Raw genomic sequence first — 55,304 nt, 5'->3', positions numbered from 1 at the left:
AGCTGGTAGTCGATGCCACTGCGATCCATGGCATTTTTGGTCGCGTCACACTGGACACATTGGTTCTTGGTGTAAATAATAATGCGCATGATTCGTATTTCCCTCTGGTTGTGGTCAGGTTGCGAGATACGAAGCAAAAACCCTTTTGCTGCGAACGTCGTCCCTGCTGACATCTGGTAGCGAGTTGATGTGTTGAATACTAGATGTAGTGGTATTGGTGGTCAAGCCCACCAGATATAGGGTTTTGTGATTTAAGCAGCCGGATTAGGGCGAATGCCAGCGATGATGCGCCCTGGCGCAGGGAAAAAATTTTTGTAAAGGGTTTTGCGGCAATTTTAACCAGCCTGGCAGCGGCCGCATTGGCGCGCTAATGCGGAGTGACGCGCAAAAAAAAGCCCCGCATGCGCGAGGCTCCTGATGATTTTTAGCGGTTTAGCGGCGTGACATCAGCAGCGCGCCCAGCACCAGACCGACGGCGGCACCGACACCCACGCCGTACCACGGTTTGTCATGCACGTAGGCATCCACCTGATAACCCGCATCGCGCGCGGCCTGAGTCACGCGGTTGCCACTGCCGTTCAGTTTAGCGCGCGTCTGTTTCAGCAGGGCCTGCGCCTGGCTGCGTGCGCTATCCACTTCATCTTTGGCTTCACTGCCATAAGATTTCAGTAAGGCTTCCAGCGAATCGGCCAGTTCGTTTACATCCTGATTAATATCAATGTCATCGTTTTTGCTGGTTCGATTAAACATTTTTCGCTCCCTTTGACTTAAAACGTAATACTAAGTGTAGACGAAACGTGACTAAACGCAGCCGTGTGCCAGGCTTTAGGGAAATTCCGAATGTCCTGTGCTGTCGTGCTGATGTAAGGTTGCGGGGCTGTGAGAAGAGAGGAGCAAGCATGTATTTACGTCCGGATGAGGTAGCGCGCGTACTGGAAAAAGCAGGATTCGAAATGGACGTCCTGACACCCAAAACTTATGGTTATCGCCGTGGCGAAAACTATGTCTATGTGAATCGCGAAGCCCGCATGGGGCGCACAGCGTTGATCATTCATCCCACCCTGAAAGAAAAAAGTCAGCACTTCGCTGAACCCGCATCAGAGATGAAAACCTGCGACCACTACACGCAGTTCCCTCTCTACCTGATGGGGGATTCGCAGGAGCACTACGGTATTCCCCACGGTTTTAGCTCGCGCATGGCGCTGGAGCGTTATCTGCAGGGCGTCTTCGGCGCCTGACTGGTGTGCCCCGTCGCGGCGGGGCCGCACACGCTTTCCCAATCCTTACCTTTTCCCACGTTGCAAATTGCCGCGCGGATGCGTATAACTCTGTGTCCATATAGAAGTTTAGACGTCCATATGGATATAAAGAATGCAAACTGAACCGACGCCTTCGCAGGCAAACTTCAAGCGCAGCATGAAGGTGCGGCATCTGGTGATGCTGTCGCTCGGCGGCGTGATTGGCACCGGGCTGTTTTTCAACACCGGCTACATCATCTCCACCACCGGCGCAGCGGGCACGCTGCTGGCCTATCTGATTGGTGCGCTGGTGGTATGGCTGGTGATGGTGTGTCTTGGCGAGCTGGCGGTGGCGATGCCGGAAACCGGCGCGTTTCACGTCTACGCCGCGCGCTACCTCAGTCCGGCGACCGGTTACACCGTGGCCTGGCTCTACTGGCTCACCTGGACGGTGGCGCTCGGCTCCAGCCTGACCGCCGCCGGTTTCTGCATGCAGTACTGGTTCCCGACGGTGCCGGTGTGGCTGTGGTGCCTGGTGTTCTGTGTCGCCATCTATCTGCTGAATAGTGTTTCGACGCGCTTCTTTGCCGAGGGGGAGTTCTGGTTCTCCATCATTAAAGTGATCACCATCATTGCCTTTATCGTGCTGGGCGCGGCGGCGATGCTGGGGTTCATCCCGATGAAAGACGGCAGCGCGGCACCGGGATTACATAACCTGACGGCTTCCGGCTGGCTACCGCACGGTACGCTGCCGATTCTGATGACCATGGTGGCGGTGAATTTTGCCTTCTCCGGGACCGAGCTGATCGGCATTGCGGCGGGTGAAACCGAGCAGCCGCAGAAAGCGCTGCCGCTGGCGATTCGCACCACCGTGGCGCGCCTGATCATCTTCTTTATCGGCACGGTCTTTGTGCTGGCCGCGCTGATCCCGATGGATCAGGCGGGCATCGTTAAAAGTCCGTTCGTACTGGTGTTCGAAAAGATAGGCATCCCGTACGCGGCGGATATTTTCAACTTCGTGATCCTCACCGCGATCCTGTCAGCGGCAAACTCCGGACTGTACGCCTCGGGACGGATGCTGTGGTCGCTGGCCAATGAAAACACGCTGCCGCGCTGCTTTGCCCGGGTCAACCGGCGTGGCATTCCGCAGCTGGCCATCACCGTGAGTATGCTCGGCGGCCTGCTGGCGCTGTTTTCCAGCGTGATCGCCCCGGATACGGTGTTTGTGGCGCTGTCAGCGATTTCCGGCTTTGCCGTGGTGGCGGTGTGGCTGAGCATTTGCGCCTCACACTACATGTTCCGTCGCCGCTATCTGCAGGCGGGCAATGCGCCGCAGCAGTTGGCGTACCGCGCGCCGTTCTATCCGCTGGTGCCGATCCTCGGATTTACCCTGTGTCTGCTGGCGTGCATCGGGCTGGCCTTTGACCCGTCACAGCGCATCGCGCTATGGTGCGGCATTCCTTTTGTACTGTTCTGCTACGCTGCTTATTATCTGACGCAAAAACGCCAACACGCTTTCAACGCTAAGGAGACCGATGATGTCGCGTAACCCCATCGCTGCGGCCCTGACCCACACTGATACCCTGATTCTGGATGGCGCGCTGGCGACAGAGCTGGAAGCGCGCGGCTGTAATCTGGCCGATACGCTGTGGTCAGCCAAAGTGCTGATGGAAAATCCCGAGCTGATTTATCAGGTGCACTATGACTACTTCGCCGCCGGCGCTAATGTGGCGATCACCGCCAGCTATCAGGCGACGCCGCTGGGCTTCGCCGCCCGTGGACTGGATAGCGGCCAGGCCAGCGCGCTGATCCGCCAGAGCGTGGCGCTGGCCCAGCGGGCGCGCGACGATTATCGTGCCACCACAGGCAGCCAGGCACCGCTGCTGGTGGCCGGATCGGTCGGTCCTTATGGCGCTTATCTGGCCAACGGCGCCGAGTATCGCGGCGACTACGCCTTGCCGGCTGCCGAAATGAAAGATTTCCACCGTCCGCGCGTGGCGGCGCTGCTGGAGGCGGGCGTGGATTTGCTGGCGTGTGAAACGCTGCCGTCGTTTGGTGAAATTCAGGCGCTGATTAGCCTGCTGGCGGAGTTTCCGCACAGCAGCGCGTGGTTCTCCTTCACGCTGCGCGATGCGCAACACCTGAGTGACGGCACGCCGCTGAGCAAGGTGGCGGAAGTCATCAATGCCGCGCCGCAGGTGGTCGCTGTCGGCCTCAACTGCGTGGCGCTGGAGAGCGTGACGCCGGCGCTGCAAACGCTACAGGCGCTGACGGACAAGCCGCTGCTGGTCTATCCTAACTCCGGCGAGCAGTATGATGCGGTCAGCAAAAGCTGGCACTCGGCGCCGTCTGGCTGCACGCTGCACGATAAGTTCCCCGAGTGGCAACAGGCGGGCGCACGGCTGATTGGCGGCTGCTGCCGCACCACGCCGCAGGATATCGCGGCGATTGCCGCCTGTTGTCAACCGTAATAAAGCGCAGAAAAGCGCCACTGATAGCGCGATTGAGGCGAGTGAAAAGGTCGAGAGGGCAGTTTAGACTGTCCTTTCTGATTCTGAAGCGGACCTGCTATGAACCTGCGACATCTTCTTCCCGCCTGCGCGCTGCTGCTGAGCGGCTGTGCCACGATTGTCGGCACCGAAACGCAACCGGTAAAAATTGACTCTGTGCCGCAGGGCGCGCGTTTCACCGTGCAGGATGAAACCGGCCGCGCGGTGGCGCAGGGCTATACGCCGCAGACGGTGGATCTGGCGAAATCCAATGGCACCTATTTCGGTAAGAAACATTATCAGGTGATGCTGGAGAGTCCGGGCTACGTGCCGCTGACGCTGCCCATCGAGGCCAGCGCCAACCTGTGGTACGTGCTGGGCAATATTCCGCTGCTCGGTTTCCCAGGCTGGCTGGTGGTCGATCCGTTTTATGGTGGTATGTATGACCTGAAGCCAGCGCACCCGCAGCCGCATCTCAACGTGGTCGGCGCACGCGGCGGTTAATTTGCACGGATGCGTAGCGGCGCGATTTATCGCGCTTAGTTAAATACGCGCAATAAATTGCGCCGCTACGGTTCGTGCCGATGGTTATTATTGCGCGGTAGGTTTCACCATCGCATTACCGGATTTATGCTGTGCCAGGTACTGCTGCTGGAAAATGCACATGCGGATGGTGTTGCGGTACTCGCCGTTGATGAAAAACTCGTGCTTCAGCACGCCTTCCACCTCGAAACCGAGCTTGGTGTAGATATGAATCGCCTTCTCGTTCTCCTGATCGACAATCAGATACAGCTTGTAGAGATTGAGCACCGAAAAGCCGTAATCCATCGCCAGCTTTGCCGCTCTGCTGGCTAAGCCCTTGCCCTGATGCGCCGGGTCGATGATGATCTGAAACTCCGCCCGGCGATGCACGTGGTTGATCTCCACCAGCTCGACCAGCCCGGCTTTTTGCCCGTCGTGTTCCACCACAAAGCGCCGCTCGGTCTGATCGTGGATGTGCTTGTCATACAGGTCAGAAAGCTCCACAAACGCTTCGTACGGCTCTTCAAACCAGTAGCGCATCACGCTGGCATTGTTATCCAGCTGATGGACAAAGTGCAGATCTTCCCGCTCCAGCGGACGTAATTTTACCGTCATACGGTGTTCCTTTAGATGACTGAATGGCTGTTGGGCAGCGGCGCAATCTACCTTCGGGATAAACTGCGCCGCGTTGCGCTCATGCCATGCTAACCAACAATCCGGCCCTGCGCCATGCGCGCGGCGCGATCGCACATATGATCGATCACGTCAGGATCGTGGCTGACCAGCACCATCGTCAGGCCATCATTCTGTTTGAGATCGTTAAGCAGATTCAGGATCTCGGCCTGCACCGACATATCCAGCGCCGACGTAGGCTCATCCAGCAGCAGGATCTTAGGCTCCAGCAGCAGGGCGCGCACGATGGCCACGCGCTGACGCTGCCCGCCGGACAGCTGATGCGGATAGCGATCCGCCAGCGCCGGATCCAGCCCGACATGGCGGAAGCCCGCGTTGATGCGATCGTCGATGTTGTCGCGTCGCAGCAGCTTAAGCGGTTCCGCCAGCGTGCGGCGCAGCCGGTGGCGCGGATGCAGCGAAGCGTAGGGATCCTGAAACACCATCTGCACATCGCGCCGCAGCTGGCCGGTAAAGGGTTTGCCTGGCTGCACGGCGGTATTCGCCAGCGTCATCTGGCCGTGCCAGTGCGGATTCAGTCCGGCCATTACCCACAGCAGCGACGATTTACCGCAGCCGGAAGGCCCCACCAGACCGAAACACTCGCCGGCCGCCACCTGCAGGTTCACATCGTGCACCACGGTGCGCAGTTCATAACCCTGTTTATGCGAGACGCTCAGGTTAGCTAATTCAATCATGCATCTTCTCCAGCGCCGCGCGATCCAGCACCGGCAGGCGTTCGCCGTGCGTCGCTTTACCCGGACGGCAGGCCCACAGCGTGCGGGTATAAGGATGGCTGGCGTCTGACAGCTGCGCCGCCGGCAGGGTGTCCAGCAGGCGGCCTTTGTACATCACCATCACCCGCTGACAGTGCTCGGAAACCTGTTGCAGATCGTGACTGATCAGCAGCAGGCCCATATTGCGCTGCTCCACCAGACGACGAATCAGCGCCAGCACCTGATCGCGCATGGCGTGATCGAGCGCCGAGGTCGGCTCATCGGCAATCAGCAGATCGGGATCGGTAATCAGCGCGATCGCCAGCATCACGCGCTGGCCCATGCCGCCTGAGAGCTGATGCGGATAGCGCTTCATCAGCTGGCGCGGCTCGGGCAGGCCCACCGCGTCCAGCATCTCGCACACTTTCTCTTTGCGCTCGGCACGGCTCAGCTTGCGGTGCAGCACCAGCGGCTCTTCAACCTGCCAGCCAATGGTGCGCGTCGGGTTGAGCGCGTATTTCGGATCCTGCATGACCATCGCCACTTTGCCGCCGCGCAGGCCAATCCAGTCGCGCTCGCGCAGGTGCAGGGCGTCTGCGCCCGCCACCTGCAGCTGGTCAGCCTGCAGCTGCAGCGCGGGCGACAGCAGGCCCATCAGCGCACGCGCGGTCAGGGATTTGCCCGAGCCGGATTCACCGACCAGAGCCACGCGTTCGCGGCCAAGGGTAAAGCTGATGTTATCCACCAGCAGCGCGTCGTGGCTGCGAATCGTCAGCCCCTGCGCATCAATTAACAGATCATTTGGCATGGCGGGTATCCAGTCGGTCACGCAGGCCGTCGCCTGTCAGGTTAAACGCCAGGCTGGCGAACAGAATGGCTGCGCCGGGCGCTGCCGCCACCCACCATTGGTCGAAAATCACTTTACTGCCTTCTGCTACCATCGAGCCCCATTCGGCGGTTGGCGGCTGTACGCCCATGCCGAGGAAGCCCAGCCCGGCGGCAGAAAGAATAATCCCGCCGAGGCTCAGCGCGGCACGCACCACGGCGGTCGGCAGGCAGAGCGGCAGAATGTGGCCAAACATCAGGCGCAGGCCGGTAATACCCTGCATGCGCGCGGCGGCGAGGTAATCGCTGCGGCGCAATGCCAGGGTTTCCGCGCGTGCCTGCCGGGCAAACGGCGGCCAGCTGGTGAGTGCCAGCGCCAGCGCGCCGTTCATCAGGCCCGGACCCAGCATCGCCACCAGCGCCAGCGCAATCACCAGGTTGGGCAGCGACAGAAAAATATCGGTGATGCGCATCAGCACGCGTTCGGTCCAGCCGCCGACGTAGCCGGCGGTGATGCCGACTAACAGGCCAACCGGGATAGTCAGCACCAGAATCAGCGACACCAGCAGCAGCGTCGGACGTGCGCCGTAAATCACGCGCGACAATAAATCGCGGCCGAAGCCGTCGGTGCCGAACCAGTGCAGCGCCGACGGCGCCAGCAGACGCTGTTCAATCACCTGCGCGTTAGGATCAAACGGCGCCAGCAGCGGTGCCAGCAGCGCCATGGCCACCAGCACGATCACCAGCGTCAGGCCGATGGTCAGCGAAGTGATACGCGCCCGGCGCCGGCGCGGACGCACGGTTTCCAGTTCATGAAGTTGTTGAGTCATCGGGTTCTCGGATCGGTTAACCAGGTGAGGGCGTCGGCCACGGCATTGAGCAGGATAAAGCAGCTGCCAATCAGCAACGTAGCGCCGAGAATCGCCGGAACATCCGCGGAAAACAGCGCGTTGGTCATATAGCGACCGACGCCCGGCCAGGCGAATACGGTTTCCGTCAGCACGGACCCTTCCAGCAGCGTGGCGTAGGAGAGGGCGATAACGGTGATTAGCGTGCCCAGCACGTTGGGGAAAATATGACGCAGCAGAATGCGCGCCCGGCCAGCGCCTTTCGCGCGCGCCAGCACCACATACTCTTTGCTGCTCTCTTCCAGCAGCGCCGCGCGCAGCAGGCGCGTAATGCCTGCCATCGCCAGCAGGCCGAGAATCACCACCGGCAGCCACAGATGCGCAATTGCGTTGCGAAACATTTCCGCATCGCCGGAGAGCCAGCTATCAATCAGTACAAAGCCGGTCTTCGGTTCAAGGGTATAAATCCAGATATCATCCAGCTGGCCCGGACCGGCGGACCAGTGCAGCACGGCGTAGAACAGCAGCAGGCCCAGCAGGCCGAGCCAGAACACCGGCACCGAGTAGCCCAGCAGCGAGATAAAGCGCGCCACGTTATCAATGACGCTGCCCGGTTTCCACGCTGCCAGCAGCGCGAGCGTCACGCCGAACACCGCAGCGAAAATCATCGAACAGGTCGCCAGCTCAAGCGTGGCGGGGAAGGTGCGCATCAGGTCGGCGCTGACCGGCTGATTGGTGAGATGCGACAGGCCGAGATTGCCCTGCGCCAGCTGGCTGATATAGCGCCAGAACTGCACCAGCACCGGCTGATCCAGCCCAAGATCGTGACGCACCTGAGCATAGGTGGCTTCGCTGGCGTGATCGCCGGCGATTTGCTGCACCGGGTCGACTGGCGACAGGTGCGACAGCATGAAAGTAAACGCTAACAAACCCACCAGCGTCACCAGCAGCGACAGCAGGCTGGTGACGAGGCGGCTGAAGCGCTGCCAGAGTGGCCGGGCGAACCCGGCCGATGACGCTGACGCTGCCATTACTTCGAAACCTGCGCGTAATACACCATGTCCGGGTTGATCCCCTGCACATAGCCCTGCAGATTGTCGCGCAGCGCAATCAGGTTACGCGCCTGCAGGCCAATCACGTACGGCGAGTTCTTCAGCACTTCGCGCTGCATCGCCTGATAAAGCGCAACGCGCTTGTTGCTGTCGGCTTCGGCCGTCGCCGCCAGCGTCTGTTTGCTCAGCTCCGGGATGTGCCAGTCTGAACGGTAAGCAATGGTTTTGCTGCCATCTTCCGGGTTGTAAGCGAAGGAGGCGGCGTTGGTGTTCGGGTCGAAGTAATCCGCGCCCCAGGCGTTGAGCGTAGCTTCATACTGATGCGCCTTCACGCGGGTAGACACTTCAGAGCTTAAGCCCGGCTGCACTTCCACCTTCACACCGCCTTTGGCGAAGCTGCCCTGCAGTGCCTGCGCGATATCAAGGTACGGCGGCTGATTGCTGGTGGAGAGCTTAAAGCTGACGTTGGTCAGGCCGGCCTTCTGCAGAATCGCTTTGGCTTTCTCCGGATCGTAGCTGTAAGGCGTGTCGTTCAGCGCACCGAGGAAACCCTTCGGCAGGAAGGTCTGGTGCACTTCAAACTGGCCTTTCAGCAAGTCATTCGCGATACCTTTATAGTCGAACAGGTAGCGTGCTGCTTCCCACAGCGCCGGGTTCTTCAGTACCGGATTGGCACCGACGTTGAACTGAATGTAGTAGAGCGACGCCATCGGAATCGCTTCGGTCTTCACGCCGGCTTTGCCCTTCAGCGCAGCGATCTGGTCAGCACCGAGGTTACGCGCGATATCGACATCGCCCTGTTCCAGCAGCAGACGGCGCGCTGCCGGCTCCGGCACGTTTTTAATCAGAATGTTTTTCAGCTTCGGTGCACCGGCCGGTGAGGTCGGGTTGGCGCTGAGCAGTATCGCTTCATGCAGCACCACTTTGCGAATCTGGAACGGGCCGCTGCCGGCCGAGTGGGTGCCGAGCCACGCATGGCCGAAATCACCGTTTTTGGCGTTGGCCTGCGCGGTTTTTTCATCAACGATCGAGGAGACCGGCGCGGACAGCAGGCTCAGCACATAGGCCGGGCTGACGTTGGCGCTCCAGCTAATCTGTACGTGGTCTTCATCGACCTTTTTCAGGAAGCTGTCGACGTTGTCTTTGTTCCAGCCGAGCTGGGTCAGAATAAAGGACGGATCGAGGTTGAGTTTCACCACGCGCCCCAGCGAGAAAATGACATCTTCCGGACGCAGCGGGTTACCGCTGGCGAACTTGGCGTCTTTGCGCAGCGCAAACGTCAGGCTGCGGTTATCGCTGCCCGGTTGCCACGACGTGGCCAGCGTTGGCTTAAGATCGGTTGGATTGGCCGGATCGGACTGCACCAGGCGCTGATAAATGTTAGTGAACGCTTGCACCGTGGTAAGTTCAAAGCCCTGGGCCGGATCAAAGCTGTCCGCATCATCCGTAGACTGCGCAATCACCAGCGTATCTTTTGGCGTGGCGGCCTGCGCGGAGAAGGCGGCTACCAGCGACAGCGCCAGCAGTGAGGGAATAATTTTTTTCATGTTGTTTCCTTGCCTTAAAAAAGTAACGCGAGTTTACGAGAGCGCTACAGTGAAGAATAGTCAATTTATGGCTATGCATATGCCGTAAGGTTCTAAGCGGTGCGCTTCAGTTATAAGCAAGAGGGCGTAACGCGATCGGATTAATCTGGCGCACCTTATATCCGCACGCTTTATCAACCAAATCGCAACGAAAATTAAATCAACCTGAACCCCAGGATAATTAGCTTTACTTCGCTTTTCGCCCTCCTATAATAGCCGCAACTTCACACAGGAGAATTCAGTTGGACAGTCACCCTTATCGATGGCAATACAAGGCAAGCTGACGCGCGAATTCTTTTGTCGCTGCTTGCCAACATGGCGGGCAGCAATCCTCACCTGTTTCTGATGATTGTTCCCTGATAATGACACCATAGCGGGCTGATGCCCGTGGGAATAGCATCATGCACATGATTTTAAACGCACTTTTTCCTCCGCCTCGATGCGCGCGCTGATCTTCAGCGTGCTGAGCTTCCCTGCGCGTTAAGCCGCTTCAGGCTGCTGCTGCGCGCAGCGTTATCCAGGATTATGTTATTTCACTCGTTATTCAGCGAGCGACTTTCTTCGCCCATTATTTCCGGGAGGTAATATGGAAATTCCCGACAGGTTATTTTTAATTTAATCCGGTCACGCCGTGACAATTAATGTTTTCGACTTGTGCGCCTGGCGCGCAGGGATCGTTATTGCCGTAAAAAAATAAACGAGGAGTGTCATCATGACTGACATGAAACTCAACCAGGAAAAAAAAGCCTGGAACACCGTGCGTCCGGCACGTCAGAAAACCGCACGCTATCTGATTGAAGACGAAGCCGCTTTTACCGCCGACGAAACGCTGCTGCGCCTGCGCAGCGATGCGCTGGGGCTGGTCGAACGCGAAGCGGAAGCGCGGCTGCAGATTTATGGTCGCAATCAGGTGGAGCATGATAAAGCGCCACCGGCGCTGGTGCAGCTGATTCAGGCTTTCAATAATCCGTTCATTTATGTGCTGCTGGCGCTGGCGCTGGTGAGCTTTTTCACCGACTACTGGATGCCGCTGCGCCATGGCGAGGAGACCGATCTGACCGGTGTCATCATCATTGTGACGATGGTAACGCTCAGCGGTTTGCTGCGCTTCTGGCAGGAGTTCCGCACCAACAAAGCGGCACAGGCGCTGAAATCGATGGTGCGCACCACCGCCACCGTGCTGCGCCGGGAATCGGTACAGCAGGCGCCGCAGAAACAGGAAGTGGACATCACCAGCCTGGTGCCTGGCGACATCATCTATCTCTCAGCGGGCGATCTGGTACCGGCCGATGTGCGGCTGCTCGACTCACGCGATCTGTTTATCAGCCAGGCAATTCTGACCGGCGAATCGCTGCCGGTGGAGAAATATGACGTCACCGGTCACGTGGCCAGCAAGCAGGCCAGCGCCAGCGATAAAGATGCATCGCTGCTGGAACTGGGCAGCGTATGCCTGATGGGCACTAATGTCTCCAGCGGCAGCGCCAAAGCGGTGGTGGTGGCGACCGGCGGGGAAACTTACTTCGGCAGCCTGGCGAAATCGATTGTTGGTAACCGCACACAAACCGCTTTCGATCGCGGCGTGAACAGCGTCAGCTGGCTGCTGATTCGTTTCATGCTGGTGATGGTGCCGGTGGTGCTGCTGATTAACGGTCTGACCAAAGGCGACTGGCTGGATGCTTCTCTGTTCGCGCTGGCGGTGGCGGTGGGGCTGACGCCGGAAATGCTGCCGATGATTGTCAGCTCGAATCTGGCCAAAGGGGCGATTGCCATGTCGCGCCGTAAAGTGATTGTCAAACGCCTGAACGCGATCCAGAACCTCGGTGCCATGGATATTCTGTGTACCGACAAAACCGGCACGCTGACGCAGGACAACATTATTCTCGAGCACCATCTCGATTGTGCCGGGGTAGAGAACTCGCGCGTCCTGATGCTGAGCTGGCTCAACAGCCATTACCAGAGCGGCACGCCTAACCTGATGGACCGCGCCATCCTGCGTTACGGCAAAGGACGCATCAGCGCGGACATGAGCGACTACTACAGCAAAGTGGATGAGCTGCCGTTTGATTTTGTGCGTCGTCGCGTTTCAGTGGTGGTGCGTGACCGCCGCCTCAACCAGCAGATGCTGATCTGTAAGGGCGCGGTCGAGGAGATGCTGAGCATTGCCAGCGCCGAACGCGAAGGCAAACTGATTCAGCCGCTCAATGAGACCCGTCGCGCGGAGCTGCTGGCGCTGGCGCATCAGTACAATCAGCAGGGCTTCCGCGTACTGCTGGTGGCCAGCCGTGCGCTGGCGGAGCCGGCCCTGCAACAGGCGCTGAGCGTTGCAGATGAGCAGGGGCTGACCATTGAAGGGCTGCTGACCTTCCTCGATCCGCCGAAGGAAAGCGCGGCGAAGGCAATCACCGCGCTCAATGATAACGGCGTAACGGTCAAAGTGCTGACCGGCGATAATCCAGTGGTGACGGCGCGCATCTGTCAGCAGGTGGGCATCGACTGTGGCGAGATCCTCACCGGCGAGGCGATTGCGGCGATGAGCGATGAGCAGCTGGCGCAGGCCGCGGCGCGTAGCTCGGTGTTTGCCAAACTGACGCCGCTGCAGAAGTCACGCATTCTGCGTGCGCTGCAGCAGCAGGGCCACACGGTGGGTTTTCTCGGTGACGGCATCAATGATGCGCCAGCGCTGCGTGACGCCGATGTGGGGATCTCGGTCGACAGCGCGGCGGATATCGCCAAAGAGTCTTCTGACATCATCCTGCTGGAAAAGGATTTAATGGTGCTGGAAGAGGGCGTGATGAAGGGGCGCGAGACGTTCGGCAACATCATCAAGTACCTGAACATGACCGCCAGTTCCAACTTCGGCAATGTGTTCTCGGTGCTGGTGGCGAGCGCGTTCATTCCGTTCCTGCCGATGCTGGCGATTCATCTGCTGATTCAGAACCTGATGTACGATCTGTCACAGCTGGCGCTGCCGTGGGACAAAATGGATCGCGAGTTCCTGCGCAAACCACGCAAATGGGACGCGCGCAACATCAAACGCTTTATGCTGTGGATTGGGCCAACGTCGTCAATTTTTGACATCACCACCTTTGCGCTGATGTGGTATGTGTTCGCGGCGAATACCCCAGCGATGCAGTCACTGTTCCAGTCCGGCTGGTTTGTGGAAGGGCTGCTGTCGCAGACGCTGGTGGTGCACATGCTGCGCACGCGCAAGATTCCGTTTATCCAGAGCCGCGCGGCGCTGCCGGTGCTGCTGACCACCGCCTGCGTAATGATTGCCGGCATTCTGCTGCCGTTCTCGCCGCTCGGCGCGATGGTCGGCCTGGTGCCGCTGCCATGGAGCTATTTCCCCTGGCTGCTGGCCACGCTGCTCGGCTACTGCCTGGTGGCGCAGGGCATGAAAACGTTGTACATCAAGCGCTTTGGCCAGTGGTTCTGAGTGCAGGAGGCGCGATGAAGCAACGCAACCTGGATAAAACGGTGTGCCACCTGCTGATAATTATGGTGGTCATCGTCGTGCTAACGTTAGTGTTCCGGTAAGGACAACAGGGCAGGGTATCCTGCCCTTTTTCGTGGCACACCAACCAGCGAGAGACAGATGAGCCAACAACAGCGAGCATTGATTATTGGGGCGTCAAAAGGCATTGGCCTGGCCGTGGTGCAGCAACTACTGCAGGCGGGCTGGCAGGTGACCGCCACCTACCGTTCCACGGTGGTTTCGTTTCAGCATCCGCAGCTGCAGTGGCTGGCGCTGGATATCACCGATGGCGCGCAGCGTGACGCGCTGGTCCGGCAGCTCGGCGACGCACCCTTTGATTGCATCCTGATCAACGCCGGGATTCTCGTTCCGCACGCGTCGCAGCTGCGCGACGTGGACGATGCGCAGCTCAGCGAGCTGTTCTTTACCAATGCGGTGGCGCCGGTGCGCCTGGCGGAGAGCCTGCTGCCGCTGCTGCGCGACAAACAGAGCGTGCTGGGCCTGACCACGTCGCGTCTCGCCAGCCTCAACGAGAACCGCGACGCGGCGATGCCGTTCTACTCAGCCAGCAAAGCGGCGCTGAATATGCTGAGCCGCGCGCTGGCGACGCAGATGCACCAGCAGGGCAGCACGCTGCTGTCACTGCATCCGGGCTGGGTAAAAACGGATATGGGCGGTGAGGGCGCGGATATCACCGTCACCGAGAGTGCGCAGGGCATGGTGACGCAACTGCAGCAGTTTAGCGGGCGTGGCGGCCATCATTATGTGGATTACCGCGGCCAGTTGCTGAACTGGTAATGCTTAGCCTGCTGGTTAGCGCCAGCAGGTTTTTTTCTTACTCATCCGGCGAATAGTACTGCACGCCGATTTCGATGCGTTCGCGACCGCTCGCCACGCGGTGGCGGTTGGTATCGCGTAGCGAATAGATGCAGCCGCAATACTCCTGCTGATAGAAGCGCTCGCGCTTGCTGATTTCAATCATGCGCGACGAACCGCCACCTTTACGCCAGTTAAACTCCCAGTACAGCATATCCGGATAGCGTGCCGCCGCGCGCACGCCGCAGTCGTTGATTTGCTGCATATTCTTCCAGCGCGAAATGCCGAGTGAACTGGTGATCACCGGGAAGCCGTGTTCATGTGCGTACAGCGCGGTGCGCTCGAAGCGCATGTCGAAACACATGGTGCAGCGCACGCCGCGCTCCGGCTCCCACTCCATGCCACGCGCGCGCTCGAACCAATTGTCTTTGTCGTAATCGGCATCAACAAAAGGCACGCCAAACTGCTCGGCAAAGCGGATGTTCTCCTCTTTGCGCAGCTCGTACTCTTTCAACGGATGGATGTTCGGGTTGTAGAAGAAGATGGTGTAATCGATGCCGGAAGCCAGCATCGCTTCCATCACTTCTCCCGAGCAGGGAGCGCAGCAGGAGTGCAGCAGCACTTTATTGTGGCCGTTAGGCAAGGGCAGCGGCTGGCGTTGAAATGTATCGGACATAAAGTTAATTAATGGTTAAGGGCGATGCGGCAAGTGTAGGGGCAAAGGCCGGCCGATGCAAAGCGTCGGTGGCGTTTCAGGGAGGAGGCCTGTGGCGCTGCGTGGTACCCGTTCGCCGGGGATGCTTAGCGGCGCGATTCATCGCGTAATACATTGCGCCGCTTGCAGGGTCAATGACCCACCTTCGCGCATCACTGCGCAGTCATGCGCGAGGTCAGGTCTCGTCGTGAATGGTGGTCGACGTACCGTTTTGCTGCACCGAGCGGATGCCGTTTTCCGCCGCCTGTTTTGAGCTGTACATCTCGCTGGTGGCGATGGTTTCGCCGTTGCTGGCTTTAAGCACAAACCAGTATTTCTGCGACAATGCTGTATCACTTTTTCTCAGTACGTAATATCCCATGTGCTTTCTCCTTGTGCCGGCACCCGATGGCCGGTTCGCTTACTATTCGCGCAGCCTGCTTATTAATCAATCGCTGATTAGGAATTTGCCCGAATCCAGGAGCGGGATCGCAGCGTTTTGTATCAATCCGGTTGCTGGCAGGCACAAAAAAGGCCGCATGGCGGCCTTTTGGGGTAATGAGTTCGTGTTTATTACGCGGGTAAAGCCGTGATGTTCATGAATCGGGTAAATGCTTTACTGCGGGAGACACCTTTCGGATCGCTGAAAAATGGCAGCTGGAATTTCGGTGAATCTTCCAGTGTCAGGCCCCAGATATAATCACCGATAAAACGAAACTGAAGTGAATGGTCACTGATATGCAATTGCTCAAATGTGCCGGAGTTATACTCATTGCCAATAGTGACAATTTCCTGAATGCCCTGAGAGAAATCAATCAGCACAATCGTTAGTGATTCCTCGTAGAGCACGTCATCCGTGACAAATAGCACATAGCGGTTATCAGTAACTTTAACTGCTGCCTCAAGGATTTTTCCGGGGATGATTATGCCGGTAGAACTACCGCTGAGTAATACCTCTGATTTCGCCTGTTCGCGGTCCGTTGCGTGTTGCACTTCAACCAAAGATACATCATTAACTTTTTGCATCAGCGCCAAATCCATCCCATTTGCCATGCCGCAAGAGCAGCTCCTGCGAAAGAAATTTAACTAAGTTCGCTGCGGATTAATATGCTTATGATGTAAAAACGCCTGATGCAGTGCACCAGGCGTTTTCGACTCAAATGAATGCAGAGCAATCGCTGTCTACATCAGAAGAAATTACTCAGAGACTTTCTTCTTCAGATCGCTGGCACCTTCTTTGGTTTTGTTCCAGCCTTTCTGCGCGCCTTCTTTGGTGGCGTCCCAACCTTTTTCAGTACCTTCTTTGGTGCTGTTCCAGGCTTTCTGCGAGTTTTCGCTCGCTTTGCTGGTCAGGCTATCGCTTTTACCTTCGGCAGCATGTTTGGCTTTGAGCTGCTGCTCTTCACCCTGATGCTGCGCCTGATGCAGTTTCTCTTTCGCCGTATTGGCGCCCGCTTTGGCGTCAGCGACGGTTTCATCGGTTGCGTGTGTGGCGGCAAACGCCGTAGAAGTCAGAAGAATGGCGGATAACGCAATAATCGTCTTTTTCATAATATATTCCCTCATTAAGCATCATAAGTGTTATGAGCGTAGTTAAGAGTGGCACAGAGCGCAACGCAGGGCATTAGGAATAAACTGTAAGTGAATCGTACCGTTTCTGTGGGCATTTTTGGCATAAATGCGCAACGGTGTGCCGTAGGGGCCAGCCAGGCGCAATGCTGGCGCAGCGCAGAGGATAAAGAAACGAGGTGTGCTAAGTGCGCCAGTTGGCTAGAGAAAAAGGCGGGGCTACAGCGCAAGCCTAAAACGTCGTGCGATTTTTTGTGCAGGTACTGGAGTAAGACGTAAATGACAACTGGAATCACGCCATAGCCGATCAGGCAGGTCTTTGATTGAGATTAACGAAGCTCTGAGCAGTGGGTTGATTGACTCAAAAGCTTCAAATAAAGCAAACAAGGTCAGTATAATGTCCATGTGAGTCAGGCCAGGAAGGTAAAAATTATGGATGAAAAAATCAACGAGAAGTTGAAGAAGATTCAATCAAAAATTCAGGGTGATGATTTTAACAAGGCTGAGTTACTTAGTTTCAGAGCCGGTTATAAAGAGATAATTTCGGTTTATCCAATGAAAATTACTTCAGAATTTAACCTGCGTTCAGTCATCGCGATCTTATCCAATGAAGTGTCTTCAGTTGTCGTTATTTATCTTTATATGCTGATCTTTTTAACGGCGACTTTTTGTTTTGTCGGTGAAACAGAAGGTGCAGGATTATTTTTTGGCGTGATGAGTATTGCAGCCGTAGTGCATTTCATTTACACGGCCAGGAAAAATAAGTTAGGACTCTTCACCCAAGTGAAGCTGGTTAATCTCTATATTAGAAGTGTTTTATAAAAATCCTTATTGTCACCCCCTCTCCGGAAACGACAGACTCGAACAATTTATTGCCTGTTTGAGACGTCGTTAACCGTGAACGTTGACACAGCATTGTGCGAAAAATTAACTGCGCCACGCAGGCTCACCGGACAGGACTGAACGCTCGAGTGCGCGGGTTTCCCGAATATTTCGCGCTGGCGGTGAACCAAACAGCCGTGAATATTCACGGGTAAACTGCGTCACGCTCTCATATCCCACCGCATTAGCAGCAATACCGATCGCTGTCCCTTCCGTCAGCATCAGTCTCCGCGCTTCAAGCAGGCGCAGCTGTTTCTGAAATTGCAGCGGGGTGAGCGTGGTGACATGGCGGAAATGCGTGTGGAATACCGAGAGGCTCATACCGGCGGCGTCAGCGAGGGTTTTCATGCGCAGCGGTTGCGCATAATTGGCCCGAATGATTGCGACTGCCCGCGCAATCCGCCGGGCATGGCTGTCAGTGCTATCGAGAGCGCGCAGCGCGCTGCCGTGTCGTCCTGACAATAGCCAGTAATGTAACTCCCGCACCAACTGGCTGCCCAACACGGCGAGCGCCCGCGGTCTGCTGAGCATGTTCAGCAGGCGCAAAGCGGCTTCTGCCACATCTTCTTCGATCTGATCAATGCTGACGGGCAAATCCGTGGCAGCCTCCAGCCCGACCATGTTTGCCATCAGTTCACTAATCACCGCCGCATCCAGTTCCACGACCAGAGAATAATAAGGGGTGTCGGCACTGGCGCTGATAACCTGACTCACGGTTGGCACGTCCATGGTGATCAGCAGGGATTCCCCCGCGCCGAAATCAAAACGATCGCTGCCCATGGTCACGCGTTTACTGCCTTGCAGCACCATTGCGATCAACGGTTTAGTGATAGCGAATTGCAATGCGGTAGGCGCGGTCTCGCGCAGAATGAATACACCATCAACTGGCGTTGCAGCAACGCCTGCTCCGTTGTGGTGTTCATCAGCATAATGCCTTGCCGCCTGCAGCAAAGACGCCATCCTCCCGGCAGAGTGAAACTCATCGTCCCCTGCAGGGCGTTGCTCATACGAGTGCTCATGCTTTTTCATATTATCAGGCAATTAATAAAAAATTTCAGATGCAACCATTCTAGTAAATACGGCATCAAAATAAAAATATAAAAATAATCAGGCAATAATTAGAAATTATTGGGCAACCCTGGAAGTTTGTCGATTGTTAGAATCACTCTCCCATTATTGAGGAGATATTTCATGACAACCCTTTCTCTTGTAACTGGCGCCAGCCGGGGTCTTGGCCGTAATACCGCACTGAGCATTGCCCGCCATGGTGGTGATGTCATCGTGACTTATCGTACTGGTAAAGAAGCGGCGGACGCCGTGGTGAATGAAATTCAGGCGCTTGGCCGTAAGGCCGTTGCGCTGCAGCTGGACACCAGCAACGTATCGTCCTTACCGGGTTTCGTCGCCGCCATGCGCAATATCCTGAAAGGTGACTGGGGACGCGAAACGTTCGACCATCTGATCAACAACGCCGGGCATGGGGAAATGGCCGACTTTACCGCCACCACGGAAGAGCAGTTCGACGCGTTATTTAACGTACACGTCAAAGGAGTGTTTTTTCTGACGCAGTCGCTGCTGCCGCTGCTGGTCGATGGCGGACGCATCGTCAACTTCTCTTCGGGGCTGACGCGCGTGTCGTTCCCGGGTTTCTCGGCCTACTCGGCTGCCAAGGGCGCCGTTGAAATTCTCTCCGTGTATATGGCGAAAGAACTGGGCAGCCGCGGCATCACCGTGAATACCGTGGCCCCGGGAGCGATTGAGACCGACTTCCTGGGTGGCGCGGTGCGTGATATCCCTGATTACAACCAGGCATTTGTTGGCATGACCGCGCTGGGTCGCGTGGGCCTGCCTGATGACATCGGTCCGATGATTGCCAGCCTGCTGGGACCGGACAACCGCTGGGTCACCGGTCAGCGTATTGAAGTCTCCGGTGGGCAGTCAATTTAGTTGCCCGATGATGGATTCCGCCCGGTGCGGAATCCATCCTGTTCTCCTGATGCAATAAGAGGTATTTGATGCCTAAAATGATCATTCATGCGCCAGCAGGCACCTTTGATGCGGCCAAGCGTCAACAGGTTGCCAGAGATCTGACGCAGTTAGGACTTAATTGCGAGGCGCTGCCAGACTCCCCTCTGGTTCGTAGTACGGTATGGAGCTACTTTGCTGAATACTCTTCTGATGCCGTTTTTATGGGAGACAAACCCGCATGGTTGCCAGTTGTGTCCCTTCAGATATATGTCATCAAAGGTGGCCTGGATGAGGGTGCAAAGAAGAGGCTGATTATGGGAGCAACCGCAATTCTGGATCGGCGTCCGTCAGGGACTTCAGTCGCGCCTGTCTATGTGGTGATACAGGAAATCGAAGAAACAAACTGGGGCATATTCGGTCAGCAGGCCGATCTGGCAGCGCTTCGCGCCAGCGATGACAATGCTGCGGCGATTTGAATGAAACGTTTTTGATAGGGGGGCGGGAAAACTATCAGGGAATGGTGTGAAGATTACAGTGTTGCGGCTATTGAGTATGTCTGATGTTACTTACGCATGCTGAAGGAAAGATGTACATCAACATCAGATGTGATTACCTCAGCTAAGCTGGCTGAGTTGACATTCGGCAGAGCATAAGAAGGTAAGGAATAGAATGAAACAGGAATGGTAATTGCCCGGCCCTGGGTTTAAGATTTGACTTGTATAAAGCGAAAGGAGAAGGTAATGGATACCACCGAACAGCTAAATGGAACGTACTTTTATGGTGGGCTAACAAATCTCAGTGCGGGGGAATTATTCTTCTGGATTATGGTAGACGTAACCGCAGAACATTTCACTGGCGCGAAGGATGTTCTGGCGGCAGCAGCAATTTATAGCGGTCAGAAAACTATCACCGTCAGAGGCAAGCTGGGTAGTGCTACGCCCGGCACAAGTTATGCCTCAAAGTATTCAAGGAAACTGCTTAGGGATATTCGGCTCCCTTTCCGCTTACCTACCTGGATTCAAAATCCCGCAAATCCTTTTGAAGTTAAAAGAATAATGACATCAAAGCTTTCGACGTTTGTAGGGCGTGCTATTCCTGTGATTGGCTGGGTGATCCTGGCGGGCGATGTGGCGCAAATAGGTTATCAGTCTATGGTACGTTACAATCGCATTGTTACAGAGGAAGATAAGATATGGTAAGGCAGGATATTGAGCAGGCAGTTTATTCACTTCTGGCTGAGTACAATGGTAGAAGCCTTCTTACCTTTCGACGTTATCCTTTAAAGCATTCTACTGATTTGAATAAAGATTTTCGTATGGATCCTCTTGATGCCTATGAACTACTTGAAAGGTATTCTGAAAGGTTTGGCATTGATCCCAAATCAATTAATTTTCAGCGATACTTTCCAGATGATTTCAGCGAAGCGCATAAGCCACTTACTGTTCAACTCCTGATCGATTCTGCTGAAGTCGGGTGCTGGCTGGATAATTGAGGCATCTTAAGGATGCTTCGTTGATATGAGCCTTGGATTGAAAATGCAGAATTGCCAACTGACTTAGCGGTGAGTCGATGCGCAGCTTGCAAATCGCTTTCAGGTGTGAAGGCCGCTTATGAGCTGGCGTCTCTGTAGATACAAATATACTTTTCTGATCTTGCTAGTTTTATTAAAAACTACAATTAGGAGGTGGGCCAAAGCTAGGACCAAAGTGCAGAAATCAGGGGCTGATAACATTAGTTTTTTGACTAAATTTATCAAATTATGATTGTTTGAAAGTTGCGTGATTGAGATTTCTTCATGATTGAAAGGCTATTAATGTCCCTAAATGTGTGAGTTATAGACGCTCATGCAAGCCATTCCCTCCTCTAATGCAGTTAATATTTAATCCTAGTTTGTTTTTTTCACTGTTGATTTTTTCAGCAAAGTGTTCACTTCTAAGTTTTTCTACACGATCACGAAAAAAGCTAAAGTCATTTGGTCGATTGTCATGACTGTTATCTGAATCGTAGCCAAAAGCATAATTAATGAGTTGAGAAATTGCATGCGAGTCGTCAATTTCGTTATTGATTTTATAGTCACAAAGATATTGGAAAAAATCCAAAAACTCTCTTACAGATAACTTTAAAAGATAACGGTCATAGAACTGAAAGGAAGTAAGCATACTAACTTCATTTAAAATCTCATTTTCATGCTCAGGAAAGTAAACCCACATATTATCTATGTTGTTTTTTATATCGATCATTGGTAGTCCTTCTTAAATAACCAATAAGTAGCTTATTTTAAAATAATGTCAACTATTGACAAGGTTAAATATTATGATATTTAAAATACATGCCGCTTGATAAGCGATAATGAAGTTGGAAAGAATTTTGATTATAGCAGGTAAGAATTTTGCAAAATACTTTACGGAAATAATGCGAAGTTAGTTATACCAAGCTTTGCAGAGGGTTTTTAAGGTATCAGGTAAATAGAATAAACCTATTATATACCTAATGCATATTTTCAAAGAAAAATTTAGATCCATTCTTTATTGACAACTATTGAGCGATATATTAATAAAATAATTCTGCAAAATATGCATATGTTATTGTTTTTAAATATTTAACCTATACGTGGTTTGCAAAAAAATTAAATATAAATAAGGGGAGATTATGGAAAGATATGGTATCAAAACATTTAAAATGAAGAGTGGGGAACGTTACTGCATAATAAAAAACAAGAAAGAAGGTATCCCAGTGTTTTATCCGTGTTTATTTATTTCAACACAACTGAGAAACAGTGATGATTCGATAAAAACAATTGAGACTCAGGCAGGGTGTATCGCACTTTTTTATCGGTTTCTTTTTATACGTAACATAGACATTGAAGAGCGAATTCAAACGGCTAGATTTTTGGATAACAACGAAATTGATCTTCTGAGGGATTTTGCCGGGAAAAGGATGAGGACTGCGAAAGTGATTAATATTAAAGATCATCAGCCTGGAGTATGCAGTGCGACAAAGTACATACGGCTTACGACAATAGCAAAATATCTCGAATGGTTGTGTCTGCTAACTATCAAAAATGTAGATGATGCCTACATGAAAATTTCATATTTTGTAAGGAAAATAAAAGCCAGAAGGCCGAAGATAAAATACAGGAATTCAGAAGGAAACATCTATAAAACAATCGAAGAAGAAGACATGGATATCCTTCTTTCAGTTATTGATCCTAAATGTGAATTCAATCCATTCAACAAAAAAGTTCGCCAGAGAAATCAGCTTATAGTCATGATATTACATTCATTAGGGATAAGGTGTGGCGAGTTATTGAACCTGAGAGTAGAAGATATTGATTTTTCGGCGCAAATGCTTTTCATAAGAAGGAGGGCGGACAGTATTGAGGACACAAGAGTCAATCAGCCCCTCGTAAAAACGATTGAAAGAGATTTACCCATGTCTGACGAACTTACTAGACTTCTCCATTCATATATTACAGGAGAAAGAAAAGCCAACATCAGAAAGAAAAAGCACGGATATCTTTTTATTACGCACAAAGAAGGAGAGACACGTGGCGATCCTCTCTCCGTTCCTGCATACCATAAGATCATTTATAGACTGAGAGGCATTGACTCAGGTTTAAGCAAGTTGACTGGACATAAGTTCAGACATACCTGGAACTATTTATTTTCGAAACTGATGGATGAAAGCACCGAGCATGTGAGTGAAGAGATGCAAGAGAAAATGCGTTCCAATCATATGGGTTGGGAGCCAGGTTCTGGAACAGCACAAACCTACAACAGACGATTTATCGTTTCAAAAACAGAGGAAGCAGCCCTGGCAATTCAGAAAGGTATTTTCCAAAAGCTCAGCGGGGTATCTTATGAATAAATTAAAGTTAATGAACGCGCATCAAGATATCTTTCATGCAAAAAACGAAGGTTACACATTCGGATTAGAAGATGAATTCTGGGAGTTAAGTAGAAATATTAAGTTGAATGTGGGTGAGGTCACTGAAAAGTTGTCAGATAACCTCAGATACGGTTACGTAAATACACTGAAATATTTCGCAGAAGAAATCAGCCCCGGTTCTGTTAAGCAAATTAACAGGTGTTTTTTGAAGCTAATTTCAGTTATGAGTTTTGATTCATTAGACGAAGCCGTAATGTTAACAACAAAGTTAAATGATAAGTTCTCAAACCAGGAACTCAGTTGTCTAAGGATCCTAATTAAAAAATGGTATGAGTTAGGTTTTAAGGGGGTTACCAAAAGCTGTGTTGACCTCGTTGATGCTTGGACGATTAAAGATAATAAAAAAGGTGAGGTTGTTAAAAGACGAGACCCACTTCAGGGGCCTCTGACAGACATGGAGTTTGATAACTTTTATGATGCTGTCTCACGTGCATACCATAAGGGTACGATATCCTATTCTGATCTTGCAATGGCCTTGATCATTATTCACACAGGCAGAAGAAGTTTACAAATCACGCAGATAAAAACGAAAGATATCATAAAAGAAGGAGCCATAAACGAGTGCTATATAAATATCCCCAGAATAAAACAGGGCGAAAAGTATAGAGCCTCATTCAGGCGATTCAGAATTACAGGTGAATTATTTAATATTTTTAAAGAGCAGTCGCGTATTGTCTCTGAGAGTTTTAGCAAGCAGCTCGGCAGAAAACTCTCAGAGAAAGAGATATTAGAATTACCATTGTTTTTCTGTCAGGAAAGACTTGAAGGGGTTGTTGATTGTGAGAATTTACATGAGATTCTGTCTTCAGACAGGCTACATGCTTATGCGGTAAAGTGTACCCAAACGCTCAAAAGAATCGCCATAACAGAGAACGTGGTTTCGGAAAGGACGGGTAAAGTAATAAACATGAATGCCAGGCGGTTTCGCTACACGTTAGGTACACGGCTTGCAAGAGAAGGTTACGGAGAGGTGGTAATAGGAGAATTACTTGATCACTCTACCTTAATGTATACAGGCGTTTATGTTCAATCGGGTCCAGAAAGTTTAAATAAAATCGAAGATGCTGTTTCCGCTGAGCTCGGATATTACGCAAAAATGTTTCAGGGAGTGCTCATTAAAAAAAGTGAGCAAAAATATCCAGGCGGCAACATCAAAATTAATACTGGTGAAAATTCAGGGCAGTGCGCTAATTGCAAATCCTGCACAGCATGTGTCCCAATACCCTGTTATACCTGCATGCATTTCAGACCTTTTGTTGAAGGGCCGCATGAAAAACTACTTGTATACTTACTCGATGAGCGTCACAGGATTCAGTACATAGTGAAAGATCCTGTCACTACGCAAATACTGGACAGAACGATCATTGCTGTATCAGAAGTAATAAATAAGTGCAAAGAATTTAAATCAAACCCGGAGGTGTTAAATGAATAATGTCAAAAATGAGAAAGTGAGCGTACTTGAAACGCACAGGGAAAAATATTGCGCACAGAACATTCATGATTTTGAAAGGTACTGTCGGTTCACTCTCAATAAAAACGGTCTTATAAACTGGGAGGAAGTTAACTGGTCAAAAGTTTTCCTTTTTACTAAAACCCCGGTCAAAGGCGTAAAAAAAACCTCCATTATTGTAAATGAGCCATTAGATACGAATTTTATTGAATTCGCTAAAAGCTATGTACTTTACCACTACATGAATGGGGGCAAGAAAATTAATAAGCGTCTTAATATCGTCTTCAGAACACTTGAGGCAGCCCTACTGCAGGTCAATGGGCGAAGTCATGTTCAGTACGTTAATCTTACTGTTCTGAACCAGTGCGTTGTCACCTTAAAAAGCACATACACCAAAGCAGTAGCGCACGCCTGCGGCAAAGTTCTTGAAGGACTGGTTTCATTTCTCAGAGAAAAAGAATTCCTGGTCACTCAGTCATTGCTCTGGAAGAGCCCACTTAAAGCGCCGGAAGCAAGCCACAGGCTCACTAAAACTGCACAAGATGCTCGTGAGGCAAAATTACCTGACGAAGAGTCATTGAATGCTATAGCAGAAATTTTCGCATTGCCAAAAGACCAGCTTTCAGAATTGGATTTGTTCGTAAGCTCCGTCTTTGCGTTGCTCATGTGTGCACCTTCAAGAGTAACCGAAATTCTGACGCTGCCTGCTGATTGTGAGATGCGTGAGGAGGATAGAGAAGGAAAGCTGAGGTATGGGTTAAGATTTTATTCCGAAAAAGGCTTTGGTGGAAATGTGAAATGGATCCCAGAAGTCATGGTTCCGGTTGCTGAGGTTGCGATAAAAAATCTGAAAGGGCTTTCAGAGGGATCCCGAGCCTATGCCAGAGAGATTGAACTTACTGGTGAGGATATCGAAAATTATCCGGACTTCCCCTGGTACGATAAAGAAAAGAACATACGTTACAGCAACTCACTATGCCTGCTGTTCCGGTATCAACTCAGCACAAGTATAAAAACACAAAGAAGCCTTTTCAGACCAACTGCCGCACTTATCAGCGCCAATCTGGGGAGCACTGAGTATCGCAGGGCACACTCCGTCTCTACAATTTTTGACAGGCACGGCTACAGAGGGTCAAAAGGGAATAACCTTTCACTCAGAAGTCACCAGGCAAGACACTTGCTCAATACGATTGCACAAGGCGGTGGGCTAGGAGATTTTGAACTGGCTAAGTGGTCAGGACGAGTGAGGGAAACTCAGAACAGAACCTATAACCACGTCAGCCAGGAAAAGAAGATCCAGGAGGCAATTAAGCTTGGTGTGCAAAATATTGGCATTAAACCAGAAAAAACTATCCCTCGAGCAATAGCAAACCCTGAATGGCGTATTGATGTTAAAGATATAGGCCATGCAGCCATTCACGTGACAGAGTTCGGCTACTGCACTCATGACTACGTAATATCTCCGTGTACGAAGTTCAGGGACTGTATCAACTGCAGCGATCATATATGTGTCAAAGGGGACAAAGACTCGCTGGACAGGTTAGAGGCCAAGGCGTCAGATACGGAGCAGATCCTGGAGAAGGCAAAATTCGATATGGAGGCGGAAGAGTACGGAGCCGAAAAATGGTTTGTTTTTCATGAAAAAACACATGCAAGACTTCAGGATTTGATTGCATTGCTCACAAGCAAAAATCTCGAGCACGGAGCATTGGTAAGAATGAACGGCGACGATTTTACGCACATGAAAAATCTTACATCTGTAAACAGTACTGAAGAAATCGAAAACAAAAGAAAAGAAATCAAATAAAAAGGAGAATTATATGGCTAAACATTTAGATAGTAAGGATATCAATATAATTAAGAACCTTATAGCAGGCTGGGATTGCGAGAAGTCAGGAAAGCTTTCATGGGAATATCTTTGTGATAAGCTTGAGCCGCTGATTGGCAAGCGGCCGACCCGTCAGTCACTGGGGCTGCACAAAGATATTGTCATGGCGTTCAATCTTAAGAAGAAGAAAATCAAATCAGGGGTTGATGAGGTCAAACGACCTGCTAATTTGAGAATTGCCTCGCAGCGTATCAGTAATCTTGAATCTAAAAATAAGCTTTTGACAGAAGAGCTCAGAAACTTGGAGGAGATGTTTGTAGTATGGCAATACAATGCTATGAACTGTGGTATTAGTTTTGAAAAACTCAATGCTGAATTGCCAAAAATAGACAGGGAGACGAATGCCGACTAATTATTGAGTTGCGTAGATGTTGCGCAATTTAATTAATATGTTATATTGTATATACAACCAAGGATTGGTTGCTCAATTTTGCAAGGATGCAATCTATGAAAATAAAGGACGTTCTTTCAAAGGAAGAAAAGCTACTTCTGCTTTTGCAGATGTTCATTGAAAGATTAAAAAAATCAGGTTTTCCGCATAGTAAGATAGTTCGATACATCTGGTTATTCTGTGTTGGTTACTACATAAAATATTATCTTCCTCAATCAAAAACAGAGTTGATAGATCGCTTCACTATCGTATCGATGCTCTCGAACGCTTTGAAATCGAGCTCTCCCCGAGTCATCGTAAAGCTGGGTTATGAGCATGAGATTACTTTTTTCTTTCGGGCTTTAATCCACTATGTCATTGATAATGATGATGAAGCCGAGAGCGTGTATATTGAGGAGCGAGTTAAGTATGAGAAAGCGATACTTCTAAATCAAGTGATAACTACAAGAAAGAAGAGGAGGGGGAAACGGCTTTAGATTTCCATGATGGTAAACTTCACTTTAAAAATTGTCTTAGATCACTATTTTTGAACTTTGGTTTGGAAAAAGTAGTTTACAAAGAGTATAAAAAAACATGCAGCGATAAAGCTGCGAATACTTCTGGATAATATAATGGCAACTAAATGGGCCGATTACCTCATATCTAAAGTTAGATATAACGATAAACATACGCACATTACTGATGTTATGGTACATGTCGATAATGGGGACACAGTAGGAGATGGCACTTCCTACAAACGCGAATGGGTAATTGAAAAAATAAACGGTAAAAAAATCTTTTACACTATCTTGAAAGACACAGATAATAAATGGAAAAAAGGACAGGAAGTAATAAAAGATCGTGTAAATGGTGTTGATTATATCACTACAAAGCCTAATGGTTCTGCTAGGGATAATTTAGAGAATCTCCCCGAATATTAATTTGAAAATTATTTAAAAATGGCTCTGCATGGATTGGTTGAGCCATTTTTATATAAATTTAAAACTGTTGTATTTTATGTTATAAAAATAGATAAAACAAGGAGGGTCATTGGGATACATATTATTAAAATTACAGCTAAGGCTATAAATCCCCAAGCACTCATTGAAGCTGTTCCAGCATTTTTAACTAAAAACAAAGATAAAATCTCTAATCTGGTTAAAGATTTAATAAGAATATAACATAAGAAAATTATAATCAAACTTATTTGAGTCATGAGCGATGTGTAAAGCATTAATGCTTGAGGTATAAAGTAATTTGTCATTAATCCTTTAGAGGTAACTATTATCATTGTTTCGTTATGAATTATATTAAGAGATGAATAAAATGTTTGAACTGGCTCCCAATTTGTAATTGGTCTTTTTTCTAAATAAAGTCCTTGCATTGTATAAAGATCATCAATTGAACTAATCTTTAATTTATAGATCACTATGGTAAATAAAAAAACAATTAAAAAGATAGACGTTATAAAAAATAGTATCGCTTTAAATGAGCTGAATCTATTTCTTAAAGAGTACTTTATATATACTCGTGTTATTGAAATTGAGATGAAGTCTAAAAGTAATGAATATAAAAAGCCATAACTTATAAAGCTATTTATAGATGCATCTAAAACTGTTGGTATGTGCGCTGGCATTACATGTTCAGGATTGTAAAAAATCAGCACCCATAAAAACCACGAGACAAAAAGCAAACTTGAATATAATATTGTAAAAAAAGGAACTGTTAATATTTGTCTTTTAGAAAAGAAACTTTTGCCAAAGAGTAAAAAGAACTTAGCAGACCACCATTGCGCAAATTTTTCGGCCTTGACTTTTTTAGTAGATATTAACTCACTAATCTTTAATGATATAAGTATTTTCCTTTTTTCATCAAAGCTGAAAAGCCCTAGCAAGATTCCGCATAAACTCAGAACGGCAGAAAAAGGAATTGCTATAATTCCAGCAATGGTGACAAGGTGATCATGCATAAAATTTTCGCTTAACAGTTTAATTATCAAAAAGAATAATAAATTAAGAGCGTTGAAGCGGAGATATCAGCAAATTCCACAAGTATTCGCTGGCACCATTGAAACTAAGCTTCACTGTTCGTTGCATACCGCCATAAGCCATACCCATGGGCACTAGAAATAATGATTGTTCATCGTAATTAACTGTAAGAGATTCTTGCATCGTGTTTTCAGGAGCGCTTTCATCGTTAGTATAAGAGATTCCTTTACCAAAAGATCTTCCAGTATTTAACCTTATGCCGCATTTAGCAACGCTTTTACCATCGCGATAGATAACACAACCGAAAGCATTATTATTTATCGGTATCAAACGTGTATCAATTCCTTCATTTCTTTCTTTCAACTCCAGTAGCGATTGTTCAAAAAATTTTTGAACATAGTTAATAGCGTCGTCCAGGAATCTATCTTTGTCGACATCAGTAAAATTTTTCGCTAATCTTAGATTGCTAGATCGCGGTATATCAACATGAGCAATATTCAAGGGGGACGAGAGCTCAGTTGAATTAACCTGTCTTGATGGTTTTGATTTGGTTTTAGGCGATAAAGATTCTAATGCTTTACGTAATTGTTTAACAATATCCAAATATGCCTCATCCTTGTCTGGCCATTTTGATACCGGAATACCATCTCTTGGTACCGCTAAGAGTTTGCTAAATGGAGCATTTGCTGATTGCCAGTCACATGGACGCAAAATGGTAGGTATTACTTCGCAATTTCCTTGAGATTGAAGTTGCATTGCTCTCTGGACTTCGACGTCAAAACAGTAACTGGAGGCTAGAAAATCGGGACTTATCAATAACAGTACTATGTCAGACTGCTCAAGCTCAACGTCAATTGTCGAATTAATTTCTGAACCAGCCACTATTCGTCTATCATGCCATACGTCAATGGAGCCTTCTCTTTTTAACATAGCAAGATGCACTTCAAGCTCTTCTCGAAATTGCTCATCTTTATGCGAGTATGAGACGAATATGCTGGTCATATTTTATTCTCCAAATGAAAATTTTAATTATTTTTAAGACAAGCAACCTTATAAAGGTGATTATAATTCTTTATTACTTTTAATGTCCCACCCAGATTGGCTCTCTGCGCCTTTTCCGCCAGTAGAAGATTGCTCCCAATACTGCGTTTTAACTTTTGAAGCCTGAAACTGATATGAAACTCCAATCAAATCACGATTCGTGGTGCCGTTAAAGACAACATTCGTGATAAGAACGTCTTCGAGTGTAATGCGGCAGTACTCGATTTGGCTGCCACCGGCCTTACACACCGAAAGCTCAACCTTGCTAATATGCTTGCCGTTGGAGACATACCGCATGACAGCGGGTGTTGCTTTGTCGATTTGGGTCTGTACTGTTAGATCGCGATACTGAACTTTACCAGCACCACCGCCGCCCCCAATTGACATATTACCAGGTTGTGTTGCACCCCATGTGAATGAGTCTACGTTGACCCAGCCTTTATGGTTACTGTCCTGTGATTCACCCATAATGCCGTCGATTTTTAAGAAAAGATCGGTACTCATGATTGGTCCTTTTTCTTTCACTTAACAAACATATCTGATTAAATAAACTTATCGTTCTACATAATGACACAAAGGTTCAGTCATGGACTACTGGAAACCGAACAGATTCGCAGATTACTTCCTCACAATGGCAAATGCAGAGGCAAATCAGCTGCTTGCTCATGCTAATAACCTGTCTCTTATCTATCTTAAAGACGGGCTTAATCGCTTACAGTTTCAGGACGATGTCAAAGCTTTTGTGAATGCGCAACTTAACATAATCCGTTCCGGCTCTTCAGATGAGCAATGCCAGGAGTGCATACAGAATCTGAAAAAGGAAAATGAATATCTAACGATTCAGGACAGAATGCTTCGTGCTGGTACAGCTGCTGTACATGCGTCAGTTGAGCTTGTTAAGAAGGGAGATATCTGGGGCTATGTGATTAATGGAGTAGGTGTTGTTCTAAGTGGCCTACAGGTCATAGCCGGAGTATCGGTCGTTGGCGCTTCCCTTGCTACCGGAACAATCATTGGAACGGCTTTTGGCGGAATGTTAGTTCTCCATGGGTTAAACGGTGTTCAGGAATCAGTTGAGAATCTGATTTATGGCAAAAGCGATAGCGAAGGGCTGCTGAAGCAGGGCTATGTAGCTACTGCGGAATTTTTGGGCTTTGATCAAAAGGTCGGACAGATAGCCTATAGCTCAATGGATCTCGCGCTATCGGTGTATGGCATTGTTCGTCTGGTTCAGAAACCGGAGGCCTGGAGACTTTTCTACTTCCTCAACACTGACTACGTTCGCGGTATCAAGGAAATGAGTAGAAAAGAGTTGTTTATTGAAGTTTATAACGACGGCATGGCAATCAAATCGATCAGTGATAATTATAATGAATGACCATGCTTTCTCATGAATCTGAACGCTTTAAATGCAGGTTTCAATGGAACAAAAACATACATGATTCCGAAACCTATTAAAAACGTAATCGAGTAAGAGACAAGGCTCTCATGAGTACCATGGCTTAATGTGAAGATAAAGCCTGCGAAAAGTATGATCAGCAGGATAATGGAAACAATAAATCTTTTTGAAAGTTGAGATAACAACCAAGGGTAGGGGTAGGCGTCTTTCTCAGCATGTTGACGGATAACGGAAATTTCTTTAGGTGTGAACCCTTCCTGTCGTAAAAGTTGTTCGATTTGTAGTTTATTCATATCCATTATCCGTGAAACATGAGAACATTTCAGGATTGTAACCGATAAGCTGTGCTTAACACAAATTAAAAGACCCCAGGTTTAAACCCGAGGTCTTAGTCATTAAGAGTTCTTTAAAGTCCGTTATGAACTGAATCGTTACTCTCACTGAAAGACCAGTTTTCGACTTTGTCTCCCTGGAACGTAACTGTTAGTGCCTTACTTTTCATGTCGGTTCCGTTCGAAAAAATTCCAACAATTGGAATATACGACGTTGCTGACATATTTGAATTCATGATTGAATAAAACCACATATCCTCATTAGTATCAACGGTGGTTTTACGAGTAGGTTCACCGAATTGCTGTAGAATATCCTGCTTCGTAGTTCGACCTTTGAAGATCTTTGACGCAATACTTTGCTGCGTCTCATTTTTAATTGATTGGTTCCCTGCTGTTGACGAACAGCCTGATAAAACGATAAGAGTTAATAAAGCTCCTGCAACCTTAGCTTTCATTATTTATTCCTTGTTAATAACCTGAGAAAGAACTCTCAACCAGCGTTTAATTTGCATTTCCATATCTTTATAACCGGTGTCCTGGTGAAACTTCCCTTTTTGCGGATAGAACTTGATCTGCCATTCGGGAAACATGACGTCCTTAACTTCAATGAAAAGACCTGAGTTGTTAAGATTTTGCTGTCTGATAGCGCCGGTTCCAAATCCCCCGTCATAGCCACCAGATTCCAAATTGTATCGCCAACCGATTACAGAGCTAAACGGATACGTTTTTTCGTTCTTACCATTCCTGATCGTAATAGTTTGCTGCTTCTCATTTAGAAGTAACTTCGAGTCATTGAATTCATGGCTCCAGGAGCCGTCATTGCCTTCGTTGAAGTTATCGAAAGTTGAGACGTTATCTTTCTTATGCTTATAGCTAACACCAGCTGTCACGAGTAAGAAAAAAGCGGGGATACACCAGAGAATAAGCATTCCCATGGCGTCAGTTGGTTTTGCTTTGAGGACGATTAAAACGGCCACGCCGATTGTGAACCAGACTCTGATTGAACGGAAGTAAGAGGGTTTTCTCATACTCATGCTGCCCATGTTGAATTCCTTTTAAAAACCAACTGTGGAAGATAGTCATGTCTGTAACTAGCTGATTGGTCACTGCTTTTACTGGGCATTTTTGAGCAAGCTCAAAACTTAAGCAAATCACTTGTACCGATCGATAGATCTTATTTGATAGTTACAATCTATCATAAGCCATTAATTGATCTGTAAAAACGATCAATTGTTTTGTGTTTTGAAGCGCTTAAACAGGAAAGATGATGTTCTTCAGAGGTTTGGTTAATGAGGTGTGTATAAGCTTTTTGAAAATTTTTCAGGTGTTCCGTTTGAAGTTTTGACGTCAGGCTCAGCTGATCTGACCGCATTGATAACGGAAAATGAGGATTTTCTGTGGAGAAATGTTTTACCTGTCTCTTTGAGCAATTTTGCAAAGGCTTGAAGGTAAGAAATGCTCAGTAGCCACTTTATGACTGCTGTCATGAGGTAGCCTTTGTTATTGGCTTGTCCCGGTGCTGTAAGCACAGTGCTGGCAGTCGTATGTGATTCGCAGGTTTCCGCTATCTCTACTCTATGTTCTTGCTGGGGAGGAGGTGCAATAATTTCTGACTCTAACGAAGCCGGTAGTGACGGCGTAGTATCCTCGGTCGTAGCTTTTGTTACTGAATCACCCGTTTCATTACTTCTCATAGCCGAGGCTTTCAATGAAAAGAGTAGGGGGTTGTCGCGTTCAGGTGCGTAGCGGAGCTTCTCTTGCAGAGTCGCCCATGAGTAAGCTTTACCTAACTGGGAGGCTTTGAAAGCTATTCCGGCATACTCAAATGAGAAACCATTCATGCGGCCAGAACTGGCAATATTGGGAACGGGCGTTATACCATGCTCGCAAAGTGCTTCAACGAAGCTCGGAATGTCGTTGTGAGTACGAAGGATTGTATCTATTATGTCCTGCAGGAACGTCTTGGGGCTTGGCTGACCTTCGCGCTTCTCTTTCTGTTCCTCACCTCGTGATAGCCTCTTACGCCTACTGGAGGGGGAAGGGCTATTTGAAGGCGAAGGACCTTTCGTTGCGGTTAAGTCATGCGCTAGCTCAAGTTCCTGGATTACGCGTGTACTAATCAGGTTTTCATTTCTGCCCAGATAGAGCTTCCCTCCTACCAAGTCGACTCTGGTGGCAATGATATGAATGTGTTGACCTGCCTCGTCGTCATGTATGACATAGCAGCGCAGGTGCGTCTCACTGAACCCCATGCGATTCATATAATCGTCAGCAAACATAACCCACTGCTTTGCTGTGAAGGATTCACCCTGTGGGAGGCGAAGCGAGTTGTGCCATACCGGTTTGACAACGTCAGGGCGTAGTGAAGCAGAAGCGCTGAACTCAGCTATCAGCTCAGATGCTAAGTCTCCCAGCATGTTACCCCCTATGACCACCGGGTCAGTTTTATGGTGCGTTCCAGGCTTTAACGCGTATAGAACAACTCCAGCGAAGCTCTTACCGCGTTTGATCTTCTGCATGCCCTTCATTGGGTTTGCTCCATATGTCAGCATTTAGCAAGTTCTGGCGAAGCTCTTGCAGTTGTCGCTTCACTGCGAAAAGCTCTGTATGAGTAAGCTGGCTGTCTGTGCTCTTATTGTCAATATGCAGAGCAATGCGGTTCAATTTGTTATTAATCTCACCCAGAGTTTTCCATGTATCGATGTTTACAGGAGGTACGATCGTGGGGAGCTTCTGCAAGGAAGCCATACGTAACCATTGGCCTTTAGATGTAGAACCTCGTTTTGTGTTGAGTAATTGAAGTTCTGCGTTATTAAGTCTAACACTAACACAGTGAGTTCTTAGAGTTTGCGCTATTAGGTCTTGTAAGTTTGAAGATTCTTTTATTAAAGGTGCGATGTTTTTAGCAATGCGAGACAATGAAAGCACTTTTTTCATATGAATTCCTTTTTATATCTACAGATATATGCTTGTATATATGATTAATGGCAATTGTCAATAAATTGAAGTAACCTAAAGTTTTTTAATGTATATTATTAACATTTAATAATTCTGAAAGGGCTAAAAAGTAAAGTGTGATATTGGTTTTAGTGGTTCTGGACATACTAATAAAATTTTGATTGGAGATTAGAGTGAGAAATTCTACTTTAGAAAATGTTGGTAGCTATAAAATGGATGGTTTTCATCTTACAATTAACACAGATAATTCCTTGGAAAATTTAACACCAGAGGAAAATCAGACTCTTGTGCATGAGTATATACATTTCTTGCAAAGTGTATCAACTGTGTACGGATGGTATCGAATAAGCAACTTAGCGGTTTTAGCTCAGCATTTAGTTCATGGCATCTATAAAAAAGACGATGGCTTTATACGAAGAGTACCTTTCTTTAATCCTGATGGTCCAGACGGCTTGCTGATTGATAATGTATCTACTCTAACTAACATGCTTGAAGGCAGTAATGGCGAGGAGCTTCAATCAAAAAAAATAAATGAATTTGAGGGTTTTTATTCTGTCTCAGCTGTTATAGATGAATGTTTCAGTAAGCACCCTGATTTTGATGAAGACATAATGGAACTTCCCTCAGGTGCAACATTGTCAAAAAATATTAAAGTCACGTATATGTTTGATCCCACAGGACAGGGTAAGGTAAATGCGAACAAAATTGATGTCATGCTTGGTGCTGCTTGTATCTATGAATTTATGGCATATGCAATAGAAAAACATGTTTCAGAAAAAAATGTTGCTCTGCCACAGGTACCATATTATGTTCCGAGAGACGTTGCTAGATTTATTTTAAAATGCGATATTGATGACAAAGTTATTGCTTCATTGTGTGAGTTTTCTCTACAAAGTCGAAGTCCGGGTGAAACATTCTATGATTTATTGATATCTCTAAAAAAACAAAAAATTGATTACAATGTTTTGGATCCAGATATAATGACTCAGTGTTTTGAAGCTGATTATAAAGTAAAGGAAAACGATGGATTTAAAAGTTATAGCTCAATCGAATTGTTAAATAAGTATGCTGATGAAACTTTAGAAGAATATAATGTATTATTTTCAAGTATTACTGATAATAGAGGGGTTTATGATGTTATTTTACATATAAATAATGCAGTCAATAAGCATAGAGGAGATGATTTGTTTATGATTTCAAGGCTTCTCTATTTAACGCCAGAAGATGCAATGACGAACATTATTGAAAAAATGAATGTCATTGGGATACCGCCTATATTCAATAATTCAGGTTATATTGGACATGCTATATCTGATTTAAAACACGATAAATATTATTTATTCATTCCGATGTTAAGTGAGTTTGTTGACTTTACTTTAAGAGGGAACTTTGGGTGTAATCTAATTGGCACCTGTGAAAAGTACTCCCCGGAGGTAATGAACGATAATTGCTATTCAAATGTTTATCTTAAGGGTAAAGATAATCTTCTCTGCGGGGTCGGACAAATTATAAAAATGTGGAAGCTTAACGATTATAAATTTGAGCGGTGATTTTATAGTAAAAATTATTTTTAAACAGAAGGATGTAAAGCAAGGCTACCCAGGGAAGCTAAGCTTCATTGAGTAAGCCTTGTTTAATTTAAATTAGAGTTATCTTTTTTGTTGATAATGAATAATGTCTTTTTATAGATAATAGTATTTTCACTTCAAAATTTCGTCATGAATTGATAACAAATACTCCCCTTGTTTTCTGACAACTCTCTTCAAGTTAATGCTCCCCTCATGTTTTTTTAGTGCTGAAACCACAAGGTTTTCATCATGTAAATTTGTTCTTTCACCTAGAATAACACTTTTAATACAATCTTTGGGGAGAGGTACATTTATACCAGATTTATTGGTTTTTGCTAATTGTTCTTCTTTAGGAAAAGATAAAAGATATATTAGCCTTTTTTCTTGCTCATAAGACCAATCTTGAGATTTAGTAGCTAACATTCCATTGAAAATCTCCCACAATAAACTCCTCCCTTCCTCAAATGCTTGTTCATATAATGGTTCATATCCATCTGTATAACCTTTGAAAAGAGCATCATTATTATACTCGACCTGATCAGCTATTAATGTTAGAACTGCGGTATCAACCGTAGGAGGACGATCAAGATATTTAACATCAAAGACATAGGCATCTTCTAACTCTTTGATCTTTACTTCATCAAATTCTATACATATTCCTGTTCTGTCGCGTGCATAATGCGCCCACATTGTAGGATTTAACGCCGTATTAGTGAAACAGGATATCCTGGCAGAGTCCAGCAATTCAGGAACGCTGGGCTCCACCTCTCTCATTGAACTGATATATTCGTTATATTCATCTTCAGAAGGTAACCAACCGGATTCTCCGACCCATGTTTTTAATATCAAATCATATCTTTCATTTTTTTCATTATAATCAGGGAAGCCACTGATTATATTACAAAAACCCTCAGCGCTGTCATTCATCATGTTAAGATGGTTAAGGTATAGTTTGTTTTCTAATATACTTTTAATTGAGTACTCATTGATAGGGCAATATTTGAATAACATATATTTCTTCGTTCCATGTGTGATAAAAAGGAATAAGATTCTTTAACCTATATTTTTCAGTGTTACTCCAACATATCATATTTCATTAAGTCTTGACAATGCAGTGTTGTTAACACACTTAGAGTTTGTAACCTCCTATATTACCATTTCATATTAATGATATTGGTGAATTAGAAGAGAAAAAATTGAACATATAGCCTACTCATTTAATTCGCATACCTCTTTTCATTAAACGCACCAAGTATGATAAATTCTACTTCACCATCTTATCAGCGGGGAACCGTTTCCTGCTCTTGTCAAAATCGGCGCATGCACTGTTACCTAAATGGAACGTGACATAGCAGAGTGGATTCTGTTGACTAATAGCAATCCTCTGTGAAAGAAGACAACAGGTGTTCTAACACTTGTGTCAAAATTTATGCGCAGCTTTCTGTTATCTGGGTGAAATGAGTGATATTATATCACTATAAGTACCCATAGGAGGTGTTATGTCTGAATTAGTAATGGTGCATGATCTCTTCCAGGAATCGGCGTGTAAAACTAAAAATAAGAAAATTAGTGACCGGCAACTGGTTGAAAAAATTCTAGAAGTTTATAGTCAAAAGCATGTCGCTGAGTTACTTAGGAAAGTTGGTGATAATGACTGGAGCAGGGAAACGCTTAACCGCTGGATTAATGATAAATGTGAAGCGAAACTGTTAACTGAAGGTGAGGTATTTTTACTTAAAAACATGCTTCCAGAACCACCAGAAAACCATCCTAACTATGCTTTCCGGTTCATTGATCTCTTTGCGGGAATTGGCGGGATTCGTAAAGGTTTTGAAGCTATCGGAGGACAGTGCGTATTTACAAGCGAATGGAATAAAGAAGCTGTACGCACATACAAAGCGAATTGGTATAACGATGAAAAATCACACCAATTTAACTCTGATATTCGTGAAATTACTTTGAGTAATAAAGATGATATTTCAGAAATTGAAGCTTATGAATATATAAATGAAAAGGTCCCTGACCATGATGTGCTTTTGGCTGGTTTCCCTTGTCAGCCTTTCAGTCTTGCGGGTGTAAGTAAAAAGAACTCCTTAGGAAGAGCCCATGGATTTGAATGTGATGCTCAGGGAACTCTATTTTTTGATGTTGCACGAATTATAAAGTCCAAAAAACCACCTGTTTTTGTTCTTGAAAATGTAAAAAATCTCAAGAGTCATGATAAAGGAAAAACTTTCCGAGTAATCATGAATACCCTCGACGAGCTTGGGTATGAAATAGCTGATTCTGCCATTTGTGGTTCTTCAGATCCTAAGATCATTGATGGAAAAAATTTCCTTCCTCAACACAGGGAGCGAATTGTATTGGTTGGATTCCGTCGTGATTTAAAAATAGAGAAAGGGTTTACATTACGTGATATAAGTAAATTCTTTCCATCTAAAAGAACTTCTTTTAAAGAACTCCTTGAACACGATAAAGATGTAGATAGTAAATATATCCTTTCTCCTCGACTGTGGGATTATCTCTATAAATATGCTAAAAAGCATGCGGCGAAAGGTAACGGTTTTGGTTTCGGCTTAGTGAAACCTAATAACGTTGATACGGTCACTCGTACATTATCTGCGAGATATTATAAAGATGGTTCTGAGATCTTGATTGACCGTGGATGGGATCATGACTTAGGTGAGATAGATTTCTATAATGCAGAAAACATGTCAAAAAGGCCAAGAAGGTTAACTCCGCATGAATGCGCCCGCCTAATGGGATTTGAGACGCCTGATGGCAAGCCCTTCAACATTCCGGTTTCAGATATGCAGTCTTACAAGCAGTTTGGAAACTCAGTGGTCGTTCCTGTATTTGAAGCGGTTGCAAAACTGCTTGAACCCTATATCCATAAAGCTGTAGCTATACAAAAACATAAAATCATATAAAAATTAATATTACCCCGGCAATATCTTGCTGGGGTGTGTTTTATTTAGTTTGATTTTTATTTTCAGCTTACTCAATATCAAATAAGCATTAACGCCAACTAGGTATAATACCCGCATAGTCGGAGTTGCCTTGCTTAATTAAAATAATATGAATTTTATCACTTTTGTCGATACCTACAATAATATTATCCCCTTCTTCTGCCCGCTGCATAACATAGTTATCGCGGAAATATAGGCGAAACTCGGCGCTTCTGTCAGGGTTTTTCTCCCTCGCATCGTACCAAGTGACGGTATCGTCGCAGGATACATCCGTTCCTCTAATTGAGAATAATACGTCTTTAGTAACTTTGGTGTTACCGAATATCTGTTTTAGCTGAGCAACACCGTTAAACTCGTGTTGATTAGAGGCATTCCTATTGGCTTCAACTGCGGTCAAGGTTTTAATACATGATTGTTTAAGGTAAATCGGGAGAGTAGCCATTATCAACCTCTTATTAATAAATATTAACTAAGCATATATTAGGATGTATAAGCACCCTTAAGAGCTGTGAGTAAAATAAATAAGAAAGCTAATACATATTAAACAAATGAATAATTCAGTCAAGTAAGCAATGATACATTTTGCAATATATATCTTAACTGTTTGATAAAGCTGGCTATATAGGATCTATGTGTTTTCTGAGTCTAGGTGCCAATAGTTATGATTTACATTAATAGTTACCTGATTTTAATGATTTTATAATAGAATGAGACACTAATAACTATCGTTTTTATAATCTCTTTTTCAATCGTAGAGAAGAAAAAGCAAGGCAACACACAGAAGCTGCGCTTCTGTGTGTTAGCCCTTGCTGAAAAAATTGAAAATAAATTTGAAAAGTCATTTCTAATGTTGTACTAGATTACAAGTACAATTATAAAGGAAATAAAAAAATGAAAAATCTTTATGCATTTATTATAGTTTCAATATATATATCAGTTTTATCAACTGCTATTTTTTTCATGTTATCAACTTCATCACAAGCTTATTTTTCTGCATTAACAATATTTAACAGCATTATGATTATTCAATTTCCTATCCTGATACAGATCTTAAGAGATTATAAAAAATGTTAAGTGTCTGGTTCTTCTAATTAAGGCTCATTAGCTGGCTGAGCTGGCTGTGCTGGCTGTGCTGACTGTGCTGACTGTGCTGACTGTGCTGACTGTGCTGACTGTGCTGACTGTGTTGGCTGTGCTGACTGTGTTGGCTGTGCCGACTGAGCTGACAAGTTTGACTGTGGATATTTTTGTTCATAATCTTTTTTTGAGAAAAAGATAATCAATCCTTTACAAATCGTGCAAATAGCTACGTAAGTTAATATTGCAGCAGCAGTAGCACCTTCCCCTGTGCTTATTGAGTCAAACCAAGTATGACTATATGCCTTAGTAATAGCAGCTAGCGAAATTATTAGAGCAGAAATTGCTAGGCTTGTGTCAACTGTCCAGGCTACAACAGCTTTGAACCTCTGTGTTCTGAATAAGAGGTAATAAACTCCACCACCAGCGATAGGTATTGCAAATATGATCGGTACTGGTAGGGTTGGTGAAAAAATAAAGTATATAATTAAGGCTGCTATAGCACAGAAAGTTGCAAATGACATGAAAATGATTAGGGTGACAAGAAGCAAAAGGGAAGCTTGACTTTTAATTATTTTATCTATGTTAAACATAATTATTCCTTTGTAATGTTAAATTAGATTTTAATAAAGCTGATAATCTTTTTATCGTGTTATGCATAATGATTAAATAAATCTTTATGAAATAAATCTTTCATGATGAGCAACTAAACAACGATTTAATGGTGTTCTTTTGTTTTAATCGGCATCCAAGACACCAAGACTGAACGATATAACGGCCATCGCCCATATTCCTCATACCAAAATCATCATTTATATAGAAAACATGTGTGCCTGCTTTGCTCGAGCATGCAGGGCAACTTTTGAAAATCTCGCCATTTCTCTCAATAACAATAGAATCATGCAGTGGCTGTTGACATGTGGAACATACCTTTTCTGCTGTTTTCTCAGACATATGGTTGTTTCTCCATCATTACATTCTAAATCAACAGATTAGGCAACGGTCTAAGTTGGTCGAAATGCAATCAAATCATAAGTTAATGTAATCATATTGGCATGAGTCATAAAACTTTTCAAAATAAATTTACATTCTCAAACATGATGATTATTATTGCAGAATAAGAATGTTCTGTAACTTAATAAAATAAAATATAGTAAAAACAGATGGTTGCTGGATATTGCTGTTTATGGTCATGTTTTTCGAGGTTTATTGCTTTCTTTGAAAGATAACTAAAATTTTTGTATTCCTTCCTTGATACTTTCCGGGTGGTAATGTTATGCAAAAAAACATATCAAAAACAATGCATTCTGAATGGGTGTTGAGGAATAGCCTTTACTGGATGAGTACTGTCACCCGCTGGAAGCTGGATGAAGACGATAAGCACTGGCTCGTCTCGTTCGAAGTTTGGAACGACGAGGTTGAGTTCGAGTTCGAGCGACTTTTAAATGACTATAAACTCAGAGAAAAGCTTGAGGCTCATACCATCCAGGTCAGGACTTCAATCATCGACAATGTTCTGAGGAGCATCGATACGAGACTTGCCGAATGAATACGATGCCATTCAACTTTGACCACCTGAGCAATGGCAAAGTCTTCATCAGCAACCTTGCTGGCTTTCATAGCTTCGTCGATGAAGAAGAGCTACATCTTCTTGCCGATAACAAATTCCCTCCAGAACAAACAACCTCCCGGCTACTTGAAAGCAGATTGTTCATTTCAGACGATGCTACTCAGGCAGTTTCAAAAGCCTCACTGAGTTCTGCCTTTGCTAAGCGACTGATGAACGAACTGACTGTCCGACCAATCTTCATGATTGTGCCGACTCTCAGGTGCGATCACACATGCAAATATTGCCAGGTCAGTAGAGCATCGGTCACCGCTGATGGTTACGACCTGAACCCAGAACTGATACCGCAAATCGTCAGCACTATTAAGAAACTTGGCACTCGACCATACAAGATAGAAGTGCAGGGCGGTGAACCGCTTCTCAGGTTCGATCTCGTCCAGTCAATTTATGATGAGTGTGTGAGTTCGTTAGGTAGTGATGCTTTCGAAATGGTTATTGCCACGAGTCTCTCAATACTGGATGAAAGCATCCTCTCTTGGGTTAAAACACGGAACATCACTTTCTCCGTCTCGCTGGATGGTAATGAAGCCGTCCACAACAAGAATCGTATCCTTACCGACTCTCAGGCTCACAACAAAGCCATCACGGGCATTAGAAAAATCACAGAAGAGCTGGGAGCAAACCGGGTAGCTACGGTAACCACAGTTACAAAAGAGCTGACAAAAGAACCAGCTTCCATAGTGGATGCTCATCTGTCTCTTGGCCTAACCGACATGTTTATCCGGCCAGTAAGTCCCTATGGGTTTGCTCAGAAGCAGAGCTTCACTTTTTCAATGCCTGAATATTTTGAGTTTTATAAGAAGTTAATGCAGGAAGTGTTGCTTCAGAACCAGAAGGATATACCTGTAGTTGAGCATTCAGCTTCAATCCATCTAAAGCGGATTTTCAATCCGGGCTTCAGTGGTTATGCAGATCTGAAATCACCAAGCGGAGTCGTCCTGAACTGCATCCTGTTCAACTATGACGGTAAAGTCTACGGTAGTGACGAAAGCCGTATGCTTCAGAAAGTAAACCCGGAAGCAGATTTCAGTGCAGGAGAGTTTGCTTCCCTCTCATTCGGTAGTAACGAATACTACCGTTCCGCTCTCTCATCATCATTCAACTTTGCCATACCAGGTTGTGACACCTGTGCATATCAGCCTTTCTGTGGAGCAGATCCTTGTCAGAACATTAGTGTTCATGGCGAGCCTGTTGGTGACAAGAGTCGGTCAACCTTCTGCCAGTATCATAAAGGGATGTTCCGCTTCCTGCTGAATGAGATCTCTCAGGATGGACCAATGGCTGAGATGCTAAAAAGGTGGGCTTATGTCTGAGGTGCTGAGAAACGATATTTTCCGGTTTTCATCAGACTTACCAGTTCAGCAAGGCTTCTATCGCCTATGTAAAAGCAAGCCCGAGAATCCTCAATTCTTTCTGCCAAATTTGCTTATCACTGCGACACAACTCGATTCCAGACTGCCTGCATATTTTGCAGACTCGATTGTGAGCCAGGAACTTTTCGATTCCATAGACGATGGTGACATTGGCATCGTCAACAACGGCAACATGCTCCGGGTGATACTGTCCCGTAGAGCGAACCACAACACTGTCCTTGTCACTGAAAGGTGCAACAACAGTTGCCTGTTTTGTTCTCAGCCTCCTAAAGCTGGAAACGATGACTGGCTTCTCAACCAGTCAGCTCTGGCTATTGCTTCATTCTCTCTGAATGGAGTTGTGGGAGTGAGCGGGGGAGAGCCTTTACTCTATGGCGAAGACTTCCTGCATTTTCTGGACTTCATAATCGAAAACTCTCCTGACACAGCACTGCATGTTCTAACCAATGGACGGAAGTTTTCGGATGTCAGCTTTACCCAGCAGATGAAGGAAAGAAGCGAAAAGATCAAAATCACGTTTGGGATACCGCTTTATTCTTCAAGAGCATCAGTGCACGACTATCTGGTCGGAAGCGAGGGAGCATTTGATGAAACAATCAGGGGAATGATCAATGCCGGTAACTCAGGCATCAACATAGAACTAAGAGTCATCCCTACTCAGGCGAACTATACAGAGCTTGATGACATTGTAGAGTTTGCTGGCCGTGTGTTCTCGAACATTAACCAAATCTCCCTGATGGGACTGGAGTCGATTGGATGGGCCCGTAAGAACTGGTCATCAATCTTCATTGAGCACGACAACTACAGCGAACAAATCCTTTCGGCTGTAGACACTGCACACAGGTCAGGTATCCCTCTTACCATCTTCAATTATCCACTATGCCACCTTCCTGAAAGGGCATGGAATTTTGCAACTCAATCGATCTCTGATTGGAAAAATTACTATCCAAAAGAATGTGATGAATGCACTCAGAAGTCTTCCTGTGCTGGTTATTTCAGTTCATCAAAAGGCCGTTTTCATCAACCTCCGAGACCAATAATATGAAAAAGTTTAATTTCGCGGCTCTGCTTCCTGGTTTTTTGGTTCTTAATAACTCTGTTTGGGCAAGTGATTCATCTACTGGTGCCAGTGACTTACCTGGTATGACTTTGAACGAACATGATTTGGTGATAGCCCCGCTCAACACCGAAGTGCCGTTCTACATTGCAGGACACAGGAGTCACAGCTCTCACCGTAGCCACAGCTCACATCGTTCCTCATCAGGCGGTGGCTACTATGGTGGAAGCACACCTTACTATCCCAAGACTTACAGCTCACCTAGCACTTCAGATTCATCCAGTTCAGGAACTCGTTCGTCATCGTCTTCCTCCTCAGTCCGTTCGCTTCGTTCTAATGACACGGATAGCTCAACTACAACAAGCTCAGCAGGAAATACAGGTGTCAATCGTGCAAGTAGTGGACTGACATCGGATACAGAAAAACGTAAGCGGTTGATCATGAGAGTGCAGTTCGCCTTACTCGATAAAGGTTTTTACAACGGCAATATTGATGGGAGTATGGGACCAGCAACCAGAACTGCTATTAAGAACTATAGAGTTGCAAATGGATTGCCTACTCCAGTAAGAGAAACATTAGATACTCAGTTATTAAATTCATTGAATATTTTGGCACGCTGACCAAAAGGACTATCCATGTCAAATACATATAACATCTACAAAATCCGCACATCCTGCCTAGATAAATTGCTCGAAAAAATAGCCAGTGTGGGTTTAAAAAAACAAAAAGAAAGAAATATAGATGGCTATAAAATGGAGTTTTTTTACTCAAAAGATTTGGAGGGGAATAAAATATGGTGGTGGGAAACTTACAAGGAGTTCTTTGAGGAAGGGTTAGAAGAGCCAAAGAACAAGTTTCATTACGGATTAATGATTTGCACAAATGTCGATTCCCCGGATTTGATTTTCGCTATCACACTCGGCAAGTCACACTTCTATGTAAATAAATTTATTGAAAGAGACTTTGGAATCGAGTTGGCAATAAGAATTGCGAAAGAAGAAACCACCTTGCTCAAAAAGAGTACCTATTTTTCCGGGACAAAAAGACAAGAAATATCATCGTACACCACATTCATTAAAGATAGTTATGAGCCAGGTGAATCTGTTGATCATCTCAAATTGAAAGCAAGTGATAATGAATTGTGGGGTGATAAAAATATAATATTCGCCGATTCGATCCAAATGGATACAGAAGTGACTCCCGCTGGGCTTGCAAAAATATTCAACCAGATAATCATGGCCTTAGAAAAACCGCAAAGCATTCGCTTGCCTAAAAGGGAAAGAGTATATGATGATTCCTTGATAGCTGATTTGGATTCTATATTGTTTGAAGCTTTGAAAACGATGGATGCTTCATTAATGATTGAGGAATTTCACGTTTATGGGGTCAATTTTTGTTTTAGTTTTACTGAATATAATTATTCAATTGCATATAAAAAAGGCAAGAAAAGTTTTTATAAAAAAAGTTTGGGAGGAGAGATCGACATAAAAGCCATATCTGAGTATTTAATTGAAAATGAGGACATATTAAATATTAATGACTTACATGTCTCCTTTGAAATTGAGGATAAGGGAGGTAAATTTTCTAAGCCACTAAAAGAAATATTGGATATTTATATTCAGAAAGATGGAGTGCATTATTTTTTAAGTAATGGTGACTGGTGCTCCTTTAATCAATCATTTTTAGATTATTTAAAAGAATCGCTCATACAAATTGATTTTACGCAGAAAGATTCTTTGGATGAAAATGAGTATCAAGTTTGGGCTAAGGATAAGAAATCAAAAATAGAATCAGGAGTTCCCGTAGAAAATAAGATAATTTACAGAGAGTATTTTTTCAACCAGAAACAATCTGCTGATAATGGATATGAACTATTAGACAGGGAATTGACATTGATCAATTCGATGGAAAGCAAAAAGAAAAAATATAAACTTGAAGTGGCAGACCTTTACAAGGATGAAGAAATAATAGCAGTTAAAATTTCCGATAAAGAAAAAGAGTTAATTTATAACATCGAACAATCCAAAGATTCATTAGAGCTAATACTTAGAAAAACAATACCTTGTGATAAAAAAATTAGCTATGCATGTCTGTGGTTTGTGTTTGAAGATAAGCTAGAAAGAATAACTGAAAGAAACTCTATACAATTTTTGCTTGCAATACAATCGTGGAAGAAGTTAGCCGAGCACTTTAATATAACCCCTAAAATATATTGCTCACGACATATTAACAAGTGAAGTAAGTTTTACTTTTATCAAAAAAATATCTAGATTATTGAATTGTTTTTGTAGAGGGATTTAATATGCTTGATGATTTTAGAAAAAGATTGTAAATACTTAATGTGTGATTTTTTTTAATAATAAAAGCCAGCAATGAATGACTGGCTTTTATTAGGTCTGAACTTACTGGCCAAGATCGCGAAGCCTTTTGCCAGACATTAGATTCTTTTCAATATGCTCAAGAGTGACCCCTTTGGTTTCAGGGACCAGGAGAAAAGTTATCACGATAAAGACCAGGTTGAAGCCGGTATACAGCCAGAACGTTCCTGCAGCCCCAATACTACCCAGAAGTGTCAGGAAGGTTGCTCCAATGATCATGTTGGCAACCCAGTTAGTCGTCGTTGAGCAGGTAATCCCGAAGTCACGGCATTTCAGAGGCTGTATCTCAGAACACAGTATCCAAACTACCGGAGCGGCACTCATTGCATAGCCGCCTATGCACAACATTGTCATACCCACTGATACCCATGACAGGCCTGTACTGATATTTCCCTGACCCGCTTTCATGAGGCAGTAGCCCAGAACCATAGTGGCGAATGCCATTACACTAAACCCAATCTTTAGGATTGGCTTCCTTCCCGTCTTATCAACGGTGAAAACCGCAATGAAGGTAGCAAACATGAAGGTCAGGCCAACCACTATGGTCGCAACCATTTGCTCCTGAGTACTCTGGAATCCAGCCATTTTAAAAATCTGAGGAGCGTAATACATGATGATGTTCATACCCGTAAACTGTTGCATACCCTGAAGCAACATACCGAGGTACACGGCGCGTCTCACATTGCTGTTCTTCCTGAAAAGAGCAAACCCTCCCTGCTTCATACGGAGGCTTTCCCTTATCTCATTCAGCTCCTGTCGTGCTTTCTCAGATGTGTCTCTGAGCATTCTGAGTACTTCTTCCGCCTCAACGTGCAGACCTTTTGAAGCCAGCCAGCGGGGACTGTTAGGCAGGAAAATAACCATGACAAAAAGTACCACCGCTGGTATAGCGAGAACGCCCAGCATTGCCCGCCAGTTGCCACTGTAACTGAATGCAGTATCCGAAAGGAAAGCCACGACAATACCGAAGGTAATCATGAGCTGGTAGAGGCTAATCATTTTCCCACGAACATTCTCTGTTGCCATCTCTGACAGGTAGAGGGGAGCAGTGTAGGAGGCAATACCAACGGCCAGCCCGAGCAGAACCCTGAATGTAAGCAGAACTTCAACACTTGTGGCAAAGGCCGACCCAAGGGAACCCACGATGAAGAGTATGGCTCCAGCCATAAGGCTGTATTTTCTTCCCAGCCGATGTGAAACCCAGCCGTTACAGAGAGCTCCAATCGCAGCTCCCAGCATCATACTGCTGACAACCCATTCCTGTTCATGGCTAGTTAACTGAAAATGTTTAGTTATGAAAGGCAGGGCACCTGAGATTACCCCGATATCCAGCCCGAACAGAAGCCCGGCAAGGGCAGCGGATATGGATACAAAGAGATTCATTCTTCTGACTTTTGACTTATGGTCAATACCATACGTGACGGTCTGGTTTACATGAGACATCATTAAGCTCCGCTCATACAGCATGTAATAGTGCTTAAGCTTACGCAGCGGATACAGTCAGGATTAGAGCGCCCCTCTCTCAAGATATGGACTTTACAGCTAAATCTGTTGTTAATGTGATGAGGATCTCAAAGCTGATCCTCACCATGCTCAAAGCCGATTATGGTTAAATAATATTCAAAGGGTTGTTCCAGTTATACGGAGCAAGTACCAGTTTTATCTTTCCCTCAATTTCTCCATACCTCATATCAGAATTCGATAGGAAGTATTCCCTGACAAGCGGTGGCAGTTTTTTCGATTTATACCTCATTATTGTTGTATGCCAGAAATCTGGGGGTAAAGCTTTTCCCGGATATCGGTCCTGCAGTTTTGACTGCCAGTCAGAACTCATAAGATCGTTCCAGAAAATTTGTCGCAGGCTGATTGAGTTGTTGTCTGGAATTCCGGCCAGTAACAGCTGATTAGGAAGTGCTACAAGCTGAAGCTCTTTAACGTTAAGAGTGCTGTTTCTGATAATCAGGCTGAATCGCTCGATCAGATCGGCAATGTCAGCAGTATCTTCATAGGATTCGTAGATGGATTGAGTCACGGCAAGAAATGTCATGTGAAAATTTTCTTCTCTCATAACTTCTGTAAGAGGATCAACATTTGTCAGTGATCTAAGATCAGACAACAGCGCTCTGATTTGCGGATTAAGTTCGGGCTGAATCCCACTTGTCAGTGCTAACAATTTTTCAGGATAAAAAGCCACATCCTTTTCGTTAAAGTTGTTTTGCAGTTCAAGTAACCATTCATGGATAGTCTCATGCGAACGGTTGGTGTACACATTCTGAAGGTAATTTTCATTGTCCAAGAGCCTGCTCCCTAAAACAAATTACATGAAAAATTATGATTAATATTATTTAACAGATTATATGTGCAGCCAGACATTGCGCCATTGTGAGTTTAGACTAAAATGCAGCTGTTAATTAAAAATAAAAATTCAGGTTCTGTAAGAGGTTACAAATGCTTAGTTTTACTCGTCAGGGAAATCAGGAAGGGCCTGCTCTGGTTTTTATGCATTATCTGGGTGGTTCTGCGAGAACCTGGTATCCTGTGATTGAAAATCTTAAAAACGACTATGACTGCATTGCTTTTGATATGCCAGGTTTTGGCGACTCTGAGTCTTTAGAGGATATGAGTATCCAGTCGCAGGCAGAAGCTTTATGGGAAAATATTGAAAACCTTAATATTAAAAAACCATTTTTAATCGGACATTCGATGTCAGGAAAAATTGCCTCTATAATGTCTTTGCAGTCTCCAGAGAAAATCAGCGGACTTGTGCTTGTTGCTCCTTCGCCTCTCACTCCACAGCCTATGACTGTCCAACAATACCTGCAACAGAAAGAATGGACGGGTAGTGCAGCTGAAGCCAAAGCATTTGTTAATGGATCCTGTTCTCAGCCTCTAAAGCAGGCATTTGAAGAACTCGCTATTGAAGACACTTTGCGAGCTGATTGTGAAGCATTCAATAAGTGGGCAGATAGCGGAAGTCAGGAAAATTTTGAAGGTGTTTTTGATAAGGTCAGGCTCCCCGTTAAATTGATAATAGGCAATGACGATAAGAGTGTTCCAAATATCACGGAGCAAATCAGAAGTACTTTAGTCTATTTTAATCCTTATTCATTCAGGGTTATCAATGATTGTGGCCATTTGCTTCCATTAAAATGCCCGGATGATTTATCTCGTGAAATTATAGAATTTGTGAAGGTAGCTCAAAGATAGGTTTTTATGATTTTTTGAAAAAGGATTATGGGCTTTAAAAAATACACACCAATTTTGATAACTATGGAATCAAACATGAGTGCTATTGAAAATTTAAGAGAGATGTCAGATGTCTGGCGTTTGTTCAATGACATGCCGGATGATGCCACTATTGGAGTAGATTTAGCTGCGCTTTATCTGGGAGTCAGTGTTAAAACCCTGGCTCGTTATCGTCAGAAGGGAGATGGTCCGCATTATGTTCAGTACTATTCTTCTGGAAGCAAAGCCCGCAATCAGCGAGTCAATTATCTTCTTGGTGACCTTCGGGCCTGGCGAAATGCTCATAGGGTAAAAAGCTCAATGCATGCCACACTGGTCAGGCATGCTGGCTAGTCTTTGTAACTCTTCGTGCTTTAACTTTTTCTTAGCACATTACCCTACGGCAACAGAATGATTTCTGGCAGGCTATGAGAGCTAGTAATAGCATTTTCAAATGTCTCCTGAAAGATACTTGTTATCTTAGATATGCTTCTCAGTTAAGCAGGTGGAGGGGTAGTAAGCATTTTCAAATATGAAAGCTTAAAGCGAATGATATTAAATCTTATTACGCTTAATGAAAGGTATTAAATAATTAAAAAGGATTAATTCCTGCGCTTAATTATAGTAAAAGCTTATGAATTAGTTTTTTTACATAAATTTGGTATTAGTAGGTGACTATCAGCATTATTCGACTAGAATCAGACTGTGAAGTATTTGTAGTAATTCATAAGTTTTAATATGGGAAATTTTGCAATGAGTGGAGAATTTAAACTTTTTGGTAGTATCCGAACCTTAAGAGCACAAGCACGTGGAACCTCTCTGGAAATTCTTGAAGAAATTCTTGAAAAGCTGACAGCAATCGTTGAAGAAAAGCGTCATGAAGAAGAATCGGGCTTGAAAGAGCGAGAAGAGAGAAAAGTAAAACTTCTTGCTATCCGCGAACAACTTTTAGCCGATGGGATTGATCCTCAGGAATTACTTATCAACTCGACCCCACCTTCAACTACCAAAAAGAGAAAATCCAGTCGTAATCCTCGCCCTGCGAAATATAGGTACACAGATGAAGATGGTAACGAGAAAAGTTGGACAGGGCAGGGGCGAACGCCTAAAGCTATAAAAAAAGCTGTTGATGACGGTAAAAGTCTTGATGAATTCTTACTGTAAAATTATCTGAGTCATTCCGTTAATGACAACCGGCAGAAATTTTACTGACGGTTGTTATTGTCGTTTGTATTAAGAAGAGCTAAAAAATCACATTTAGATTCAAAAGTATTTCTATTACATATATTAAAATTAAAGTGATAAAAATGCTATTTATGCAGCAATCGCTTTAAACTTTTGAGATTGCACATAATCACTCCACCACTGCATAAGTGCGTTTCGTTCGGCGAGATACTCCGCGCGATTATACGCTGCAACAATTTCGTCTTTCTTGGAGTGGGCAAGCGCTGCTTCAAGAACTTCAGATCTAAACTTACCAGACTCCTCGGCTGCTGTTCTCGCAATCGAACGCATACCATGAGCTACAAGCTCGCCTCCAAAACCCATGCGAATAATAGCGGCATTAGCTGTCTGTTCATGCATATGTTGAAGTGGTGCTTTAATGCTGGGGAAAATCCACTCTCTATGTCCACTGAGCGGCCTCATTTTATCAAGAATACGCAAAGCCTCTTTGCTCAAAGGAACCTTATGAGTTTTTTTCATTTTCATAAAGTCGGCAGGAATGGTCCATAGACTATTGTCTGTATCGATGTCTGCCCACCTTGCTCGAACAGCTTCGCCCGGACGAACCCATGTTAACAATTGCCACTCAATCAGCAGCCTTGTCTCCATACGTACTGAAGCATTGTTCAGCGTTGCCAGGAAACGGGGTAATTCAGACGGAGGTAATGCAGGCATATTTTGCTTTTTAGGCTTAGTGAAACGCTGTGCGAGGTTATCAGCAGGATTAAACTCAATCAGTTCCTCAGTAGCCGCCCAACGGAAAATTTCATTCAATCGGGAAATCACACGCCTTAACGTTTCAAGAATTCCACGCTGCTCAATTGGGTCTAAGTGCTGCTTTAAGAGTTTAGGACGAATTTCCTTTATCGGAACATTTCCTAGTCCAGGAAAGACGTTTCGTTCAAGGCTACGCCAGATATCCTCTGCATGGTCATTCGTGATCCCTGAAGTTCTTTTCTTCTCATCCAACCATTTTTTTGCAACTACCTGCAATGTATGTTCAGTAGCCGCTTTTAAAGCATTTGCTTTCTCAGCATTATGCTGCTGTGGGTCAACCTGCTGGGCGAGAAGGGCGAGGTACTGGTCTCTTAGAGAGCGGGCCTGAGCTAGGGTGAGATGAGGGTAAGTACCCAAGCTCATTTTTGTGCGTTTTCTGGTCGTCGGTACTGTGTATCTAAAATACCAGTTTTTCTTACCACCTTTTGCTGATGGTGAGATTCGCACAAACAAGCCTTCGCCGTCGAAGAGACTCACTTCCTTCTCGCCGGGCTTGGTGTTCCTGATTTGGGTATCATTCAGCTTTGTGACGACCTTAGGCATTTTTGGACCCTCTGATTTTGGACCCACACTGGTGGGCCCAAAAGAGGGTGTCATAAGGCGTGGACTCTAGCAACTCTTAAGAAATCGCGTAGAACACAAAAAAGCCCGCAGGGCTTGTGCCGTGCGGGCTTTCAGGACTTCAGCGGACGATTCTGGTATCGCCGCGAAAGAATTTTGGTGGAGCTGGCGGGAGTTGAACCCGCGTCCGAAATTCCTACATCCTCGGTACTACATGCTTAGTCTGGTCTTTACATTCGCTTGCCAGCTGCGGACAGACACGCCACTAACAAACTAGCCTGATTAGTTTTAACGCTTCAACCCCAGGCAGGGCATCCACGCGATCTCTTTTAGGTTTGACCTCTCTTGATCCCCGTCCTAAGAGCGGAGGCTAGGGAGAGAGGGCTCTAAGCAGGTTATTAAGCTGCTAAAGCGTAGTTTTCGTCGTTTGCGACTATTTTTTTGCGGTTTTTTAGCGAGGCCTACCGCACCTCGGCATGCACCTTGGGTTTCGCGAATCCCGTCGAATCCAGAATCAGCCCCAAGAACTTCTTACTCTAGCAAAAAATCATAAAAGATTCCAGTGCTTAACGGCTGGCATTCTTCATAATTCGTGCTTTGTCCATCTTCCACTCGCGATCTTTGATGTCCGCGCGCTTGTCGTGTTCTTTCTTACCGCGTGCCACACCAATCTTCAGTTTGGCCCAGGCGTTTTTCCAGTACAGCGACAGCGCGACCACGGTGTAACCTTCGCGGTTAACGCGGCCGTACAGGGAGTCCAGTTCACGCTGGTTCAACAGCAGCTTGCGGTTGCGCGTGGGATCGCACACCACGTGGCTTGATGCCACCGCCAGCGGCTGAAAAGTGGAACCGAACAGATAGGCTTCGCCATCGCGCAGCAAAATATAGCTATCGCTGATGTTGGCTTTACCGGCGCGCAGTGATTTGACTTCCCATCCTTGCAACGCCATGCCGGCCTCGAACTCTTCTTCAATGAAGTATTCATGGCGAGCGCGTTTGTTGAGGGCAATAGTGGCTGAACCGGGTTTGTGAGCTTTTTTCTTTGTCATAGTGCGGCGTAGTCTACATCACTCAGTCTGTGGGCGCATCCCCTGTCCTGCGGGGCGGTAAAAAACACACTATTTTAGCACAGCTGGCAAAGGCGTGAATTTTTGTTTGGTAGCTTAAAATGGTATAATTCAACGGTTTTGTGACCAACAGGAACCATTATGGCCCAGATTAGCCGTTCAGCGCTGGTCCCGTATAGCGCTGAGCAGATGTACCGGCTCGTGAATGATGTGGATGCTTATCCTGAATTTCTTCCGGGCTGTACCGGCAGCCGCGTGCTGGATAACAGCGGTAACCAGATGACCGCCGCGGTGGATGTTTCTAAAGCCGGCATCAGTAAAACTTTTACCACGCGTAACACCCTGACCGATAACCAGAGCATTCATATGCAGCTGGTCGACGGGCCGTTCCGCAAGCTGACCGGCGGCTGGAAATTTATCTCGCTCGGCGACGATGCCTGCAAGGTTGAGCTCAGCCTCGACTTTGAATTCACCAATATGCTGGTCGAGATGGCGTTTGGACGCATCTTCAAAGAGCTGGCCAACAGCATGGTGCAGGCGTTTACCCAGCGCGCCAAAGAGGTTTACCGTGGCTGACATCAGCGTTGAAGTGGTGTACGCGCTGCCGGATAAGCAGTATCTGCGTGAGGTTAGCCTGGAAGAGGGCGCGACGGTTGAGCAGGCGATTCAGGCATCCGGACTGCTGACGCTGCGCAAAGATATCGACCTGAGCAGCAACAAGGTCGGCATTTTCAGCCGTCCGGTCAAGCTGAGCGATACGCTGCAGGATGGCGATCGGGTAGAGATTTATCGCCCGCTGATTGCCGATCCAAAAGAGATGCGGCGCCAGCGGGCAGAGCGCGCGGCAACAAAAAAGTAAATTACAGGCATTAAAAAAGGCGCTCAGGCGCCTTTTTTGTTGCGGCTCACTCAGTCTTCAGTGCCGGTGAGGCGCGGTTTGTTATCGATGTTGGTCAGCGTACCGTTGCTGTCGAAGGTCAGCGTCAGCGTCTGCTGCTTCACGCTCTCATGACCTGGCTCCTGACGGAACACGTAATACCAGACGTTGCTGCCAAACGGGTCGTGCATCATCGGCGTACCGAGCGTGTAGGCAACCTGCTGCTGCGTCATGCCGGTGTGAATCTTCGAAACGTCGTTGGCGACCAGGTAATTCCCCTGATTGATATCCGGACGATACACAACGCGCTCAAGGGTGGAACATCCGGCGGTCATCATCAACATTACCACTGCCGCGGCAGTCAGCGTTTTACAGCGCATCTATACATTCCTTTTCTGGGGCCAAACGCCTTTCATCAGGCAGTTTTGTTGCCATCAAATTCTGAACTCTGCATACGGCAGGCTTTATTATGGCGATATGACTGCCGATGATAATAAACCTTTGAGCTATTGGAAACCTCTACAGAGCAAGCATATGACCACCAGGCCGCAAAAAAGTGCGGTGTCAGGCTGCTAAAAGTTCTTTTGCGTTCGCCAGCGTGTTGCGTGTGACTTCGCTGCCGCCGAGCAGGCGCGCCAGTTCCTGCAGACGCGCACGCTTATCCAGCGGCTGCATGTGGGTTTCGGTCATCGCACCGTCGGTCTCTTTGCTGACGAAGAAGTGCTGATGACCACAGCCCGCCACCTGCGGCAGGTGAGTTACGCACATTACCTGAGTCGATTCGCCCAGCTGGCGCAG

At 46.3% G+C, this 55,304-nt stretch carries 60 protein-coding genes, 1 other RNA gene and 1 pseudogene (2 of these 62 cut by a window edge); 30 read left to right on the top strand and 32 right to left on the bottom strand.

Annotated features, from left to right (window positions below; genetic code table 11):
• Together nrdH and C1Y43_RS15280 are read right to left on the bottom strand one after the other, a co-directional pair.
• Positions 1-89 carry the 5' end (the start) of a glutaredoxin-like protein NrdH gene (gene nrdH / locus C1Y43_RS15285; protein WP_104188769.1) on the bottom strand. 154 nt of this gene lie to the left of the window's left edge, so 89 of the gene's 243 nt are visible here — the first part of the coding sequence; the start codon lies at positions 87-89; its stop codon lies beyond the left edge, outside the window.
• A 343-nt stretch (positions 90-432) separates the two neighbouring features.
• Positions 433-750, bottom strand: a complete 318-nt coding sequence (locus C1Y43_RS15280) for a DUF883 family protein (RefSeq protein ID WP_021506474.1) — start codon at positions 748-750, stop codon at positions 433-435.
• A 149-nt stretch (positions 751-899) separates the two neighbouring features.
• On the opposite strand from C1Y43_RS15280, the gene C1Y43_RS15275 reads away from it, so the two are divergent.
• From C1Y43_RS15275 to C1Y43_RS15260, 4 genes are all read left to right on the top strand, one after another.
• Positions 900-1,238: a DUF2002 family protein gene (locus C1Y43_RS15275; protein ID WP_021506475.1), complete on the top strand. Its 339-nt coding sequence runs from the start codon at positions 900-902 to the stop codon at positions 1,236-1,238.
• 133 nt (positions 1,239-1,371) lie between these two features.
• On the top strand, positions 1,372-2,787 hold the full coding sequence (gene mmuP, locus C1Y43_RS15270) for an S-methylmethionine permease (protein ID WP_058776476.1): 1,416 nt from the start codon (positions 1,372-1,374) through the stop codon (positions 2,785-2,787).
• Positions 2,777-3,709, top strand: coding sequence for a homocysteine S-methyltransferase (gene mmuM, locus C1Y43_RS15265; protein WP_104188767.1), 933 nt, complete (start codon positions 2,777-2,779; stop codon positions 3,707-3,709). Before mmuP ends, mmuM begins: the two co-directional genes overlap by 11 nt.
• A gap of 99 nt (positions 3,710-3,808) precedes the next feature.
• Entirely contained in the window at positions 3,809-4,231 is a 423-nt protein-coding gene (locus tag C1Y43_RS15260; RefSeq protein ID WP_058758247.1) for a hypothetical protein, read from the top strand.
• Between the two features lie 87 nt (positions 4,232-4,318).
• Here the strand turns inward: C1Y43_RS15260 and speG are convergent, their stop codons facing one another.
• The 6 genes from speG to C1Y43_RS15230 form a co-directional block, all read right to left on the bottom strand.
• Complete coding sequence (gene speG, locus C1Y43_RS15255; RefSeq protein WP_021506478.1) at positions 4,319-4,864, bottom strand: spermidine N1-acetyltransferase; 546 nt, start codon at positions 4,862-4,864, stop codon at positions 4,319-4,321.
• An 89-nt stretch (positions 4,865-4,953) separates the two neighbouring features.
• Positions 4,954-5,619 (bottom strand): ABC transporter ATP-binding protein, encoded by a 666-nt coding sequence (locus C1Y43_RS15250; protein ID WP_058776474.1) that lies wholly within the window; start codon positions 5,617-5,619, stop codon positions 4,954-4,956.
• Entirely contained in the window at positions 5,612-6,445 is an 834-nt protein-coding gene (locus C1Y43_RS15245) for an ABC transporter ATP-binding protein (protein ID WP_104188765.1), read from the bottom strand. The genes C1Y43_RS15250 and C1Y43_RS15245 overlap by 8 nt, the downstream gene beginning before the upstream one ends.
• Positions 6,435-7,292 carry an ABC transporter permease gene (locus C1Y43_RS15240; RefSeq protein WP_031279350.1) on the bottom strand — a complete coding sequence of 286 codons (858 nt, stop codon included), beginning with the start codon at positions 7,290-7,292 and terminating at the stop codon, positions 6,435-6,437. The genes C1Y43_RS15245 and C1Y43_RS15240 overlap by 11 nt, the downstream gene beginning before the upstream one ends.
• Positions 7,289-8,341, bottom strand: coding sequence for an ABC transporter permease (locus tag C1Y43_RS15235; protein ID WP_104094049.1), 1,053 nt, complete (start codon positions 8,339-8,341; stop codon positions 7,289-7,291). Before C1Y43_RS15235 ends, C1Y43_RS15240 begins: the two co-directional genes overlap by 4 nt.
• Positions 8,341-9,909, bottom strand: a complete 1,569-nt coding sequence (locus tag C1Y43_RS15230) for an ABC transporter substrate-binding protein (RefSeq protein WP_058776471.1) — start codon at positions 9,907-9,909, stop codon at positions 8,341-8,343. The genes C1Y43_RS15235 and C1Y43_RS15230 overlap by 1 nt, the downstream gene beginning before the upstream one ends.
• A 751-nt stretch (positions 9,910-10,660) precedes the next feature.
• On the opposite strand from C1Y43_RS15230, the gene mgtA reads away from it, so the two are divergent.
• Both mgtA and C1Y43_RS15220 read left to right on the top strand, forming a co-directional pair.
• A complete protein-coding gene (mgtA, locus tag C1Y43_RS15225) occupies positions 10,661-13,384 on the top strand; it encodes a magnesium-translocating P-type ATPase (RefSeq protein ID WP_104188763.1) in 2,724 nt (907 codons plus the stop codon).
• Positions 13,385-13,543: 159 nt separating this feature from the next.
• The gene (locus tag C1Y43_RS15220; RefSeq protein WP_104188762.1) at positions 13,544-14,221 is read left to right on the top strand and encodes an SDR family oxidoreductase; all 678 of its coding nucleotides are present in this window, start codon (positions 13,544-13,546) and stop codon (positions 14,219-14,221) included.
• Positions 14,222-14,258: 37 nt separating this feature from the next.
• Here C1Y43_RS15220 and C1Y43_RS15215 read toward each other — a convergent pair whose 3' ends face one another.
• The 4 genes from C1Y43_RS15215 to C1Y43_RS15200 form a co-directional block, all read right to left on the bottom strand.
• Entirely contained in the window at positions 14,259-14,915 is a 657-nt protein-coding gene (locus C1Y43_RS15215; RefSeq protein ID WP_031279356.1) for an epoxyqueuosine reductase QueH, read from the bottom strand.
• 214 nt (positions 14,916-15,129) lie between these two features.
• The gene (locus C1Y43_RS15210; protein WP_104094051.1) at positions 15,130-15,315 is read right to left on the bottom strand and encodes a YegP family protein; all 186 of its coding nucleotides are present in this window, start codon (positions 15,313-15,315) and stop codon (positions 15,130-15,132) included.
• Positions 15,316-15,506: 191 nt separating this feature from the next.
• Positions 15,507-15,986, bottom strand: coding sequence for a hypothetical protein (locus C1Y43_RS15205; protein ID WP_233209841.1), 480 nt, complete (start codon positions 15,984-15,986; stop codon positions 15,507-15,509).
• Positions 15,987-16,130: 144 nt separating this feature from the next.
• A complete protein-coding gene (locus C1Y43_RS15200) occupies positions 16,131-16,484 on the bottom strand; it encodes a hypothetical protein (RefSeq protein WP_021506488.1) in 354 nt (117 codons plus the stop codon).
• A gap of 450 nt (positions 16,485-16,934) precedes the next feature.
• Here C1Y43_RS15200 and C1Y43_RS15195 point away from each other — a divergent pair, with 450 nt between their 5' ends.
• A complete protein-coding gene (locus C1Y43_RS15195; RefSeq protein WP_104188760.1) occupies positions 16,935-17,324 on the top strand; it encodes a hypothetical protein in 390 nt (129 codons plus the stop codon).
• 105 nt (positions 17,325-17,429) lie between these two features.
• Here the strand turns inward: C1Y43_RS15195 and C1Y43_RS15190 are convergent, their stop codons facing one another.
• Positions 17,430-18,344 carry an AraC family transcriptional regulator gene (locus C1Y43_RS15190; protein WP_104188758.1) on the bottom strand — a complete coding sequence of 305 codons (915 nt, stop codon included), beginning with the start codon at positions 18,342-18,344 and terminating at the stop codon, positions 17,430-17,432.
• Between the two features lie 231 nt (positions 18,345-18,575).
• Between C1Y43_RS15190 and C1Y43_RS15185 the strand changes: the two genes are divergently transcribed.
• The 4 genes from C1Y43_RS15185 to C1Y43_RS15170 all read left to right on the top strand — a co-directional run bounded on the left by C1Y43_RS15185 (position 18,576) and on the right by C1Y43_RS15170 (position 20,844).
• Positions 18,576-19,331, top strand: coding sequence for an SDR family NAD(P)-dependent oxidoreductase (locus tag C1Y43_RS15185; RefSeq protein WP_104188757.1), 756 nt, complete (start codon positions 18,576-18,578; stop codon positions 19,329-19,331).
• Between the two features lie 68 nt (positions 19,332-19,399).
• Positions 19,400-19,828, top strand: coding sequence for a tautomerase family protein (locus C1Y43_RS15180; protein WP_104188755.1), 429 nt, complete (start codon positions 19,400-19,402; stop codon positions 19,826-19,828).
• A 264-nt stretch (positions 19,829-20,092) separates the two neighbouring features.
• On the top strand, positions 20,093-20,551 hold the full coding sequence (locus tag C1Y43_RS15175; RefSeq protein WP_058781699.1) for an STM2901 family protein: 459 nt from the start codon (positions 20,093-20,095) through the stop codon (positions 20,549-20,551).
• Positions 20,545-20,844: a DUF1493 family protein gene (locus C1Y43_RS15170; protein WP_058781700.1), complete on the top strand. Its 300-nt coding sequence runs from the start codon at positions 20,545-20,547 to the stop codon at positions 20,842-20,844. Before C1Y43_RS15175 ends, C1Y43_RS15170 begins: the two co-directional genes overlap by 7 nt.
• A gap of 340 nt (positions 20,845-21,184) precedes the next feature.
• On the opposite strand, the gene C1Y43_RS15165 is transcribed toward C1Y43_RS15170, so the two are convergent.
• On the bottom strand, positions 21,185-21,592 hold the full coding sequence (locus tag C1Y43_RS15165) for a hypothetical protein (RefSeq protein ID WP_104188753.1): 408 nt from the start codon (positions 21,590-21,592) through the stop codon (positions 21,185-21,187).
• 409 nt (positions 21,593-22,001) lie between these two features.
• Between C1Y43_RS15165 and C1Y43_RS15160 the strand changes: the two genes are divergently transcribed.
• From C1Y43_RS15160 to C1Y43_RS15135, 6 genes are all read left to right on the top strand, one after another.
• Positions 22,002-23,219 carry a site-specific integrase gene (locus C1Y43_RS15160; RefSeq protein ID WP_104188751.1) on the top strand — a complete coding sequence of 406 codons (1,218 nt, stop codon included), beginning with the start codon at positions 22,002-22,004 and terminating at the stop codon, positions 23,217-23,219.
• Positions 23,212-24,732: a site-specific integrase gene (locus C1Y43_RS15155; RefSeq protein WP_104188750.1), complete on the top strand. Its 1,521-nt coding sequence runs from the start codon at positions 23,212-23,214 to the stop codon at positions 24,730-24,732. The genes C1Y43_RS15160 and C1Y43_RS15155 overlap by 8 nt, the downstream gene beginning before the upstream one ends.
• The gene (locus tag C1Y43_RS15150; RefSeq protein ID WP_104188748.1) at positions 24,725-26,557 is read left to right on the top strand and encodes a hypothetical protein; all 1,833 of its coding nucleotides are present in this window, start codon (positions 24,725-24,727) and stop codon (positions 26,555-26,557) included. The genes C1Y43_RS15155 and C1Y43_RS15150 overlap by 8 nt, the downstream gene beginning before the upstream one ends.
• Before the next feature lie 13 nt (positions 26,558-26,570).
• Positions 26,571-26,990, top strand: a complete 420-nt coding sequence (locus tag C1Y43_RS15145) for a hypothetical protein (RefSeq protein ID WP_104188746.1) — start codon at positions 26,571-26,573, stop codon at positions 26,988-26,990.
• A 95-nt stretch (positions 26,991-27,085) separates the two neighbouring features.
• On the top strand, positions 27,086-27,505 hold the full coding sequence (locus tag C1Y43_RS15140) for a hypothetical protein (protein ID WP_104188744.1): 420 nt from the start codon (positions 27,086-27,088) through the stop codon (positions 27,503-27,505).
• A gap of 135 nt (positions 27,506-27,640) precedes the next feature.
• Positions 27,641-27,949, top strand: coding sequence for a DUF3892 domain-containing protein (locus C1Y43_RS15135; RefSeq protein ID WP_104188742.1), 309 nt, complete (start codon positions 27,641-27,643; stop codon positions 27,947-27,949).
• 74 nt (positions 27,950-28,023) lie between these two features.
• Here C1Y43_RS15135 and C1Y43_RS23655 read toward each other — a convergent pair whose 3' ends face one another.
• Genes C1Y43_RS23655 through C1Y43_RS15125 form a run of 3 tightly spaced genes read right to left on the bottom strand, consistent with a single transcriptional unit; the run spans position 28,024 to position 30,541 of the window.
• Positions 28,024-28,977, bottom strand: a complete 954-nt coding sequence (locus C1Y43_RS23655; protein WP_146068663.1) for a hypothetical protein — start codon at positions 28,975-28,977, stop codon at positions 28,024-28,026.
• Positions 28,978-29,020: 43 nt separating this feature from the next.
• The gene (locus C1Y43_RS15130; protein ID WP_104188741.1) at positions 29,021-29,998 is read right to left on the bottom strand and encodes a toll/interleukin-1 receptor domain-containing protein; all 978 of its coding nucleotides are present in this window, start codon (positions 29,996-29,998) and stop codon (positions 29,021-29,023) included.
• Positions 29,999-30,058: 60 nt separating this feature from the next.
• Positions 30,059-30,541, bottom strand: a complete 483-nt coding sequence (locus tag C1Y43_RS15125) for a type VI secretion system tube protein Hcp (protein ID WP_104188739.1) — start codon at positions 30,539-30,541, stop codon at positions 30,059-30,061.
• Positions 30,542-30,623: 82 nt separating this feature from the next.
• On the opposite strand from C1Y43_RS15125, the gene C1Y43_RS15120 reads away from it, so the two are divergent.
• A complete protein-coding gene (locus C1Y43_RS15120; RefSeq protein WP_104188738.1) occupies positions 30,624-31,415 on the top strand; it encodes a DUF4225 domain-containing protein in 792 nt (263 codons plus the stop codon).
• Here the strand turns inward: C1Y43_RS15120 and C1Y43_RS15115 are convergent.
• The 5 genes from C1Y43_RS15115 to C1Y43_RS15095 all read right to left on the bottom strand — a co-directional run bounded on the left by C1Y43_RS15115 (position 31,403) and on the right by C1Y43_RS15095 (position 34,705).
• Positions 31,403-31,729, bottom strand: a complete 327-nt coding sequence (locus C1Y43_RS15115) for a hypothetical protein (protein ID WP_034937995.1) — start codon at positions 31,727-31,729, stop codon at positions 31,403-31,405. The genes C1Y43_RS15120 and C1Y43_RS15115 overlap by 13 nt on opposite strands.
• A 113-nt stretch (positions 31,730-31,842) precedes the next feature.
• Positions 31,843-32,223 (bottom strand): hypothetical protein, encoded by a 381-nt coding sequence (locus C1Y43_RS15110; protein ID WP_104188736.1) that lies wholly within the window; start codon positions 32,221-32,223, stop codon positions 31,843-31,845.
• Between the two features lie 3 nt (positions 32,224-32,226).
• Complete coding sequence (locus C1Y43_RS23970; RefSeq protein ID WP_146068662.1) at positions 32,227-32,811, bottom strand: DUF4755 domain-containing protein; 585 nt, start codon at positions 32,809-32,811, stop codon at positions 32,227-32,229.
• Positions 32,812-33,054: 243 nt separating this feature from the next.
• Positions 33,055-34,287 (bottom strand): relaxase/mobilization nuclease domain-containing protein, encoded by a 1,233-nt coding sequence (locus C1Y43_RS15100; protein WP_233209840.1) that lies wholly within the window; start codon positions 34,285-34,287, stop codon positions 33,055-33,057.
• Entirely contained in the window at positions 34,265-34,705 is a 441-nt protein-coding gene (locus C1Y43_RS15095) for a hypothetical protein (protein WP_168715086.1), read from the bottom strand. Before C1Y43_RS15095 ends, C1Y43_RS15100 begins: the two co-directional genes overlap by 23 nt.
• A 194-nt stretch (positions 34,706-34,899) precedes the next feature.
• Here C1Y43_RS15095 and C1Y43_RS15090 point away from each other — a divergent pair, with 194 nt between their 5' ends.
• The gene (locus C1Y43_RS15090; protein ID WP_146068661.1) at positions 34,900-36,276 is read left to right on the top strand and encodes a hypothetical protein; all 1,377 of its coding nucleotides are present in this window, start codon (positions 34,900-34,902) and stop codon (positions 36,274-36,276) included.
• A gap of 150 nt (positions 36,277-36,426) precedes the next feature.
• Here C1Y43_RS15090 and C1Y43_RS15085 read toward each other — a convergent pair whose 3' ends face one another.
• Positions 36,427-37,224 (bottom strand): DUF2971 domain-containing protein, encoded by a 798-nt coding sequence (locus C1Y43_RS15085; protein WP_233209839.1) that lies wholly within the window; start codon positions 37,222-37,224, stop codon positions 36,427-36,429.
• A 569-nt stretch (positions 37,225-37,793) separates the two neighbouring features.
• Between C1Y43_RS15085 and C1Y43_RS15080 the strand changes: the two genes are divergently transcribed.
• Entirely contained in the window at positions 37,794-39,224 is a 1,431-nt protein-coding gene (locus C1Y43_RS15080) for a DNA cytosine methyltransferase (RefSeq protein WP_104188731.1), read from the top strand.
• Between the two features lie 88 nt (positions 39,225-39,312).
• Here the strand turns inward: C1Y43_RS15080 and C1Y43_RS15075 are convergent, their stop codons facing one another.
• Positions 39,313-39,705, bottom strand: coding sequence for a type II restriction endonuclease (locus C1Y43_RS15075; RefSeq protein ID WP_104188729.1), 393 nt, complete (start codon positions 39,703-39,705; stop codon positions 39,313-39,315).
• A 649-nt stretch (positions 39,706-40,354) separates the two neighbouring features.
• Positions 40,355-40,933: a hypothetical protein gene (locus tag C1Y43_RS15070; protein ID WP_104188728.1), complete on the bottom strand. Its 579-nt coding sequence runs from the start codon at positions 40,931-40,933 to the stop codon at positions 40,355-40,357.
• A 746-nt stretch (positions 40,934-41,679) separates the two neighbouring features.
• Between C1Y43_RS15070 and hxsD the strand changes: the two genes are divergently transcribed.
• Genes hxsD through C1Y43_RS15040 form a run of 5 tightly spaced genes read left to right on the top strand, consistent with a single transcriptional unit; the run spans position 41,680 to position 46,634 of the window.
• Positions 41,680-41,889: a His-Xaa-Ser system protein HxsD gene (gene hxsD / locus C1Y43_RS15060; RefSeq protein WP_369974317.1), complete on the top strand. Its 210-nt coding sequence runs from the start codon at positions 41,680-41,682 to the stop codon at positions 41,887-41,889.
• Positions 41,886-43,280, top strand: coding sequence for a His-Xaa-Ser system radical SAM maturase HxsB (gene hxsB / locus C1Y43_RS15055; protein ID WP_104188722.1), 1,395 nt, complete (start codon positions 41,886-41,888; stop codon positions 43,278-43,280). Before hxsD ends, hxsB begins: the two co-directional genes overlap by 4 nt.
• The gene (hxsC, locus tag C1Y43_RS15050; RefSeq protein WP_104188720.1) at positions 43,273-44,385 is read left to right on the top strand and encodes a His-Xaa-Ser system radical SAM maturase HxsC; all 1,113 of its coding nucleotides are present in this window, start codon (positions 43,273-43,275) and stop codon (positions 44,383-44,385) included. The genes hxsB and hxsC overlap by 8 nt, the downstream gene beginning before the upstream one ends.
• Positions 44,382-45,017, top strand: a complete 636-nt coding sequence (gene hxsA, locus C1Y43_RS15045) for a His-Xaa-Ser repeat protein HxsA (RefSeq protein WP_104188718.1) — start codon at positions 44,382-44,384, stop codon at positions 45,015-45,017. The genes hxsC and hxsA overlap by 4 nt, the downstream gene beginning before the upstream one ends.
• 15 nt (positions 45,018-45,032) lie before the next feature.
• Positions 45,033-46,634: a DUF6119 family protein gene (locus tag C1Y43_RS15040; protein WP_104188716.1), complete on the top strand. Its 1,602-nt coding sequence runs from the start codon at positions 45,033-45,035 to the stop codon at positions 46,632-46,634.
• Between the two features lie 165 nt (positions 46,635-46,799).
• On the opposite strand, the gene C1Y43_RS15035 is transcribed toward C1Y43_RS15040, so the two are convergent.
• Positions 46,800-48,218, bottom strand: coding sequence for a sugar porter family MFS transporter (locus tag C1Y43_RS15035; RefSeq protein WP_199189154.1), 1,419 nt, complete (start codon positions 48,216-48,218; stop codon positions 46,800-46,802).
• A gap of 166 nt (positions 48,219-48,384) precedes the next feature.
• Entirely contained in the window at positions 48,385-49,071 is a 687-nt protein-coding gene (locus C1Y43_RS15030; protein ID WP_104188715.1) for a hypothetical protein, read from the bottom strand.
• A 152-nt stretch (positions 49,072-49,223) separates the two neighbouring features.
• Here C1Y43_RS15030 and C1Y43_RS15025 point away from each other — a divergent pair, with 152 nt between their 5' ends.
• The 3 genes and pseudogenes from C1Y43_RS15025 (at position 49,224) to C1Y43_RS15015 (ending at position 51,164) form a co-directional block, all read left to right on the top strand.
• A complete protein-coding gene (locus C1Y43_RS15025; RefSeq protein ID WP_104188713.1) occupies positions 49,224-49,982 on the top strand; it encodes an alpha/beta fold hydrolase in 759 nt (252 codons plus the stop codon).
• 75 nt (positions 49,983-50,057) lie between these two features.
• Positions 50,058-50,342: pseudogene (locus tag C1Y43_RS15020) on the top strand (hypothetical protein); the annotation flags it as partial.
• Positions 50,343-50,753: 411 nt separating this feature from the next.
• Entirely contained in the window at positions 50,754-51,164 is a 411-nt protein-coding gene (locus C1Y43_RS15015; protein WP_104188800.1) for an H-NS family nucleoid-associated regulatory protein, read from the top strand.
• A gap of 150 nt (positions 51,165-51,314) precedes the next feature.
• On the opposite strand, the gene C1Y43_RS15010 is transcribed toward C1Y43_RS15015, so the two are convergent.
• The 3 genes from C1Y43_RS15010 to smpB form a co-directional block, all read right to left on the bottom strand.
• Positions 51,315-52,544 carry an integrase domain-containing protein gene (locus C1Y43_RS15010; RefSeq protein ID WP_168715085.1) on the bottom strand — a complete coding sequence of 410 codons (1,230 nt, stop codon included), beginning with the start codon at positions 52,542-52,544 and terminating at the stop codon, positions 51,315-51,317.
• 175 nt (positions 52,545-52,719) lie between these two features.
• Positions 52,720-53,084, bottom strand: a transfer-messenger RNA (tmRNA) gene (ssrA, locus tag C1Y43_RS15005).
• Between the two features lie 44 nt (positions 53,085-53,128).
• Positions 53,129-53,611, bottom strand: a complete 483-nt coding sequence (gene smpB / locus C1Y43_RS15000; protein ID WP_021506506.1) for an SsrA-binding protein SmpB — start codon at positions 53,609-53,611, stop codon at positions 53,129-53,131.
• Positions 53,612-53,770: 159 nt separating this feature from the next.
• On the opposite strand from smpB, the gene C1Y43_RS14995 reads away from it, so the two are divergent.
• Both C1Y43_RS14995 and C1Y43_RS14990 read left to right on the top strand, forming a co-directional pair.
• On the top strand, positions 53,771-54,205 hold the full coding sequence (locus C1Y43_RS14995; protein WP_021506507.1) for a type II toxin-antitoxin system RatA family toxin: 435 nt from the start codon (positions 53,771-53,773) through the stop codon (positions 54,203-54,205).
• On the top strand, positions 54,198-54,488 hold the full coding sequence (locus C1Y43_RS14990; protein ID WP_021506508.1) for an RnfH family protein: 291 nt from the start codon (positions 54,198-54,200) through the stop codon (positions 54,486-54,488). The genes C1Y43_RS14995 and C1Y43_RS14990 overlap by 8 nt, the downstream gene beginning before the upstream one ends.
• A gap of 50 nt (positions 54,489-54,538) precedes the next feature.
• On the opposite strand, the gene bamE is transcribed toward C1Y43_RS14990, so the two are convergent.
• A complete protein-coding gene (gene bamE, locus C1Y43_RS14985) occupies positions 54,539-54,886 on the bottom strand; it encodes an outer membrane protein assembly factor BamE (RefSeq protein WP_021506509.1) in 348 nt (115 codons plus the stop codon).
• Between the two features lie 184 nt (positions 54,887-55,070).
• A protein-coding gene (gene recN / locus C1Y43_RS14980; protein WP_058775634.1) for a DNA repair protein RecN crosses the window boundary here: on the bottom strand, positions 55,071-55,304 show its 3' portion. Its footprint extends 1,428 nt past the window's final position; 234 of the gene's 1,662 nt are visible here — the last part of the coding sequence; the start codon falls outside the window, past its right edge — the gene reads right to left on this strand; the stop codon is at positions 55,071-55,073.

Source organism: Pantoea sp. ICBG 828, from assembly GCF_002928355.1.
Lineage (GTDB): Bacteria > Pseudomonadota > Gammaproteobacteria > Enterobacterales > Enterobacteriaceae > Pantoea > Pantoea dispersa.
This window is presented reverse-complemented; position numbering and strand designations above follow the sequence as displayed.

Excerpts from the sequence above, each read along its gene's own strand:
- C1Y43_RS15280 (WP_021506474.1), bottom strand. The coding sequence starts at position 750 with ATGTTTAATCGAACCAGCAAAAACGATGACATTGATATTAATCAGGAT.
- C1Y43_RS15275 (WP_021506475.1), top strand. The coding sequence starts at position 900 with ATGTATTTACGTCCGGATGAGGTAGCGCGCGTACTGGAAAAAGCAGGA.
- mmuP (WP_058776476.1), top strand. The coding sequence starts at position 1,372 with ATGCAAACTGAACCGACGCCTTCGCAGGCAAACTTCAAGCGCAGCATG.
- mmuM (WP_104188767.1), top strand. The coding sequence starts at position 2,777 with ATGTCGCGTAACCCCATCGCTGCGGCCCTGACCCACACTGATACCCTG.
- C1Y43_RS15260 (WP_058758247.1), top strand. The coding sequence starts at position 3,809 with ATGAACCTGCGACATCTTCTTCCCGCCTGCGCGCTGCTGCTGAGCGGC.
- speG (WP_021506478.1), bottom strand. The coding sequence starts at position 4,864 with ATGACGGTAAAATTACGTCCGCTGGAGCGGGAAGATCTGCACTTTGTC.
- C1Y43_RS15250 (WP_058776474.1), bottom strand. The coding sequence starts at position 5,619 with ATGATTGAATTAGCTAACCTGAGCGTCTCGCATAAACAGGGTTATGAA.
- C1Y43_RS15245 (WP_104188765.1), bottom strand. The coding sequence starts at position 6,445 with ATGCCAAATGATCTGTTAATTGATGCGCAGGGGCTGACGATTCGCAGC.
- C1Y43_RS15240 (WP_031279350.1), bottom strand. The coding sequence starts at position 7,292 with ATGACTCAACAACTTCATGAACTGGAAACCGTGCGTCCGCGCCGGCGC.
- C1Y43_RS15235 (WP_104094049.1), bottom strand. The coding sequence starts at position 8,341 with ATGGCAGCGTCAGCGTCATCGGCCGGGTTCGCCCGGCCACTCTGGCAG.
- C1Y43_RS15230 (WP_058776471.1), bottom strand. The coding sequence starts at position 9,909 with ATGAAAAAAATTATTCCCTCACTGCTGGCGCTGTCGCTGGTAGCCGCC.
- mgtA (WP_104188763.1), top strand. The coding sequence starts at position 10,661 with ATGACTGACATGAAACTCAACCAGGAAAAAAAAGCCTGGAACACCGTG.
- C1Y43_RS15220 (WP_104188762.1), top strand. The coding sequence starts at position 13,544 with ATGAGCCAACAACAGCGAGCATTGATTATTGGGGCGTCAAAAGGCATT.
- C1Y43_RS15215 (WP_031279356.1), bottom strand. The coding sequence starts at position 14,915 with ATGTCCGATACATTTCAACGCCAGCCGCTGCCCTTGCCTAACGGCCAC.
- C1Y43_RS15210 (WP_104094051.1), bottom strand. The coding sequence starts at position 15,315 with ATGGGATATTACGTACTGAGAAAAAGTGATACAGCATTGTCGCAGAAA.
- C1Y43_RS15205 (WP_233209841.1), bottom strand. The coding sequence starts at position 15,986 with ATGGCAAATGGGATGGATTTGGCGCTGATGCAAAAAGTTAATGATGTA.
- C1Y43_RS15200 (WP_021506488.1), bottom strand. The coding sequence starts at position 16,484 with ATGAAAAAGACGATTATTGCGTTATCCGCCATTCTTCTGACTTCTACG.
- C1Y43_RS15195 (WP_104188760.1), top strand. The coding sequence starts at position 16,935 with ATGGATGAAAAAATCAACGAGAAGTTGAAGAAGATTCAATCAAAAATT.
- C1Y43_RS15190 (WP_104188758.1), bottom strand. The coding sequence starts at position 18,344 with ATGGCGTCTTTGCTGCAGGCGGCAAGGCATTATGCTGATGAACACCAC.
- C1Y43_RS15185 (WP_104188757.1), top strand. The coding sequence starts at position 18,576 with ATGACAACCCTTTCTCTTGTAACTGGCGCCAGCCGGGGTCTTGGCCGT.
- C1Y43_RS15180 (WP_104188755.1), top strand. The coding sequence starts at position 19,400 with ATGCCTAAAATGATCATTCATGCGCCAGCAGGCACCTTTGATGCGGCC.
- C1Y43_RS15175 (WP_058781699.1), top strand. The coding sequence starts at position 20,093 with ATGGATACCACCGAACAGCTAAATGGAACGTACTTTTATGGTGGGCTA.
- C1Y43_RS15170 (WP_058781700.1), top strand. The coding sequence starts at position 20,545 with ATGGTAAGGCAGGATATTGAGCAGGCAGTTTATTCACTTCTGGCTGAG.
- C1Y43_RS15165 (WP_104188753.1), bottom strand. The coding sequence starts at position 21,592 with ATGATCGATATAAAAAACAACATAGATAATATGTGGGTTTACTTTCCT.
- C1Y43_RS15160 (WP_104188751.1), top strand. The coding sequence starts at position 22,002 with ATGGAAAGATATGGTATCAAAACATTTAAAATGAAGAGTGGGGAACGT.
- C1Y43_RS15155 (WP_104188750.1), top strand. The coding sequence starts at position 23,212 with ATGAATAAATTAAAGTTAATGAACGCGCATCAAGATATCTTTCATGCA.
- C1Y43_RS15150 (WP_104188748.1), top strand. The coding sequence starts at position 24,725 with ATGAATAATGTCAAAAATGAGAAAGTGAGCGTACTTGAAACGCACAGG.
- C1Y43_RS15145 (WP_104188746.1), top strand. The coding sequence starts at position 26,571 with ATGGCTAAACATTTAGATAGTAAGGATATCAATATAATTAAGAACCTT.
- C1Y43_RS15140 (WP_104188744.1), top strand. The coding sequence starts at position 27,086 with ATGAAAATAAAGGACGTTCTTTCAAAGGAAGAAAAGCTACTTCTGCTT.
- C1Y43_RS15135 (WP_104188742.1), top strand. The coding sequence starts at position 27,641 with ATGGCAACTAAATGGGCCGATTACCTCATATCTAAAGTTAGATATAAC.
- C1Y43_RS23655 (WP_146068663.1), bottom strand. The coding sequence starts at position 28,977 with ATGCATGATCACCTTGTCACCATTGCTGGAATTATAGCAATTCCTTTT.
- C1Y43_RS15130 (WP_104188741.1), bottom strand. The coding sequence starts at position 29,998 with ATGACCAGCATATTCGTCTCATACTCGCATAAAGATGAGCAATTTCGA.
- C1Y43_RS15125 (WP_104188739.1), bottom strand. The coding sequence starts at position 30,541 with ATGAGTACCGATCTTTTCTTAAAAATCGACGGCATTATGGGTGAATCA.
- C1Y43_RS15120 (WP_104188738.1), top strand. The coding sequence starts at position 30,624 with ATGGACTACTGGAAACCGAACAGATTCGCAGATTACTTCCTCACAATG.
- C1Y43_RS15115 (WP_034937995.1), bottom strand. The coding sequence starts at position 31,729 with ATGAATAAACTACAAATCGAACAACTTTTACGACAGGAAGGGTTCACA.
- C1Y43_RS15110 (WP_104188736.1), bottom strand. The coding sequence starts at position 32,223 with ATGAAAGCTAAGGTTGCAGGAGCTTTATTAACTCTTATCGTTTTATCA.
- C1Y43_RS23970 (WP_146068662.1), bottom strand. The coding sequence starts at position 32,811 with ATGGGCAGCATGAGTATGAGAAAACCCTCTTACTTCCGTTCAATCAGA.
- C1Y43_RS15100 (WP_233209840.1), bottom strand. The coding sequence starts at position 34,287 with ATGCAGAAGATCAAACGCGGTAAGAGCTTCGCTGGAGTTGTTCTATAC.
- C1Y43_RS15095 (WP_168715086.1), bottom strand. The coding sequence starts at position 34,705 with ATGAAAAAAGTGCTTTCATTGTCTCGCATTGCTAAAAACATCGCACCT.
- C1Y43_RS15085 (WP_233209839.1), bottom strand. The coding sequence starts at position 37,224 with ATGATGAATGACAGCGCTGAGGGTTTTTGTAATATAATCAGTGGCTTC.
- C1Y43_RS15080 (WP_104188731.1), top strand. The coding sequence starts at position 37,794 with ATGTCTGAATTAGTAATGGTGCATGATCTCTTCCAGGAATCGGCGTGT.
- C1Y43_RS15075 (WP_104188729.1), bottom strand. The coding sequence starts at position 39,705 with ATGGCTACTCTCCCGATTTACCTTAAACAATCATGTATTAAAACCTTG.
- C1Y43_RS15070 (WP_104188728.1), bottom strand. The coding sequence starts at position 40,933 with ATGTTTAACATAGATAAAATAATTAAAAGTCAAGCTTCCCTTTTGCTT.
- hxsD (WP_369974317.1), top strand. The coding sequence starts at position 41,680 with ATGAGTACTGTCACCCGCTGGAAGCTGGATGAAGACGATAAGCACTGG.
- hxsB (WP_104188722.1), top strand. The coding sequence starts at position 41,886 with ATGAATACGATGCCATTCAACTTTGACCACCTGAGCAATGGCAAAGTC.
- hxsC (WP_104188720.1), top strand. The coding sequence starts at position 43,273 with ATGTCTGAGGTGCTGAGAAACGATATTTTCCGGTTTTCATCAGACTTA.
- hxsA (WP_104188718.1), top strand. The coding sequence starts at position 44,382 with ATGAAAAAGTTTAATTTCGCGGCTCTGCTTCCTGGTTTTTTGGTTCTT.
- C1Y43_RS15040 (WP_104188716.1), top strand. The coding sequence starts at position 45,033 with ATGTCAAATACATATAACATCTACAAAATCCGCACATCCTGCCTAGAT.
- C1Y43_RS15035 (WP_199189154.1), bottom strand. The coding sequence starts at position 48,218 with ATGTCTCATGTAAACCAGACCGTCACGTATGGTATTGACCATAAGTCA.
- C1Y43_RS15025 (WP_104188713.1), top strand. The coding sequence starts at position 49,224 with ATGCTTAGTTTTACTCGTCAGGGAAATCAGGAAGGGCCTGCTCTGGTT.
- C1Y43_RS15015 (WP_104188800.1), top strand. The coding sequence starts at position 50,754 with ATGAGTGGAGAATTTAAACTTTTTGGTAGTATCCGAACCTTAAGAGCA.
- C1Y43_RS15010 (WP_168715085.1), bottom strand. The coding sequence starts at position 52,544 with ATGCCTAAGGTCGTCACAAAGCTGAATGATACCCAAATCAGGAACACC.
- smpB (WP_021506506.1), bottom strand. The coding sequence starts at position 53,611 with ATGACAAAGAAAAAAGCTCACAAACCCGGTTCAGCCACTATTGCCCTC.
- C1Y43_RS14995 (WP_021506507.1), top strand. The coding sequence starts at position 53,771 with ATGGCCCAGATTAGCCGTTCAGCGCTGGTCCCGTATAGCGCTGAGCAG.
- bamE (WP_021506509.1), bottom strand. The coding sequence starts at position 54,886 with ATGCGCTGTAAAACGCTGACTGCCGCGGCAGTGGTAATGTTGATGATG.